Annotated in this window: 55 protein-coding genes and 2 tRNA genes (2 of these 57 cut by a window edge); 19 read left to right on the top strand and 38 right to left on the bottom strand. The window is 64.6% G+C overall.

Features of this window, described 5'->3' with window-relative positions; translation table 11 throughout:
- On the bottom strand, nt 1-515 hold the 5' portion of the coding sequence (locus tag ABIC17_RS12690; protein WP_354282193.1) for a PEPxxWA-CTERM sorting domain-containing protein. 97 nt of this gene lie to the left of the window's left edge; 515 of the gene's 612 nt are visible here — the first part of the coding sequence; it begins with the start codon at nt 513-515; the stop codon falls past the left edge of the window.
- Nucleotides 516-753: 238 nt separating this feature from the next.
- The gene (locus tag ABIC17_RS12685) at nt 754-1,302 is read right to left on the bottom strand and encodes a CAP domain-containing protein (protein WP_354282191.1); all 549 of its coding nucleotides are present in this window, start codon (nt 1,300-1,302) and stop codon (nt 754-756) included.
- A gap of 68 nt (nt 1,303-1,370) precedes the next feature.
- Here ABIC17_RS12685 and hemW point away from each other — a divergent pair, with 68 nt between their 5' ends.
- A complete protein-coding gene (gene hemW, locus ABIC17_RS12680; RefSeq protein ID WP_354282343.1) occupies nt 1,371-2,537 on the top strand; it encodes a radical SAM family heme chaperone HemW in 1,167 nt (388 codons plus the stop codon).
- A gap of 21 nt (nt 2,538-2,558) precedes the next feature.
- On the opposite strand, the gene ABIC17_RS12675 is transcribed toward hemW, so the two are convergent.
- The 5 genes from ABIC17_RS12675 to ABIC17_RS12655 form a co-directional block, all read right to left on the bottom strand.
- The gene (locus ABIC17_RS12675; RefSeq protein WP_354282189.1) at nt 2,559-3,221 is read right to left on the bottom strand and encodes a DUF4893 domain-containing protein; all 663 of its coding nucleotides are present in this window, start codon (nt 3,219-3,221) and stop codon (nt 2,559-2,561) included.
- Between the two features lie 196 nt (nt 3,222-3,417).
- Nucleotides 3,418-4,686 carry an ATP-dependent Clp protease ATP-binding subunit ClpX gene (clpX, locus tag ABIC17_RS12670; protein ID WP_131529270.1) on the bottom strand — a complete coding sequence of 423 codons (1,269 nt, stop codon included), beginning with the start codon at nt 4,684-4,686 and terminating at the stop codon, nt 3,418-3,420.
- A gap of 165 nt (nt 4,687-4,851) precedes the next feature.
- Nucleotides 4,852-5,553, bottom strand: coding sequence for an ATP-dependent Clp protease proteolytic subunit (locus ABIC17_RS12665; RefSeq protein WP_354282187.1), 702 nt, complete (start codon nt 5,551-5,553; stop codon nt 4,852-4,854).
- Nucleotides 5,554-5,747: 194 nt separating this feature from the next.
- Nucleotides 5,748-7,376, bottom strand: coding sequence for a trigger factor (gene tig / locus ABIC17_RS12660; protein WP_354282185.1), 1,629 nt, complete (start codon nt 7,374-7,376; stop codon nt 5,748-5,750).
- Nucleotides 7,377-7,436: 60 nt separating this feature from the next.
- Nucleotides 7,437-7,521 (bottom strand) — tRNA-Leu (locus tag ABIC17_RS12655).
- 159 nt (nt 7,522-7,680) lie between these two features.
- Between ABIC17_RS12655 and ABIC17_RS12650 the strand changes: the two genes are divergently transcribed.
- Both ABIC17_RS12650 and ABIC17_RS12645 read left to right on the top strand, forming a co-directional pair.
- A complete protein-coding gene (locus ABIC17_RS12650) occupies nt 7,681-7,890 on the top strand; it encodes a hypothetical protein (protein WP_354282183.1) in 210 nt (69 codons plus the stop codon).
- Nucleotides 7,887-8,108 carry a hypothetical protein gene (locus tag ABIC17_RS12645; protein ID WP_354282181.1) on the top strand — a complete coding sequence of 74 codons (222 nt, stop codon included), beginning with the start codon at nt 7,887-7,889 and terminating at the stop codon, nt 8,106-8,108. Before ABIC17_RS12650 ends, ABIC17_RS12645 begins: the two co-directional genes overlap by 4 nt.
- An 85-nt stretch (nt 8,109-8,193) precedes the next feature.
- Here the strand turns inward: ABIC17_RS12645 and ABIC17_RS12640 are convergent, their stop codons facing one another.
- The 7 genes from ABIC17_RS12640 to ABIC17_RS12610 form a co-directional block, all read right to left on the bottom strand.
- Nucleotides 8,194-9,003, bottom strand: a complete 810-nt coding sequence (locus ABIC17_RS12640) for a hypothetical protein (protein ID WP_354282179.1) — start codon at nt 9,001-9,003, stop codon at nt 8,194-8,196.
- A 71-nt stretch (nt 9,004-9,074) separates the two neighbouring features.
- Nucleotides 9,075-10,559 (bottom strand): Asp-tRNA(Asn)/Glu-tRNA(Gln) amidotransferase subunit GatB, encoded by a 1,485-nt coding sequence (gene gatB, locus ABIC17_RS12635; protein ID WP_354282177.1) that lies wholly within the window; start codon nt 10,557-10,559, stop codon nt 9,075-9,077.
- On the bottom strand, nt 10,556-10,969 hold the full coding sequence (locus tag ABIC17_RS12630; RefSeq protein ID WP_354282175.1) for a type II toxin-antitoxin system VapC family toxin: 414 nt from the start codon (nt 10,967-10,969) through the stop codon (nt 10,556-10,558). The genes gatB and ABIC17_RS12630 overlap by 4 nt, the downstream gene beginning before the upstream one ends.
- Nucleotides 10,966-11,271 (bottom strand): hypothetical protein, encoded by a 306-nt coding sequence (locus ABIC17_RS12625; RefSeq protein ID WP_354282173.1) that lies wholly within the window; start codon nt 11,269-11,271, stop codon nt 10,966-10,968. The genes ABIC17_RS12630 and ABIC17_RS12625 overlap by 4 nt, the downstream gene beginning before the upstream one ends.
- 31 nt (nt 11,272-11,302) lie before the next feature.
- Entirely contained in the window at nt 11,303-12,787 is a 1,485-nt protein-coding gene (gatA, locus tag ABIC17_RS12620; protein ID WP_354282171.1) for an Asp-tRNA(Asn)/Glu-tRNA(Gln) amidotransferase subunit GatA, read from the bottom strand.
- On the bottom strand, nt 12,787-13,089 hold the full coding sequence (gatC, locus tag ABIC17_RS12615) for an Asp-tRNA(Asn)/Glu-tRNA(Gln) amidotransferase subunit GatC (RefSeq protein ID WP_354282170.1): 303 nt from the start codon (nt 13,087-13,089) through the stop codon (nt 12,787-12,789). The genes gatA and gatC overlap by 1 nt, the downstream gene beginning before the upstream one ends.
- A 37-nt stretch (nt 13,090-13,126) precedes the next feature.
- Nucleotides 13,127-14,911, bottom strand: coding sequence for a DUF4153 domain-containing protein (locus tag ABIC17_RS12610; RefSeq protein ID WP_354282168.1), 1,785 nt, complete (start codon nt 14,909-14,911; stop codon nt 13,127-13,129).
- A 133-nt stretch (nt 14,912-15,044) separates the two neighbouring features.
- On the opposite strand from ABIC17_RS12610, the gene ABIC17_RS12605 reads away from it, so the two are divergent.
- On the top strand, nt 15,045-16,196 hold the full coding sequence (locus ABIC17_RS12605; RefSeq protein WP_354282166.1) for a DUF3089 domain-containing protein: 1,152 nt from the start codon (nt 15,045-15,047) through the stop codon (nt 16,194-16,196).
- Nucleotides 16,196-16,660 carry a Holliday junction resolvase RuvX gene (gene ruvX / locus ABIC17_RS12600; RefSeq protein WP_354282165.1) on the top strand — a complete coding sequence of 155 codons (465 nt, stop codon included), beginning with the start codon at nt 16,196-16,198 and terminating at the stop codon, nt 16,658-16,660. The genes ABIC17_RS12605 and ruvX overlap by 1 nt, the downstream gene beginning before the upstream one ends.
- A gap of 9 nt (nt 16,661-16,669) precedes the next feature.
- On the opposite strand, the gene ABIC17_RS12595 is transcribed toward ruvX, so the two are convergent.
- The 3 genes from ABIC17_RS12595 to ABIC17_RS12585 all read right to left on the bottom strand — a co-directional run bounded on the left by ABIC17_RS12595 (nt 16,670) and on the right by ABIC17_RS12585 (nt 18,770).
- Nucleotides 16,670-17,185 carry a PEPxxWA-CTERM sorting domain-containing protein gene (locus ABIC17_RS12595; RefSeq protein WP_354282163.1) on the bottom strand — a complete coding sequence of 172 codons (516 nt, stop codon included), beginning with the start codon at nt 17,183-17,185 and terminating at the stop codon, nt 16,670-16,672.
- 388 nt (nt 17,186-17,573) lie between these two features.
- Nucleotides 17,574-18,131 (bottom strand): hypothetical protein, encoded by a 558-nt coding sequence (locus ABIC17_RS12590; RefSeq protein WP_354282161.1) that lies wholly within the window; start codon nt 18,129-18,131, stop codon nt 17,574-17,576.
- Between the two features lie 96 nt (nt 18,132-18,227).
- Nucleotides 18,228-18,770, bottom strand: coding sequence for a PAS domain-containing protein (locus tag ABIC17_RS12585; protein ID WP_354282159.1), 543 nt, complete (start codon nt 18,768-18,770; stop codon nt 18,228-18,230).
- Nucleotides 18,771-19,027: 257 nt separating this feature from the next.
- On the opposite strand from ABIC17_RS12585, the gene ABIC17_RS12580 reads away from it, so the two are divergent.
- The 3 genes from ABIC17_RS12580 to ABIC17_RS12570 all read left to right on the top strand — a co-directional run bounded on the left by ABIC17_RS12580 (nt 19,028) and on the right by ABIC17_RS12570 (nt 21,736).
- A complete protein-coding gene (locus ABIC17_RS12580; protein ID WP_354282158.1) occupies nt 19,028-20,014 on the top strand; it encodes an aspartate carbamoyltransferase catalytic subunit in 987 nt (328 codons plus the stop codon).
- Nucleotides 20,011-21,246, top strand: a complete 1,236-nt coding sequence (locus ABIC17_RS12575) for a dihydroorotase (protein WP_354282156.1) — start codon at nt 20,011-20,013, stop codon at nt 21,244-21,246. Before ABIC17_RS12580 ends, ABIC17_RS12575 begins: the two co-directional genes overlap by 4 nt.
- 91 nt (nt 21,247-21,337) lie before the next feature.
- The gene (locus tag ABIC17_RS12570; protein ID WP_354282154.1) at nt 21,338-21,736 is read left to right on the top strand and encodes a cupredoxin domain-containing protein; all 399 of its coding nucleotides are present in this window, start codon (nt 21,338-21,340) and stop codon (nt 21,734-21,736) included.
- Between the two features lie 49 nt (nt 21,737-21,785).
- On the opposite strand, the gene ABIC17_RS12565 is transcribed toward ABIC17_RS12570, so the two are convergent.
- From ABIC17_RS12565 to serB, 3 genes are all read right to left on the bottom strand, one after another.
- Nucleotides 21,786-22,871: a PA0069 family radical SAM protein gene (locus tag ABIC17_RS12565; protein WP_354282152.1), complete on the bottom strand. Its 1,086-nt coding sequence runs from the start codon at nt 22,869-22,871 to the stop codon at nt 21,786-21,788.
- 38 nt (nt 22,872-22,909) lie between these two features.
- A complete protein-coding gene (locus tag ABIC17_RS12560) occupies nt 22,910-24,217 on the bottom strand; it encodes an SPOR domain-containing protein (RefSeq protein ID WP_354282150.1) in 1,308 nt (435 codons plus the stop codon).
- Between the two features lie 188 nt (nt 24,218-24,405).
- Nucleotides 24,406-25,287, bottom strand: coding sequence for a phosphoserine phosphatase SerB (gene serB, locus ABIC17_RS12555; RefSeq protein WP_354282341.1), 882 nt, complete (start codon nt 25,285-25,287; stop codon nt 24,406-24,408).
- On the opposite strand from serB, the gene miaA reads away from it, so the two are divergent.
- From miaA to ABIC17_RS12530, 5 genes are all read left to right on the top strand, one after another.
- Nucleotides 25,280-26,209, top strand: coding sequence for a tRNA (adenosine(37)-N6)-dimethylallyltransferase MiaA (gene miaA, locus ABIC17_RS12550; protein WP_354282149.1), 930 nt, complete (start codon nt 25,280-25,282; stop codon nt 26,207-26,209). The genes serB and miaA overlap by 8 nt on opposite strands.
- Nucleotides 26,210-26,286: 77 nt before the next feature.
- On the top strand, nt 26,287-28,032 hold the full coding sequence (locus ABIC17_RS12545; RefSeq protein ID WP_354282147.1) for an acetolactate synthase 3 large subunit: 1,746 nt from the start codon (nt 26,287-26,289) through the stop codon (nt 28,030-28,032).
- A 162-nt stretch (nt 28,033-28,194) separates the two neighbouring features.
- Nucleotides 28,195-28,710: an acetolactate synthase small subunit gene (gene ilvN / locus ABIC17_RS12540; protein ID WP_354282145.1), complete on the top strand. Its 516-nt coding sequence runs from the start codon at nt 28,195-28,197 to the stop codon at nt 28,708-28,710.
- A gap of 107 nt (nt 28,711-28,817) precedes the next feature.
- Nucleotides 28,818-29,837, top strand: a complete 1,020-nt coding sequence (gene ilvC, locus ABIC17_RS12535) for a ketol-acid reductoisomerase (protein ID WP_354282144.1) — start codon at nt 28,818-28,820, stop codon at nt 29,835-29,837.
- A 258-nt stretch (nt 29,838-30,095) separates the two neighbouring features.
- Complete coding sequence (locus ABIC17_RS12530) at nt 30,096-30,716, top strand: YceI family protein (protein WP_354282143.1); 621 nt, start codon at nt 30,096-30,098, stop codon at nt 30,714-30,716.
- Nucleotides 30,717-30,775: 59 nt separating this feature from the next.
- Here the strand turns inward: ABIC17_RS12530 and ABIC17_RS12525 are convergent, their stop codons facing one another.
- Nucleotides 30,776-31,168, bottom strand: coding sequence for a BLUF domain-containing protein (locus ABIC17_RS12525; protein WP_354282142.1), 393 nt, complete (start codon nt 31,166-31,168; stop codon nt 30,776-30,778).
- Between the two features lie 246 nt (nt 31,169-31,414).
- Here ABIC17_RS12525 and leuA point away from each other — a divergent pair, with 246 nt between their 5' ends.
- The gene (leuA, locus tag ABIC17_RS12520) at nt 31,415-33,073 is read left to right on the top strand and encodes a 2-isopropylmalate synthase (protein WP_354282141.1); all 1,659 of its coding nucleotides are present in this window, start codon (nt 31,415-31,417) and stop codon (nt 33,071-33,073) included.
- 169 nt (nt 33,074-33,242) lie between these two features.
- Here leuA and ABIC17_RS12515 read toward each other — a convergent pair whose 3' ends face one another.
- The 3 genes from ABIC17_RS12515 to folE are packed head-to-tail and all read right to left on the bottom strand — an operon-like array spanning nt 33,243 to nt 34,974.
- Nucleotides 33,243-33,605 (bottom strand): dihydroneopterin aldolase, encoded by a 363-nt coding sequence (locus ABIC17_RS12515; protein ID WP_354282140.1) that lies wholly within the window; start codon nt 33,603-33,605, stop codon nt 33,243-33,245.
- Entirely contained in the window at nt 33,602-34,354 is a 753-nt protein-coding gene (locus ABIC17_RS12510) for an SDR family oxidoreductase (RefSeq protein ID WP_354282139.1), read from the bottom strand. Before ABIC17_RS12510 ends, ABIC17_RS12515 begins: the two co-directional genes overlap by 4 nt.
- Nucleotides 34,354-34,974, bottom strand: coding sequence for a GTP cyclohydrolase I FolE (gene folE / locus ABIC17_RS12505; RefSeq protein ID WP_354282138.1), 621 nt, complete (start codon nt 34,972-34,974; stop codon nt 34,354-34,356). Before folE ends, ABIC17_RS12510 begins: the two co-directional genes overlap by 1 nt.
- A 253-nt stretch (nt 34,975-35,227) precedes the next feature.
- On the opposite strand from folE, the gene ABIC17_RS12500 reads away from it, so the two are divergent.
- From ABIC17_RS12500 to ABIC17_RS12485, 4 genes are all read left to right on the top strand, one after another.
- Complete coding sequence (locus ABIC17_RS12500; protein WP_354282137.1) at nt 35,228-37,810, top strand: TonB-dependent receptor; 2,583 nt, start codon at nt 35,228-35,230, stop codon at nt 37,808-37,810.
- A 118-nt stretch (nt 37,811-37,928) separates the two neighbouring features.
- A complete protein-coding gene (locus ABIC17_RS12495; RefSeq protein ID WP_354282136.1) occupies nt 37,929-38,132 on the top strand; it encodes a hypervirulence associated TUDOR domain-containing protein in 204 nt (67 codons plus the stop codon).
- Nucleotides 38,133-38,175: 43 nt separating this feature from the next.
- A complete protein-coding gene (locus ABIC17_RS12490) occupies nt 38,176-38,457 on the top strand; it encodes an SWIB/MDM2 domain-containing protein (RefSeq protein ID WP_354282135.1) in 282 nt (93 codons plus the stop codon).
- A gap of 123 nt (nt 38,458-38,580) precedes the next feature.
- Nucleotides 38,581-39,609, top strand: a complete 1,029-nt coding sequence (locus ABIC17_RS12485) for a potassium channel family protein (protein WP_354282134.1) — start codon at nt 38,581-38,583, stop codon at nt 39,607-39,609.
- A gap of 14 nt (nt 39,610-39,623) precedes the next feature.
- Here ABIC17_RS12485 and ABIC17_RS12480 read toward each other — a convergent pair whose 3' ends face one another.
- The 11 genes from ABIC17_RS12480 to ABIC17_RS12430 all read right to left on the bottom strand — a co-directional run bounded on the left by ABIC17_RS12480 (nt 39,624) and on the right by ABIC17_RS12430 (nt 51,771).
- Complete coding sequence (locus ABIC17_RS12480) at nt 39,624-40,661, bottom strand: cache domain-containing protein (protein WP_354282133.1); 1,038 nt, start codon at nt 40,659-40,661, stop codon at nt 39,624-39,626.
- A 93-nt stretch (nt 40,662-40,754) separates the two neighbouring features.
- Nucleotides 40,755-42,389 carry a DUF5597 domain-containing protein gene (locus ABIC17_RS12475; protein ID WP_354282132.1) on the bottom strand — a complete coding sequence of 545 codons (1,635 nt, stop codon included), beginning with the start codon at nt 42,387-42,389 and terminating at the stop codon, nt 40,755-40,757.
- Nucleotides 42,390-42,427: 38 nt separating this feature from the next.
- Nucleotides 42,428-45,211: a TonB-dependent receptor gene (locus ABIC17_RS12470; RefSeq protein ID WP_354282131.1), complete on the bottom strand. Its 2,784-nt coding sequence runs from the start codon at nt 45,209-45,211 to the stop codon at nt 42,428-42,430.
- 93 nt (nt 45,212-45,304) lie between these two features.
- Nucleotides 45,305-45,463, bottom strand: coding sequence for a hypothetical protein (locus tag ABIC17_RS12465; RefSeq protein WP_354282130.1), 159 nt, complete (start codon nt 45,461-45,463; stop codon nt 45,305-45,307).
- Nucleotides 45,464-45,466: 3 nt separating this feature from the next.
- Nucleotides 45,467-47,389 carry a beta-galactosidase gene (locus tag ABIC17_RS12460; RefSeq protein WP_354282129.1) on the bottom strand — a complete coding sequence of 641 codons (1,923 nt, stop codon included), beginning with the start codon at nt 47,387-47,389 and terminating at the stop codon, nt 45,467-45,469.
- A gap of 44 nt (nt 47,390-47,433) precedes the next feature.
- Nucleotides 47,434-48,993, bottom strand: coding sequence for an alpha-L-fucosidase (locus ABIC17_RS12455; RefSeq protein WP_354282128.1), 1,560 nt, complete (start codon nt 48,991-48,993; stop codon nt 47,434-47,436).
- A 261-nt stretch (nt 48,994-49,254) separates the two neighbouring features.
- Nucleotides 49,255-49,331 (bottom strand) — tRNA-Arg (locus tag ABIC17_RS12450).
- Between the two features lie 68 nt (nt 49,332-49,399).
- Complete coding sequence (locus ABIC17_RS12445) at nt 49,400-49,888, bottom strand: DUF1178 family protein (protein WP_354282127.1); 489 nt, start codon at nt 49,886-49,888, stop codon at nt 49,400-49,402.
- A complete protein-coding gene (locus ABIC17_RS12440) occupies nt 49,885-50,718 on the bottom strand; it encodes a carbon-nitrogen hydrolase family protein (protein ID WP_354282126.1) in 834 nt (277 codons plus the stop codon). Before ABIC17_RS12440 ends, ABIC17_RS12445 begins: the two co-directional genes overlap by 4 nt.
- A complete protein-coding gene (gene grxC, locus ABIC17_RS12435) occupies nt 50,715-50,972 on the bottom strand; it encodes a glutaredoxin 3 (protein WP_354282125.1) in 258 nt (85 codons plus the stop codon). The genes ABIC17_RS12440 and grxC overlap by 4 nt, the downstream gene beginning before the upstream one ends.
- Before the next feature lie 73 nt (nt 50,973-51,045).
- The gene (locus ABIC17_RS12430) at nt 51,046-51,771 is read right to left on the bottom strand and encodes a ComF family protein (RefSeq protein WP_354282124.1); all 726 of its coding nucleotides are present in this window, start codon (nt 51,769-51,771) and stop codon (nt 51,046-51,048) included.
- 44 nt (nt 51,772-51,815) lie between these two features.
- Between ABIC17_RS12430 and ABIC17_RS12425 the strand changes: the two genes are divergently transcribed.
- Complete coding sequence (locus tag ABIC17_RS12425) at nt 51,816-52,667, top strand: methyltransferase domain-containing protein (protein WP_354282123.1); 852 nt, start codon at nt 51,816-51,818, stop codon at nt 52,665-52,667.
- A gap of 45 nt (nt 52,668-52,712) precedes the next feature.
- Here ABIC17_RS12425 and ABIC17_RS12420 read toward each other — a convergent pair whose 3' ends face one another.
- The 3 genes from ABIC17_RS12420 to ABIC17_RS12410 all read right to left on the bottom strand — a co-directional run.
- A complete protein-coding gene (locus ABIC17_RS12420; protein ID WP_354282122.1) occupies nt 52,713-53,102 on the bottom strand; it encodes a response regulator in 390 nt (129 codons plus the stop codon).
- A 61-nt stretch (nt 53,103-53,163) separates the two neighbouring features.
- A complete protein-coding gene (locus ABIC17_RS12415; protein ID WP_354282121.1) occupies nt 53,164-55,629 on the bottom strand; it encodes a sensor histidine kinase in 2,466 nt (821 codons plus the stop codon).
- Between the two features lie 33 nt (nt 55,630-55,662).
- Nucleotides 55,663-56,513 carry the 3' portion of an EAL domain-containing protein gene (locus tag ABIC17_RS12410; RefSeq protein WP_354282120.1) on the bottom strand. It continues 310 nt past the right edge of the window, so 851 of the gene's 1,161 nt are visible here — the last part of the coding sequence; the start codon falls outside the window, past its right edge; it ends in the stop codon at nt 55,663-55,665.

The following is a 56,513-nucleotide window of genomic DNA, read 5'->3' as shown; positions in this document are numbered from 1 at the left end:
GGCACGGCTGCGGTCAGCGACGGGGTGAACTTGGCATAGACGACGCTCGGCAGAGATTTGGTCGACACATTGGCACTGATCGCCAGGGGCACGGTGAAGTCGAGCGACGACGTCGCCGTGTTGACCGTATCCTTGACCAGCACGACCCCATTGCCCTTGGCGAACGGGATCAGGATGTTGCAGACGATCGAGGTGCTGCACCCGTTGGTCAGGTTGGGATGCGTGTCGAACGCACCCGCGGCACTGTCGACGAACACTTGCGAGAGCAAAGCATTGCCCGCTGCGAACGCGCTCGACAGCGTCGTGAAGGTGAAGTTGCTCGTGCTGCACCCGCCGAACACGCTGGAGCAGGTCCCGTCGAGGAATGCCACGTCGTAGCTTGCGCCGCCGATCGTGACGCCGGTCGCACCCATCAACTTGCCGCTGCTGACGATCGGGGTCGCGGCCACGGCAGGCATCGCAACGAGAGCGCTTGCGAGCGCGACGGTGGCATACAGACCCTTAATCATCTTCATCGGTTACACCCATTTTTACGGGGCCGTTTGTCGGCCGGTTGGTGAAACCTGGCCTACCGATGAAAATTATCGTCGCAACGCCGAATAAATGGCTGTTAACCAAGCATTGTCTCTAATCTGGAAGAACATCGTTAACAGCGACAGCATTCCCGTTCCGGCACATGCAGCGCTGATCCTGACCGGTACATGCGCTCATCACGCCCCTCACGGTAACCACCTTTGTCCGTTCGTCGCCGAATCAGAGCGCGCGTTCCCCGACCACGTTCCCCGGCGGGGAATACCGGCACACCAGATAGTCGTCGGTCGGGCTACTCTTGAGCGCGCAACCGACATGCGTCGTCGAATGCCAGATGATCTGGGTATAGTGGCCGACATCCTCGCCACGCCCCGTTTTGCTGAAGAACGGGGTTTCGCCATTGATGAAGTCGGCCTTCTCGGCGATCCACAGGTCGACCATTTCGCGATAGGAATAGTCACCCCGCGTGCCGCGGAACAACGCCTCGCCTTCCCGGCCTTCGCCCTGCGCCTGATCGGCGTGGCGGAATACCCCGGTCGACACCAGCGTCGTGGCATAAACGGCGGCGGACGCTGCCAGCGCATCATCCCACAGCAAAGGTGCCTCGCCCACCTCGGCGCGAGCAGCCGCGTGACGCGCCAGCATCGCCTGCTTGAGCAGCGCTTCCCCGCGCGGATAACTCCCCGAAATCGTCCGTGGCTCGACCACGGTTTTCGGGACCGGCGCATCGCATCCGCCCAGCATCATCGCTGCCAGCAGTCCCCCCATCATTCGGCGGTTATACCCCAAAAACCTTCCCAGCGTCATCGTCTACCTTCATAGCGTCCGGCATGCCCGCCATGCCCGCTCCCTCAGGCGATCCGTCGCCGCCGCTCGCGCTATACGTGCATTGGCCATTTTGTGTTTCGAAATGCCCCTATTGCGATTTCAACAGCCATGTTCGCGACGGCGTGGACCAGGCGGCATGGCGCAAGGCGCTGCTCGATGACCTGCGATATGAAGCCGCGGCGCTACCGGGGCGGCGTCTGGGATCGATCTTCTTCGGCGGCGGGACCCCCTCGCTGATGCCGCCCGAAACCGTCGCGGCGGTGATCGATGCTGCGACAACCTACTGGAAACCCGAAGCGGACATCGAAATCACGCTCGAGGCAAACCCCTCCTCGGTCGAGGCTGCGCGGTTCGCGGACATCGCCCGAGCCGGGGTCAACCGCGTCTCGCTGGGGCTGCAGGCGCTGGACGACGAAGCACTGCGGTTCCTTGGCCGTGCGCATGACGTGACCGAAGGGCTCGGTGCGCTCGCGACCGCGCAAGCCGCGTTTCGACGCGTCAGTTTCGATCTTATCTACGCTCGTCCGGGCCAACGGATGGCGGATTGGGAGGCCGAACTTGCCCGCGCACTGAGCTTCGGCACCGAACATTTGTCGCTGTACCAGCTGACGATCGAACCCGGAACGCGCTTCGCGACCGAGGCTGCGGCGGGACGAATCGTGATTCCCGATGGCGATTCGGCAGCGGATCTCTTCGAGTCGACTCGCGCGATGACCGCTGCGGCGGGGTTGCCCGCGTATGAAATCTCCAACCACGCGCGACCGGGTGCGGAGAGCCGCCACAACCTCGTCTACTGGCGCTACCGCGATTATGCGGGCATCGGCCCGGGCGCACACGGGCGACGCGGCGGGCTTGCTACAGCGCGGCACAAGAAGCCCGAGAACTGGATGTCCGCGGTCACCCGCAACGGCCACGGCGCGCAGATCGAGGACGTGCTCGTCCCTTCCGATCGCTCGACCGAAGCGTTGCTGATGGGGCTACGGCTGCGCGAGGGCGTCGATCTTGCCCGCATTGCTGCGCTTGGCGAGACGACCACCGACCGCCTGATCGATGCGACCGCGGCGGACCGGCTGATCGCCCAGGGACTGGTCGCACGCGATGGCGACTGGATGGGCGTCACGGAGGCGGGGATGCTGTTGCTCGATGCGATCCTGCCGCTGGTCGTACGGACGCCCTGAGGGCCGCCCAACAGCGATCCGCTATCCCGCCACTGCCGGCATGGCACCCGGCACCTTGGGCGTCACCGGCACCAGCTCGTAGACATCGAGCAGCGCACCGCCCCCGGCCCGCGACAGCACCATGCGCCAGCGGAACCCCGACACGCGTTCGACCACCCCGGCGACGTTGGCTAACGGATCGACGCCATACGCAGGCGCGGCACCCCCGCGTTCCGGCGGAAACGTTCCCAGGAACACCTGCCGCGTATCGTTCTGCGTGAACAGCCAACCGCGAGGCTGGGTCGTGCCGCTCTGCTTATTGAAGGCGGTCCCGTCCGCATTGACGACGACGGTGCAGAAGTCGGGTTTGAAGGTCGCGAACCCAGCGCGCCCACCGAAGCGGAGCAACCGGCAGTAGTATAACCCCGGCGGAAGCTCCGCCTTGGGAAGCGCGACGGCGGGATCGAGCAAGACACCCTCCGCCGCAACGGCAGCCCGCGCACGCCGCGGCACCGCAGCGCGCGCGCGGCTCCACGCCATCGGTAGCCGATCGATGGCATTGCGGTCCGTCGCGGTGACCCGCATGTGCCAGTTCGTCGGCACATCCGGCTGCGCGCCGACCGAGATCTGCGGTTCTTCCTGTACCGGGGTACATCCCGTGGCCAGAACGATCATCGTCGACAACAGCAGCATTGCGTTGCGCATGGCAGCTCCCCCTCGACCAGTTCTACTGCCCGGTGTCTCAACCCGGCCTCGTAACCCAACCAAACGACAGGGCTATTGGCGTAAACCGTACGCGTTAACGATTCGTCAATCCAGATACCGACGCTACCCGCCGATCATTAAAAAGGGCGCCGGTCGCCCGACGCCCTTTTTGCAGTCACCGTGGTCCGGAACGGTGTTACGCCGCGCCTGCCCCCGCCTTTTCCTTCTTTGCATAGACGCGGATCGGCTCCTTGCGGCCGTCGATCACGTCCTTGTCGATCATCACCTCGTCGACGCCGTCCATCCCGGGCAGGTCGAACATCGTGTCGAGCAATATGCCCTCAAGGATCGAGCGCAGCCCGCGCGCGCCGGTCTTGCGATCGATCGCCTTCTTGGCGACCTGCACCAGTGCGTCGTCGGTGAAGCCGAGCTTGACCGTCTCCATGTCGAACAGCTTCTGATACTGTTTCACCAGAGCGTTCTTCGGCTCGGTTAGGATCGTCACCAGTGCCGGCACGTCGAGATCCTCGAGCGTTGCGATCACCGGCAGACGGCCGACGAACTCGGGGATGAGCCCGAACTTGAGCAGATCCTCGGGCTCGACCGCCTTGAGCGTCTCACCGGTACGACGTTCCTCGGGCGAGGCGACATAGGCACCGAAGCCGATCGACTTGCCCTGCAGACGGTCCCCGATGATCTTCTCGATGCCGCTGAACGCGCCACCGCAGATGAACAGGATGTTCGTCGTGTCGACCTGCAGGAATTCCTGCTGCGGATGCTTGCGGCCACCCTGCGGCGGAACGCTCGCGGTGGTGCCTTCCATCAGCTTGAGCAACGCCTGCTGGACGCCCTCGCCCGAGACGTCACGCGTGATCGACGGGTTCTCAGCCTTGCGGCTGATCTTGTCGATCTCGTCGATGTAAACGATCCCGCGCTGCGCGCGCTCGACGTTATAGTCGGACGCCTGGAGCAGCTTGAGGATGATGTTCTCGACGTCCTCGCCGACGTAACCGGCTTCGGTCAGCGTCGTCGCATCGGCCATCGTGAACGGCACGTCGAGGATGCGGGCAAGCGTCTGCGCGAGCAGCGTCTTGCCGCAGCCGGTCGGGCCCATCAGCAGGATGTTCGACTTGGCAAGCTCGACGTCCGCGCCCTTCTGGCCGTGGTTGAGGCGCTTGTAATGATTGTGCACCGCCACCGAGAGCACGCGCTTGGCGCGCTTCTGGCCGATGACGTAATCATCGAGCACGTCGCAGATTTCCTGCGGAGTCGGAACGCCGCCGTCCTTCTTGCTCACCAGCGCGGACTTCGTCTCCTCTCGGATGATGTCGTTGCAGAGTTCGACGCATTCATCGCAGATGAAAACGGTAGGGCCCGCAATCAGCTTGCGGACTTCGTGCTGCGATTTGCCGCAGAACGAACAATAAAGCGTGCTCTTGGAGTCGCCGCCGGTCATCTTTGGCATTTAGTCCATCCTTGGCAGCCCTTGGGGCGCACTACTGCGAGGGTCCATCCTAGACCGCCCTCGCGCGGTCCGACAATCACCAAAATCGTCTTGAGACAGGTGTGCCGGGCTAAAACATAGACGCCCGGCACTGAATATACGGTGAATTTACGCGGTCAGTTCCAATTATGCAGACGTCAGCGCCGGCGGCGTGGTCGAGTCGTCGGGGAGTGCCGGACGCTTGTCGAACACCTGATCGACGAGGCCGAATTCCTTGGCCTCATGCGCCTCGAGGAACGTGTCACGGTCCATCGCGCGCTCGATCTCCTCGATCGGCTTGCCGGTGTACTGCGCATAAAGCGCATTCATCCGGTTCTTGATCCGCTGGATTTCCTTCGCCTGGATCTGGATGTCGCTCGCCATGCCCTGCGCTCCGCCCGAGGGCTGGTGGATCATGATGCGTGCGTTGGTCAACGCGACACGCATGCCGGGCTCGCCCGCTGCGAGCAGGAAGCTGCCCATCGAGGCGGCCTGCCCCATGCAGACCGTGCCGACGCGCGGGCGGATGTACTGCATCGTGTCATGGATCGCCATGCCCGCCGTGACGACGCCGCCCGGCGAGTTGATGTACATGAAGATGTCCTTCTTCGGATTCTCCGATTCCAGGAACAGCAACTGGGCACTGATCACCGAGGCCATATGGTCCTCGACGCCGCCCGTGATGAAGATGATGCGTTCGCGCAGCAGCCGCGAGTAGATGTCGAAGCTGCGCTCGCCGCGATTGGATTGCTCGATGACGATCGGAACGAGCCCGCCCTGGGGCGAGGCAGCCATTCCGGCGCCATGAAGGGGGGCCATGAAGTCACCGGTGTCGAACGGATTGCGCATGATGAGTCTTGAAATCCTTTATGCCCCGAAGAGACGTCATACATCGGCGTTGCCGGAAACGAGTTCAACCCCCGTTGGGTTACGGGGTGTGATCCGGGGCCGCGCAACGCTGCCGCGTGATGACCGATAGCTAACAAAAAGGGGCGATCCGAAGACCGCCCCTGATTTGAACCTTCAAAAGTGGAACCCGGCGGTTACGCCTCAGGCTCTTCCTTGGGCGCAGCGGCCTTCTTCTTCGCCGGTGCCTTCTTGGCAGGCGCTTCCGCTGCTGCCTCGTCGCCAGCAGGCTCTTCCGCCTTCTTGGCGGGAGCCTTCTTGGTCGCAGCCTTCTTTACCGGCTCGGCGGGGGTCGGTGCCGTCGCATCGTCGGTCGCCGGGGCTGCTTCGCCCTCGACGTCATCACCCTCGGAAGGCTTGGCCTTCTTGGACGATGCCTTCTTGGCCGCCTTGGGCTTGTGGTTGTCGTGATCGTGGCTGTGCGTGCCGGTCGAGAAGCCCTCGTCGCTCTCGATCGCTGCCTCGAGCTCCTCACGCGTCACTTCGCGGTCGGTGATCTCGGACTTCTCGAACAGGTAATCGACGACCTTGTCCTCATACAGCGGCGCGCGGAGCTGCGCTGCTGCCATCGGCTCCTGCTGGACGTACTGCATGAAGCGCTGGCGATCCTCCGGGCCGTACTGCTGCGCTGCCTGCGCGATCAGGCGGTTCATTTCCTGCTGGCTGACTTCGACGCCGTTGGCCTGGCCGATTTCGCTGAGCAGCAGGCCCAGGCGAACGCGACGCTCGGCGATCTTCTGGTAATCGTCCCGCTCGGATTCCATCTCGGCAAGCGCTGCCGCCGGATCTTCCTCATGCGTCGCTTCATGCTCGAGCTGCTGCCAGATCTGGCCGAATTCGGCTTCGACCATCGACGGCGGTACTTCGAAATCATGACCCTCGGCGAGCTGGTCGAGCAGCTTGCGCTTCATGTAGGTGCGCGTCAGGCCGTTGAGCTCCTGCTCGATCTGGCCCTTGAGCAGCTCGGTCAGCTGGTCGAGGCTCTGCAGGCCGAGCGAGGTCGCGAGCTCGTCGTCGATCTTGGTCTCGCCAGCGGTCTTCACCGACTTGATCGTCAGGTCGAACGTGGCTGCCTTGCCGGCCAGTTCCTTGGCCTGATAATCGGCGGGGAAGTTGACGTTGATCTGGCGCTCGTCGCCAGCCTTCACGCCGACGACCTGGTCCTCGAAGCCCGGGATCAGACGACCCGAACCGATCTCGACCGACATGTCCTCGCCGGTGCCGCCATCGAACGCGACGCCGTCGACCTTGCCGACGAAGTCCATCACGACGAGATCACCGGTCTCGGCAGTGCGGCCTTCGGCCTCTTCCCAGCGCTTCTGCTGGTCGGCGAACTTCTGGAGCTGTGCCTGGACCGCAGCCTCGTCGACCGGAACGGTCAGGCGCTCGAGCTTCAGACCCTCGATCGCCGGGGTCGGCACGTCGGGAAGCACTTCGAGCTCTACCTTGATGCTGGCGTCCTGGCCCAGCTCATAGCCCTCTTCCAGGCTGACCGACGGCTGCAGCGCGGGGCGCAGCTTGTGCTCGGCGATCAGCTCCTGGATACCCTGCTGGATCGAGCTGTTGAGCGCGTCCTGCATCAGCGCGTCACCGTGCATCTTGCGCACCAGGTTCGCGGGCACCTTGCCGGGGCGGAAGCCGGGCATCTTCACCGTCGGCGCAACGCGCTTCAGTTCGGCGTCAACGCGCGACTCGATGTCCTTCGCGGTGATCTTCAGCGTGTAGGCGCGCTTCAGGCCCTCGTTCAACGTCTCGACAGTCTGCATGTTCAGGTCTGGCCTTTTACAGGAAATTCGTTTGGCTACCGCCCGTTTGCCACGGGCGGCTGGTGCGGGCGAAGGGACTCGAACCCCCACATCTTGCGATGGCAGGACCTAAACCTGCTGCGTCTACCAGTTCCGCCACGCCCGCACAGGACACCGCCGGTGTGGGGGGCGTCTATAGCAGGCGCGCAGGGTTGGGCAAGTCGCGGCGACACTTGGCGCAAAAACAGTCCGGGTGATGGCTCCGGGATATTATGGGGCAACTCCGCCGGTGCCGATGCGTTAGGGTTGGCAGAGGAGAAAACTGATGGCGACGACACCCCCCACCGAACTTCCCCCGATGCCTTCCGATCCCGGCACCGTCCCGACCGAACCCGGTCAGCCCACGCCGATGCCGACGGAGCTGCCGCCGCCCACCCCGGACACGGACATTCCCAACCCGTCACCGTTGGGCGACCCACCGGTCGACCCTGCACAGCCGGTCGACGACTCCGGCCTGTCGGGTGATTTCGCATGAGCGACACCAACATGGAGCAGACCAAGGGCCCGCTTGACGATCCCAAGGAGGACACCGACGATCGCAGCGACCTTCAGAAGATGGTCGAAGCGCGCAAGGATGCGGTCGAGCGCGGCGAAGGCGGTGACGAGCCGGACAATTTCACGTCTACCGGGATGCCAGATGGCGTTGGCGGCACCGGCGGTGTGACCAAGAATCAGGAAGACGACGCGCAGTAAGGGTCGATACTGCGTTTGGCGTGGTGGTCAGAGGTTCATAGCCTCGACCACCATAGCCGACGCAACTGTTCCGGACGGCTGCAGACTATTTCCCGGCAGCGTGCTTCCCCGGCAAACTCGTGTCCAAGACCGAAAAGTCGTACACGCGCGAACGCCCGCTTTCCCCCGAGAACACAAACGCATATTCTCCCGCCACCAATGCGTCGGACGCAGTGACCTTGAAAATGCCGTCACCGATTTCCTCGGCGGTAAACGCAGCCGTATCCTTCCCCTTCACACCCAGATGGAGGCTGATCGAGAAATAGGCGGACAATCGCCCCGTCTCGATCTCGCGCCCATTTCCTTTCACCTTGAACCGGACCAGGCTGAACTCAGCCGGAGACTGCGCAGCGATCGAGCGCTCCACGCCGAAATCGCTGACATTCTGGTCGGCGGCATCAAAGTAGAAATAAAAGGTCGGTCGGCTCGACCCCACGTGATTCTGGCTTTGCGGCTGCGGCACAGTGAGCATCGTTTTTAGCGGGAATAAGACGCTTCCGTTCCCGGTTGTGCGGTTACCGCTCCCCACGACCGGTCGTAAAAGCAGCAATCGCCCTGCCCCTGCTGCCTCTTGCGCCAAATAGATGCCGGGCGAATGTTTGACCAACGGATCCATCGATCGATTATCGATGCCCTGGGCGCGGGACGACGCGCCACACCGCCCGACCATGGCGGCAATGACGTCATCCGTGACCCCCGCTTTCTTCAGCGCAATCAGGCTGTCGGTCGATACGTCATAGCTGCAGGGCAAGCTGTTGATCTTTGTAATGATCGTAATTTCGCCCAGCCCGGCATCATGGAGCGCGACGACACTTTTGTTATCGAAGACCTGCCCCTCGGCCGACGTCGCCAGCATACAAAGCATGCCGGTCAGCCATAATAACCGTATCATTGTCGCCCCCCATCAAGGGGGAAACTGTAGTCCGGTTATGCTGTGCCTGAAAGTGCAGCCTTCAATACTTCATTCACGACGCCGGGATTAGCCTTGCCACCCATTGCCTTCATCGTCTGCCCGACGAAGAAGCCGAACAACTTGTCCTTGCCGCCGCGATAGTCGGCAACCTTGTCTGCGTTCGCCGCCATGACGTCGGCAATGACCCGTTCGATCTCGCCGGTGTCGCTGGTCTGCTTGAGTCCTCGTTCCTCGACGACGGCCCCCGCGCCCTGCCCTGTTTCGAGCATGATCTCGAACACCTGCTTGGCAAGGCTCCCCGACAGCGTACCGTCCGCGACCAAGGCAAGCAGCTCGGCGGCCTGCGCCGGGCTGACTGGCGAGGTCGTGAAATCGGTCCCGGTGCGGTTGAGCGCGCCGAACAGTTCGGACGTCGTCCAGTTCGCCGCCGCGACCGGCTTGGTGCCCGTCTCCAGCAGCGCATCGAACCAGCGCGCCGCCTCGACCTCGGCGGTCAGCACCGCTGCCGCGTAAGGCGTGATGCCCAGCGCCTCATAGCGCCGCCGCTTGGTGTCTGGCAGCTCGGGCAAGGACGCACGGCATTCCTCGAGGAACGCATCGTCGAGTTCGAGCGGCAGCAGGTCCGGATCCGGGAAGTAGCGGTAATCGTGCGCATCTTCCTTCGACCGCATCGAGCGGGTCTCGTTCCGGTCGGGGTCGTACAACCGCGTTTCCTGGACGATTCGCCCGCCGTCCTCGAGCACCTCGACCTGACGCCGCGCTTCCTGCTCGACCACCGCCATTACGAAACGGACCGAATTGACGTTCTTGGTCTCGGTCCGCGTGCCGAGCGGGTCGCCCGCCTTACGCACACTGACGTTCACGTCGGCGCGCATCGACCCTTCTTCCATATTGCCGTCGCACGACCCGACATAGCGCAGGATCGACCGCAGCTTGCGCAGATAAGCCCCTGCCTCCGCGGGGGACGTCATGTCGGGCTTCGACACGATCTCCATCAGCGCGACGCCCGAGCGATTGAGATCGACGTAGGAGCGCGTCGGATGCTGGTCGTGCATCAGCTTGCCCGCGTCCTGCTCGACATGGATCCGCTCGACCCCGATCCGCTTGCCGCTCTGGTCGGGGTTCTTGTCGTCGAGGCTGATGTCGATCGCGCCCTCGCCCACCAGCGGGTGATAGAGCTGGCTGATCTGATAGCCCTGCGGCAGATCGGCATAAAAGTAGTTCTTGCGGTCGAACCGCGACCATTTGTTGATCTGCGCGTCGATCGCCATGCCGGTGCGCACCGCCTGGCGGATGCACTCGCGGTTGGGCACGGGGAGCATCCCCGGCATCGCGGCATCGACCAGCGACACCTGGCTGTTGGGCTCCGCCCCGAACGCGGTCGCCGCGCCCGAGAACAGCTTGGCGTTGGAGGTCACCTGCGCGTGGACCTCGAGGCCGACGACGACCTCCCAGTCACCGGTTTCACCGCGGATGGTGTAAGTGGAGGCGTCGGTCATGCGTCGGTCTCGGGTGTGATGAGGGTAAGGTCGGGGAAGTAGGTACGGTAGAGGCTAGTGTCGCGGGTTAACAGCGAAGCGCCCAAGGCTCGAGCGTGGCCTCCGATCAAAAAATCGGACAGCATCGCGTTTCGATCTCGGTGCATGCGCCGATAGGCACGAAACGCCTGCCCCGCAGCGAATGCGGCATCACCGCAAAGCGGCACGATTTCGATATCGATCGAGTCTAGGGCCACGTCCAGGTCGGCGAGCGTTTCGAAATTGGCCGCAATCTCGGCTACGATGATCAGGTTGACGACGAGCTGTTCTCCATTCGCCTGCAAGCGTTCTATCGCGGCGTCGGACCATGCGCGCCACTCCTGATCCGCACCAACGATGTCGATCAGGACATTGCTATCGACCAGAATCATGACGCACGGTCGCCCCGCAACTCCTCCATGATGTCTGCCGTACACTGCCCTGTCGAGGATCGCCCGGTCATCGCATCCAAAGCTGCGCGAATACGCAGACGCCGTTCCGAAGCATTTTCGCCGAGACGTTTTGCCTGCGTCCGCGTCATCAGCACAACCTCGCCACGATCGTTCAATCCCAGGACGACGGGCATGCCAGGCACAAGGCCCGCCGCGCGTCGAACCGTCTCCGGAATCAGCACCGCGCCGTCGGCGGACATTTCCCCCTCGGCGAATGCGGGGATGCGCTTCTCAACGTTCATCGGATGGCTCCTGCCGTATCTCCGAACTGTTCTACCACCACCGCTCTGCGCGCGCCACGAAACCGGCCCGCTCTTCCAGCGCCAGCCCCGCATTCAGCACGCCCTGCTCGTCGAGCGGCTTGCCGATAATCTGCAACCCGAGCGGCAGCCCTGCATGGTCGAGACCACCCGGCACGCTCATCGCGGGCAAGCCGGCAAGCGACGACGGCACCGTGAACACGTCGTTCAAATACATCGCGATCGGGTCCGCGCTCTTCTCGCCCAGCGCAAAGGCGGCGGACGGTGCGGTCGGGGTCAGCAGCACGTCGCACTTGGCCCACGCCTGTTCGAAATCCCGCGCGATCAACGTGCGGATTTTCGAAGCCTGGGTGAAGTACGCGTCGTAATAGCCCGCCGACAACACGTAGGTACCGATCATGATCCGGCGCTTGACCTCGTCGCCGAACCCGTCGGCGCGGGTTGCGGCATACATGTCCTGCAGGTTCGCCCCCTCGGGCAAATCGCGCAGACCATAGCGTACGCCATCATAGCGTGCGAGGTTGGACGACGCCTCGGCGGGCGCGATGATGTAATAGGCCGGAAGCGCATATTTGGTATGCGGCAGCGACACCTCGACGATCTCGGCCCCGGCATCCTTGAGCCAGTCGATCCCCTGCTGCCACAGCGCCTCGATTTCGGGGGGCATGTTGTCGACGCGATATTCCTTCGGAATACCGACCCGCTTGCCGTTGAGATCGCTGGACAATCCCGCTTCCCACGCGGGCACTGGCAAGTCGAGCGAGGTGGCGTCCTTCGCATCGAACCCGCTCATCGCGCCCAGCATGATCGCGCAGTCGCGCACGTCGCGCGCCATCGGTCCGGCCTGGTCCAGCGACGAGGCGAACGCGATCGTCCCCCAGCGCGAGCAGCGTCCGTAGGTCGGCTTGATCCCCGAAATGCCGGTGAACGCGGCAGGCTGGCGGATCGAGCCGCCGGTGTCGGTGCCGGTCGCCGCCGGGCACAGCCGTGCCGCGATCGCCGCGGACGAACCGCCCGACGATCCGCCCGGCGCGAGCGCGGCGTTGCCGCCGTCGCTGCGCCGCCACGGCGAGATGACGTTGCCGAACGCGGACGTCTCGTTCGACGATCCCATCGCGAACTGGTCCATGTTGAGCTTGCCGAGCATCCCCGCGCCCGCATCCCAAAGGTTGGCCGACACGGTCGATTCATACTCGGGCGTGAACCCGCCGAGGATGTGGCTCGCCGCGGTCGTGGTCACGCCCTTGGTGCAGAACAGGTCCTTCATCCCGATCGGCACGCCCGCCAGCGGCTTGAGCGTCTCGCCCTTCGCGCGCGCCGCATCGGCGGCGTCTGCGGCAGCGAGCGCATGGTCGGGCGTTTCGACGAGGAACGCGTTCAGCGCCGTGGCGGCGGACACGTTGGCGATGAACCCTTCGGCCACTTCCCGCGCGGTGAAGCTGCCATCGCGCACGCCGTCACGGATCGCGGCGACGCCAAGATTGGTAAGGTCGGTCATTATTCGATCACCTTGGGCACGGTGAAAAACCCGTGCTCGGCCTGAGGGGCGTTGGACAGCACTGCGTCGCGAATGCCGCCGCCGGTCAGCGGATCGGCGTTCACGACATCGTCGCGCAGCCGCAGATGGTTGGGGATCACCGCGGTCATCGGCGCGACGCCGGTCGTGTCGACCTCGCTCAATTGCTCGATCCAGCCCATGATATTGTCGAGCTCGGGCGCCATGCGCGCGGCTTGCTCCTCGGTGATCGCAATGCGGGCCAGGCTGGCGATCTTGGTGACGGTGGCGATGGTGACTGACATGGCTTGCGGCTAGCAGAGCGCCCGAGCTTTGCGCAACCTATTCGAACGGATCCCCGACCGGAACGCCCCCGACGAACACCCGACGCGCGGGCACCGCACGAATCTCGACCCGACCCGCAGCGTCCCCCGCCTTGAGCGCGGCGCGTTCCGCGGGCGTCAGCGGGAGCCGTGCATCGTCGTCGACCCGCGCCCAGGCGTCCCCCGTTCGGCGATAGCGCGCGGCACCACAGCCCGATCGCAGCGCCGCGCTCGCGGGCGTGGCGGCTGGGGGATCGCGCGTCAGATCGTCGATGCAGCTTTGCGAGATCGACACCGCCTCGCGCGCACCGGGGGCGTACAGCAGCGTGCAGCGATTCTCGCGATTGGAGCGGCACCCCTGCCAGTCGGTCAGCACCGCGCGCAGGGCGAGTGGCACGGGCACCGTCACCGGCAGCACGCGCAGGCGTTTGACGAGCAAGTCGGCATCGCTCTGCGTGCGGTCGATCCCCGCGATCTCCCATCGACTGGTCTTGGTCGCGACCTCCCTGGCGCGCGCCGCGATCACCGGATTGGCGGAGCGCGCGAGACGCCGGAGCGCGGCCTTGCCGGGATCGCCGAAATCGAACGCCAGCGCCGCCCAGTCGAACTTTGCCGACGTAACCCGGCCCGCCTCGAGCCGCGCGACCTGATCGGCGCTCGACAACGTGTTGAAACTCGCGAGCGGCGTGGCGAGCAGCAGCCCGACCCCCGCCACGAGGAAGGCGATCCGCAAATTGCTCGGCCGCGCGAACGCGCCCCACGCGTGCCGTCCGCGGACCAGCGCGACCAGATAGGCCACGCCGTAAACACTGGCGAAGCCGACGAAGACGACTGCCCATAGCCGGTCCGGCGTCAGCCCATATTGCCCGATCCGCAGCCCCGTCGCGATTCCCGCGATCACCGCCAGCGGCAGCACCGCGAGCGCGAGGGCCATCGCGCCGAAGCGCAGCACCGGGTTGGTCGCCTCCTCGTCCGTGCCATTGCCGATCACCGCATTGGAAAGGATCAGCGCGCCGATCACGCAGCCGAGCAGGATCGGCGTGGTCGATTTGGTCGCCTCCCACAGCGCGTCGAGCCCGGTGAAGGGCAAGGCCAGCAGAAACACCAGCAACCCCGCGCCGAGCACAGGGGCCAGCACCGCGAGCACCGCGGTCACGACACGCTGGAGCAGCCGCAGCACCCCGTCGCGTTCGCGCAACAGCCCGAGGGCCCCGCCGAAACTCGCGCCGAACAACACGGCGTTGCACCAGTTGTGCTGCAGAAGATCCCGCAGGAAATGCAGCCCGATCAGGTCGAACAGTGCCGCCAGTAACCAAGCCAGCGCGAACACGACGCCGGTGAACAGCCAGCACGCGCCCCACAGCACGACGTTGGTCCAGGCCTCGCCATGCACGTCGGCATAGGGAAAGCGCCACCCGCCATTGTCGCGCGCGGTCTGGAACAGCGGCACCGCGATCGCGATCGCCAGGAACAGGCTGGCGCTATGCCAATTGTACCAAGCGCCCCACCCGCCTCCATTCCAGTAGAGGATCAGCCCGGACACCAATCCGACGACCGCGCCGAACAGCGCCGCCCACCACCAGCGCCTCCGCTCGAACGCAAAGCCGAAGGTGACGGCCCCGGTGCCGATCGCGGTCGCCAGCGCGATTCGCCACGCTGCCGGATCGACCGGAGGGGAACCCGGCTGCGCGATATCCAGCACCTGCTGCACCGCAAGCGCCGCCAACGCGCCGACCAGCGCGAGCACGATCGGACGGATCGGCCAACCGATCCCGGCGCGGGTACCTTCGGTCATTTCGTCCATCGCTTCGTTCCCCACGCTGGTGCGCTACGGACAGCAGCGCCAAGGCGATTGCAAGCGCCGCGATCCTGCTGCACGGAAATCCCATCACGTCTGCATGGGCACTGCCGCGCCATGCCCGTGGGAGGTGGACCGCTTGGCGCGCAAGTTTCTCTACATTTTCAGCGGCCTGATCGTGCTCGCGATCGCCGGTGGCTTTGCCTATGCAATCTGGGGCAAGGAATTGATCGCACTGGCGACGGTGCCCACCGCCAGTTTCGAACGCTTGCCCGCTGAAAGCACGGCGCACTATCGCGAAGCCCGCATGTGGCTGGCGCGCCCCGATATTCCGGGCAACCCCGCGTCATGGACCCCGCCCGGCTATCAACCGACCAAGAAGCCGCAGGCCGCGGTGTTCTTCGTCCACCCGACCTCGTTCCTCGAACGCTCGCGCTGGAACGCGCCGCTCGACAATCAGGAAGCCAATGATCGCGCCGCCCTGTTCCTGCGCGGCCAGGCGAGCGCGTTCAACGAGGTCGGCGCGATCTGGGCACCGCGCTACCGCCAGGCGACCTTCGGGGCGTTCCTGACGACGCAGGAGAATGCCGGCAAGGCGCTCGATCTCGCTTATCACGACGTCGCCGCCGCCTTCGACGCGTTCGTCGCGCAGGCCGGGGACCGCCCGATCATCCTCGCCGGCCATAGCCAGGGGTCGCTCCACCTGGTCCGGCTGCTCCGCGAGAAGATCGCGGGCAAACCGATCGCAAAACGCATCGTCGCGGCCTATGTTATCGGCTGGCCGGTCTCGCGGACGACCGACGTGCCCGCGCTCGGCCTGCCCGAATGCCGCACCGCGGAGCAGGCGGGGTGCATCCTGTCGTGGCAGAGCTTCGCCGAACCGGCCGACCCGTCGCTGGTGCTCGACGCCTATGACGCGAGCAGCACAATCGACGGCAAACCCCGCCGCGGCACGCCGATGATCTGCACCAACCCGCTGACCGGCATGCCCGACGCGACCGCCCCCGCGACTGCCAACCTTGGCACACTCTTTCCCTCGGCCGACCTGACGAGTGCGACGATCGAACCCGGCCGAGTCGCCGCCCGCTGCGATCCGCGCGGGATCCTGCTGATCGGCAATCCCCCATCGCTCGGCGGCTATGTCCTGCCCGGCAACAATTACCACGTGTACGACTACAGCCTGTTCTGGGCGAACGTCCGCGCCGATGCGGCTCGCCGGCTCGCGACGTTCACCGCGGCGTCGGTCCCCGCTGGGCAACGCCGGCGCGCCGTGCGAACGAGCCGCCTGTGATGATCACCACCGACCGCCTAGAATTCCGCGCCGCCCTCCCCACCGGTGGCCGACTGATCGGCCTGGATGTGGGCACCAAGACGATCGGTACCGCCTTGTGCGACGCAGGCTGGAGCTTCGCCTCGCCCGCACTGCTGATCCGCCGGACCAAGTTCCAGAAGGACAAGATCGCGCTCGCCGACTTGATCACGGCGCAGCAGGTGAAGGGAATCGTGATCGGCCTCCCGCTTAACCTGACCGACGGCAGCGAAAGCCCGCGCAGCCAGTCGAGCAGGGCGTTCGCGCGCAATCTCGCGGATCTGGCGTTGCCGATCTTCCTTCAGGACGAACGCTGGTCAACTCAAGCCGTGACGCGCACGCTGATCGAACAGGATGCCAGCCGCGCCAAACGTGCCGAGCTGGTCGACAAGATGGCCGCAGCCTACATCCTGCAAAGCGCGATCGACGCGCTGGTGGCGATCTAGTCCCGGCGCTCAGACGCGCGCGTGGCGCAACGTCCGGCGACGAGACCTGACGACGCCGCCCACGCCGGCAAGACCCAGGATCATCATCATCCAGGTCGCAGGCTCAGGAACAGCGGGTGTCGTGACCACCTGAGTCAACGTGAAATTCTGCGGCCCGAGCTGCGCGTCGAGGCCAGTCCCGGTATTTCCGTAATACTCGCCCAACTGCGCTATGTTATTAAAGACGCCGTTGAAAATGTTGCCGCTCAGGCCATTTACGTAATCGAAGCCAATGCCGAATTCGGTCACCGGTACGCCCGTGGCAAACAGATATTGGTCCGAACCGCCCGCAGCCCCGGGATATGTCGCGTTCAATCCGGCAATCGCAATCCCGTCCCGCGCACCGGTCATGCCGGTCACGGTATAGGCTTCCCGCCCATCGACCAGCGTCGTCGTATCGGTGGTCGTGAAGATGCCCGATGCGAAGACGGTGCCACTGAAATAGCTGTAGCTGAACTCTGCAGCCGACGCGGGCGACGCGACCATTGCGCAAGCGGATGCAACCGTCAGCGCGAGCTTCGTCCTCAGTCCAGCCATCATCGTTCCCAATCGCCGCGAGGGATGCACAGCGTTAACGAGGCGTTTACGATGACCCGCAAGAATTGCAAGCGGTGACGATGCCTGGAAACGATTCCAAATTGATGAGAAGCAAGGATAGTTTCTAGCCTCATCGATTGTATGTAGGGCTCCGCGATCCCCGCATACTCGGCGCAACTCAATAGGCCGCGTATATCGTCCCAAAAGGGCACATTACGGTTGGACGGAACTTGAACCCCGCAGCCGATCGTTTTCAGCTTCGCAAAGCGCACGTTCGAGTGCGCTGACTGCCCTTCCTCGCTATCCCACATGATGGCCGTCGTGCCGGGAGAAGGTATTATGCAGGCTTGCCCGCGATCAGCCCATCCAAAGCCTCGCTCAACTGCTGCGCCCGAAACGGTTTCTGCGGAACCGCGTGGGTCATATAGCCCCCATCTTTAAGCGCACGTTTCGCGCGCAGCTCCCGATCCGTTGGTGGAACTCGTATCATGCCCTGTCCTTGAGGCCGACACCCGAGCGCTTGAAACACGGTGGGGCCGTCGACCATGCGGCGGTGCGCTGACAGCATGTCACGCTGGATCGCTAAGCAGCGAATATCCGCCGCCGCTGCTCCCTTTTGGGCTTCGTCTAATGCGCTTCGTAAGTATACGCCGGCGACAAACAGCGAAACACCAGCGACGCAAATTGACAAAACGCACCGTTGACTTCCAAACTTCGAGTCAACGGCCGAATAGAGGAACGACAGTCCGGCCGTACTAAACAGACACATTATCAACAGTGTATCTGGAGTAACAAACCGCAGCATTGGGCCGCAAAGGTATGCCACCCCTACCGCTCCAACGCTGAGCGGCCATAACGCATCCTTCATGTAAGCTATCGCTTGTTTATTCTGCACGACATTCTCCCAAAGCCATCTATTAGGTTAGGGATCATCATTCTCATATGCGTATCGCTGTGACACACGCGACAGCGGTATCCTTTGGTAGAATACCTACCTAAATGGACGTTGGATAACCGTCATATTATCTTCTACCGTCGATAACCTATTCTTCACGCGGTGGTTGAGTTCATCGACGAGCAGCTTGAGTTCCGCCTGCTCTTGCTTGTGGGCGGTAAGGTCCGAGATCGACGCGAAATGCTGCACCACGACCCCATCCTGGTTCCGAACCGGGCTGATCCGCATCGAGGCCCAGATGACGACGCCGTCCTTGCGGCAATACCGGACCTCGCGATCAACATCCGAGCCGTCCTCAAACGCCGACAGCACTTGCGACCAAGCTTGGGGCTGTACTCCGGGTGCCATCAGGGAATCGAAGCTCTGCCCGAGAACTTCATCACGCGCATATCCCAGCAGTGACAGGAAACTGTCGTTTGCAAACGTGATCCGATGCCCCCCGCGCCGCGCATCCATAAACACCATCGGCGTTCGCGTTGTCTCCGCGGCAACAACGAATGGCCCGAGGTTTTGGCGAAAGTGCTCCACCTCCGCCTCCGCACTTGCCTGATCCTTTGGGGTGTCCTCTGGTCTTGGCATATCGCAAATTACCCGATTCGGGCGGATTGCCAGTAGCCCCCTACTGTCTCCACATGAAACCCCGCAGGTTTGCGAAGCCTTACAACTGCTTAGCCTATTTGTTTGCCGTAGCCTTAACAAATGTTTCTCTAAACTTTGCGCCTGGTGACTTTATCCTCCCGCTGTACCGCCATGCCCTAATGGCGGCACCCTGATGCACGCGAGCGCTCACCTGCCACCTTGCGCCCGCCCCCCTGCCCCGCTACCCGACACCCTCGATGCAACGCTCCGATCACCGCCCCGCCTCGCTCATCCCGGGCCGCGCCGTGTTTCCGCACCGGCACCTCACCGGAATCGAGGGTTTGCAGCCCCATGAGATCCTGTTCCTGCTCGACGAGGCTGATGGTTGGGTCGCCGCCAACCGCACACGCGCGATCGCGGACAAGAGGCTCGGCGGTCTCACGCTGATCAACGCCTTCTTCGAGAACAGCACCCGAACGCTGCTGTCGTTCGAGATCGCGGGAAAGCGGCTTGGCGCGGACGTCGTCAACATGCATGCCGCGCAATCGAGCGTGAAAAAGGGCGAGACGCTGATCGACACGGCAATGACGCTGAACGCGATGCGCGCCGACATGATCGTGATCCGCCACATGTCGTCGGGCGCAGTGCGGTTGATCGCGGACAAGGTGGATTGCCCGGTCCTCAACGCCGGCGACGGACAACATGAGCACCCGACTCAGGCATTGCTCGACGCGCTGACGATCCGCCGCCGCCGCGGAACGATCGCGGGGCAGCGCGTTGTGATCTGCGGCGACCTGCTGCACAGCCGGGTCGCGCGGTCGAACATCCTGTCGCTGACCGCGCTTGCGGCTGAAGTCCGCGTGTGCGCGCCGACCACGCTGATGCCCGCCGCGATTGAGCGCATGGGCGTGACGCCTTTCACCGATTTCGATGCGGCGCTTGTCGATGCCGACGTCGTGATGATGCTGCGGCTCCAGAACGAGCGGATGAACGGCGGGTTCGTGCCCTCCAACCGTGAGTATCACTTGCGCTATGGCCTTACCGAGAAGCGCCTCGCCCTCGCCAAGCCAGATGCGCTGGTGATGCACCCGGGTCCGATGAACCGCGGGGTGGAGATCGACTCGTCCGTCGCCGACCACGCACGCTCGGCCATTACCGAACAGGTCGAGATGGGCGTCGCGGTGCGCATGGCCTGTCTTGACGTGCTGACGCGTCGGCCGCGTGGTGTGGCGGGCTGGGCATGACCCGGATGATCGCCTTGCTCGACGCCACGCTCGCTTGCCCGGTCGGTGGCGTATCGCGCGGGGGCGTGCTGATCGCCGACGACGTGATCGCGGCAACCGGACTGATCGACGTTCCCGCAGGCGCCGAGGCGCTGGACTGCAAGGGGTTGGTGCTCGCGCCGGCCATCATCGACCTTGGCGTTTTCGCGATCGACGTTCCCGCCTTTCATGCCGGCGGCATCGTGCGTGTCGGACTGATGCCCGACCAGTCGCCGGTGCTCGATGATCCGGGCGTGGTGCAGCGCGCGGCGTTGATCGGTCGACCCAATCTGTGGATCCATCCGATCGCGGCGGCGACTCGCGCGCTCGCGGGCAAGGACCTTGCCGAGATGGCGATCAACCGTGACGCTGGCGCGCGTGCGGTCGGCACGGGCGCGCATTGGATCGCGGACTCGGGCGTGATGCGCAAGGTGCTCGCTTACGCCAACGATCTGGGCCTCACCGTGATCGCGCATGCCGAAGACGCCGGGATCACCGCCGGCGCCGTGGCGACCGCAGGCGAAACCGCGACCCGCATGGGCCTGTCCGCAGCGCCCGCGGTCGCGGAAGCGCTGGCCATCGCGCGCGACCTGATGCTGGCGGAGGAAACCGGTGCGGCGCTGCATCTGCGCACCGTCACCACCGCTGCCGGGTTCGATCTGGTCCGCGCGGCGAAACGTCGCGGCGTTCGCGTGACGTGCGGGATCACCCCCGCACATCTGTTGCTTTCCGACATCGCGATGAGCGACTTCCGGACCTTCGCGCATATCTCGCCGCCGCTGCGGCACGAGGACGACCGCCGGGCCGCGTTGCTGGCGCTGGCGGACGGAACGATCGACGTGCTGTGTTCCGCGCATGATCCGCATGGTCCCGAAGAAAAACGGCTGCCGTTCGGGGATTCGGCGGCGGGCATGGCGGGGGCCGAAACGTTGCTTGCGCTTGGGCTTGGCCTAGTCCGCGACGAGCACATCCCGCTTGATCAACTGTTCGCGTTGCTCGCCGCCAACCCTGCGCGCATCCTCGGCGTCGACGCCGGCACGCTCCGGGTCGGTGCGCCGGCCGATCTGCTGCTGTGCGATCTTCACGCGCCGTGGCAGGTCAATGGCGACCGCATGCACGCCAAGGCGGGCAATACGCCGTTCGACGGGTTGCCGGTCGAGGGCAAGGTGCGGCGGCTGTTTAAGGGCGGAACCGCAGTACCCCTGCCGGCCTGAGGGACGCTGCCTGACGGCAAACCCCGCTGAATGGCGGAACGAAGCCGACCGTGCTTCATTTGATCCCCGTCAATTGGATCGGAGAGACATGATGAAGCCCATCCTCATCGGAATGATCGCCCTCGCAACCCCCGTGGCGGCACAGACGCCGGATTGGCGCAAAGCGCAGACCATCACCGTCAGAATGACCGACGACGGGTTCGTGCCGCGCAGCATCCCGCTCCGTCAGGGCGCGCCGTACATTCTGCGGATCTCGAACCGTTCGGACAAGGGGCACAATCTGACGCAGGAGGCCTTCTTCCGTCAGGCGCGGGTCGCCCCGCGGGACACCGACAAGGTCTACGGCGGCAAGGTCGTTCTGGCGTCGGGCGAAGGCCTGACGGTCCGGTTCCAGGCGCCGGTCACGCGCCGGGGTGGAACCTATCAGTTCAGCAGCACCGTGCTGGGCGACGCGGGCAAGGACTATAAAGGCGTGTTCGTGATCCGGTAAACGCCAAGGGGCTTCGGTGCAGAGCGCCGGTATCGAACGCCACGTTTGCTTAGAACAGCTCGCCTTGCGGGCCGGCTGGTGGCTGGAACAGGTCGCATCGCAGCCCCAGCACCCGCCGGCCACTCGGGAAACCGTGGCGGGACTTCGCGATCCGAAATCGAGTGCGGAGCAAGTCCGCCCAAGGCCCCTCCCCGCGCATACGGGAAAAGAAATTCGGATCGTTGTCGCGGCCGCCGCGCAGCGATTGGATGATCGTCATCACCTTGGCCGCACGGTCGGGAAAATGGGTGTCCAGCCAAGCACGAAACAGCGGCGCGACCTCCAGCGGCAGCCGAACGGGGATGTAGGACACGTTCGATGCACCGGCTTCGGCGGCCCGCGCTACGATCGCCTCGATCTCGTCGTCCGTGATTGCCGGGATCACCGGGGCCATGTTGACGTAGGCGGGGATGCCCGCATCGGCCAGTTGCCTGACGGCCTGCAATCGTTTCAGCGGATGCGGCGCGCGCGGTTCGATCGTCATCGCGATCTGCGGAACCAGCGACGTCACCGACACCGCGACCGCGACCAGCCCCTTCTCTGCCATCGGTGCAAGCAGATCGATGTCCCGTACCACGCGATCCGACTTGGTCGTGATCGTCACCGGATGATTGGTCTTTGCCAGCACTTCCAGAATGGCGCGCGTGACCCGGTAGTCGCGTTCGATCGGCTGATAGGGGTCGGTGTTCGCCCCGAGCGCGATCGGTTTGGGGTCATAACCTTTCCGCCGGAGCTCGCCTTCGAGGATCTGCGCAGCGTCACGCTTCACGAACAGCTTCGTCTCGAAGTCCAATCCGGGGGACAGGTCGTGATACGCATGCGTCGGTCGCGCAAAACAATAGATGCACCCGTGTTCGCACCCGACGAACGGGTTTATGCTGCGATCGAACGGAACGTCGGGCGAGCTGTTGTAGCTCAGGATCGTCCTCGACCGGATATCCTGCACCGACGTCCCGATCGCGGAGGCAGGACCGTCAATCGTGTCGCGCGCGTCGAGCCAATCGCCGTCGGCAACCGTATCCGTAAGCCCGAAGCGCGTACTGAGCACGTTTCTGGTCGCGCCGCGCATGGCGCGCTTTGAAGAGTCGATCGCCATGACCGGTCACTATCACGACGAGAACAAAGTGTGAACCGCTAGCGAGACGCCAGGTTGCCCCGGTTCACCCATACTGCAACCTGATCGCCTGCGCCGACGCGCACGAAGCAATTGCCTCCCTTCGCACGATAGGTCCGGCACAGGGCGAGCGCCTCGTTCTTTGCAAAGGCACCGATCGACAAACGATAGAAATTTGCCCCGCGGGTCGCGACACCCATCCCCTGCGGAACATGCTTCGACAACGCAGCGAACCGTTGCTCCGCACGGATCCACGCGTCCCGCGCTATTGCGGGCGTATCGTAGGCACCGAGCTGGACGTAGTAATTGCCCTTTGCCGTCCCGTATTGGCGGTGGATGGGAGCAACCGGCTGGATCGTCGCGTGGCGGGACGCGAGCGTGACGGGAAGCGGCTGCACGACTTCCTTGCGCTGCCCAAAGACAACAGCGCCGATCGTCGGGCCGACCACAGGCTGCACATTGGAGACCGCAACGGCTACGCGCTGCTCGGCCACAGTCTGCGACGCATTGCCTGACTCGGGCAGGTCGACACTGGCGCCCCCGGCAACGGCAACCCTGGTTGCGCGGTCGTCACTCAGCGCAAGCGCCCGCGGTTGGCCCGCATCGACCACGGGAACGACCCCCAGCAGCGCCGCGATCTGGTCCGACGCAGACGTCGGGCGCGCGAACGTCGACCACTGCAGCAAGCGCCGCGCGGCATCCACCGGGGCAAGGTCGAATTCGACAACGCTTTGTGCATCGCGCCAGCGCCCGGCGAGCGCGAGGCTCAGCGCGAAATTCTGCCGGATCCTCGCGTCCGCACCGGCAGCGCGGGCCGCCGGATCGAGCAACGCGACCGCTGCCACCGGATCCCCGGCCAGCGCCATGCCAAGGCCGCGATCGCCGACGGGGATCGTGGCGGCATGCGCGTCCAGCGTCTCGCGCGCACCGGCCCAGTCGCCGGTGCCGATCTGCATCAGCGCGAACTGCAACGCGGCCTTGCCGTTCGTCGGGTCGAGCGAAAGCGCGTCGCCGAACGCGTCCCGCGCTGAAGCAAACCGCCCCGCCCTGAGGTAGCTTTGACCAAGCGTCATGCGATATCCCATCGCCGCAGGCTGCAATGCCACCGCCGCTTCGGCATGGGTGATCGCTGCGGGCAAGTTCTTCCTGTCGAGCGCGGCACGCGCCTTTGCGATCTCCTTGCGCGCGATTCGTTCGGCGCGGGATTGCGCGCGCGAGATCGCCTCGGCGTTCGACGTGGTCGCTACCGCAGCGGCCGATCCGCCGAGAAGGAGGACGGACAGACCCAGGGTCACGGGGTAGTAAATGGTTGCCGAACGATGCTTCATGACGTTCTCAACCCTTGGCTGCGGTCGGCTACGGGGGAACCAGCGCGTCGATTTCGGGCACGAGCGCCCCGTTACCTCTGCCTGTTCGGCAGGGGAGTGCCAGTGCTCGATCAACAAACGGTTAACGGGCGCGCCGCCGATCGCCCCGCGGCGAATTCGGGGCGTCCGTCCGCGGCGGCGGCTATCGGTCAGACCGTGACCCACTCCGCGCGCGGGATGCCTTGCGCGTACAGCAAGGCGGTCAGATCGCCGTGGTCGATCCGTGCGCCCGCGGCTGCGGCGACGATCGGTTTGGCCTTGTACGCCACGCCCAGCCCCGCCGCCTCGATCATCCGCAGGTCGTTCGCGCCGTCGCCGATCGCGAGGGTGACTTCGGGCGGCAAGCCGAGATCGGCCGCCGCCGCGCGCAGCGTCTCAAGCTTGGTATGTGCGCCGACGATCGGGCGTTCGACGCGCCCAGTGAGCGCACCCTCGGCGATCTCCAGCCGGTTGGCGATCGCATAGTGGAAGCCGATCCGCTCGGCGACCGGCTCGGCGAAGCGCGTGAACCCGCCCGACACGAGGATCGCGGTCGCGCCCCGCGCGCGCATCGTGCGGACCAGCGTGGCTGCGCCCGGCGTATCGACGACGCGGTCCGCAAGGCATTGCGCGATCACGCGTTCGTCCAGGCCCGCCAGCAACGCCACGCGCGCATCCAGCGCTGCCTCGAAATCGAGTTCGCCACGCATCGCGGCCTCGGTGATCTCGGCGATCTGCGGCTTGATGCCCGCGTAATCGGCGAGTTCGTCGATGCACTCGACCGTGATCATGGTCGAATCCATGTCCGCGATCAGCAACCGCTTCTCGCGCCCCTCGACCTGTTGCACGACGACATCGACGCCTGCGAACGCATCCTCTAGTGCCGCCCGCGCGGCATCGGGTGCGGACGCGAACATCACGTCTGCGGCAACCCCCTCTTCGATCCAGCCGTCGGCGACGGCGGAACAGCCCGCGGCGTCGAGCCGGTCCCGCGCGGTCGAAATATCCCCCGCGGCGAGCCGCCCGGATGCTATCAGCGTGGCAATGAACACAAACAATCTCCCGATGCTGGCGCTCATCGCAGGGCCGACCGCCAGCGGCAAGTCCGCGCTCGCAATGGCGGTGGCGGAGCGGCACGACGGAATCGTCATCAACGCCGATTCGGCACAGGTTTACCGCGACCTCCGCGTGCTGACCGCGCGCCCCTCCCCTGACGACGAGGCGCGGGTGCCGCATCGGCTGTTCGGCTATATTGATGGCGCGGAAAGCTGTTCGGCTGCGCGCTGGGCGCAGGATGCGGCGCGGGAGATCTCGGCGAGCCAGGCGGCGGGGAAGCTGCCGGTGCTGGTCGGCGGGACCGGGCTGTATCTGCGCACCTTGCTCGACGGGATCGCGCCGGTGCCCGAGATCGATCCCACGATCCGCGCCGAGGTGCGCGCGCTGCCGGTCGCGGCGGCGCACGCGGCGTTGACTGCGCTCGATCCCACTGCGGCGGGGCGGCTGGCGGCGGCGGATACGACGCGGGTGGCGCGGGCGCTGGAGGTGGTGCGATCGACCGGGCGGCCGCTGGCGGCGTGGCAGGCGGAACGGAGCGGGGGAATCGCAGCGAAGGTTGCACAGGCGGCGGTCGTGCTGCTGCCGGATAGAGAGTGGCTTTTGCGAAAATGCGATGCGCGGGCGACTGCGATGTTTGAGGAGGGCGCGGTCGAGGAGGTGCGAATGCTGCTTGCGCGCGACGATCTGCCCGACGACGCGACGATCCTCCGTGCGATCGGTGTTCCTGAAGTAGCAGCGCTGCTGGCCGGAAAAAGTACGCGGCAGCAGGCGCTCGAGGCGGTACGGCTGGCGACGCGGCAATATGCCAAACGACAGTTCACCTGGTTCCGCAACCAGCCTCCGCCAAGCTGGCTCCGTATCGCCGAGTCAGAAAAGACCGATACTGCCGCTATAATCGACAGATTATTGCTACGATAATGGTTGACGCGCATGTTTTATACCTTTAGCCGCCCCTTTCCCATTGCTGCCGTGCAGCATCCCCAAGGAGAACGACCGTGACCGAGAAGAGTGGAGCCGACATCCTGATCGAGGCGCTGTGCGATCTCGGCGTGGAGGTCGTGTTCGGCTACCCCGGCGGTGCGGTGTTGCCGATCTACGACGCCTTGTTCCGCTCAGGCCGGATCAAGCACATCCTTGTGCGCCACGAACAGGCCGCGACGCATGCCGCGGAGGGCTATGCGCGCTCGACCGGCAAGCCCGGCGTGGTGCTCGTCACCTCGGGGCCCGGCGCGACCAATGCGATCACCGGGATCACCGATGCGCTGATGGATTCGATCCCGATGGTGGTGATCACCGGGCAGGTGCCGACCGCGCTGATCGGGACCGACGCGTTCCAGGAAGCCGACACCGTGGGCATCACGCGCCACTGTTCGAAGCATAATTATCTGGTGAAGGACCCCGCCAAGCTCGGCGCGACGGTGCACGAGGCCTTTTATATCGCGACCTCGGGCCGCCCTGGTCCGGTCGTGATCGACATTCCCAAGGACGTGCAGGTCGCCACCGCGCGTTACGCCAAGCCCGGCCCGATCCGGCACAAGACCTATCGCCCGCAGGTCAAGGCCGACCAGCCGAGCATCGAAGCGGCGATGGACATGCTCGCCGCGGCCGAACGCCCGGTGCTCTATACCGGCGGCGGGATCATCAACGCGGGGCCGGCGGCGAGCCAGTTGCTGTGCGAACTCGCGCGGATCAGCGGTGCGCCCGTCACCTCGACGCTGATGGGATTGGGCGCGTATCCGGCGACGGGTTCGCAGTGGCTCGGGATGCTCGGGATGCACGGCACCTATGAAGCCAATATGGCGATGAACAAGGCGGACCTCGTCGTGTGCCTCGGCGCGCGGTTCGACGACCGGGTGACCGGACGGCTCGACGCGTTCAGCCCGAACTCGCGCAAGATTCACGTCGATATCGACCGGTCCTCGATCAACAAGAACGTGCGCGTGGACTTGCCGATCGTCGCGGACGTCGGCCATGCGCTCGAGGACATGGTCCGCGTGTTCAAGGCGCGGCGTCATCCCAAGCCCGATCTGACCGAATGGTGGCAGATGATCGAGGAATGGCGCGACAAGCAGAGCCTCGCCTTCACCGATCTGGAAAGCGACATCATGCCCCAGCGCGCGATCCGTGCGCTCTGGCAGGCGACGCACAAGCGCAATCCGATCATCACGACCGAAGTCGGCCAGCATCAGATGTGGGCGGCGCAGCATTTCGGGTTCGAAGCGCCCAACAAGTGGCTGACCTCGGGTGGTCTCGGCACGATGGGTTATGGCCTGCCCGCCGCGATCGGCGCGCAGATCGGCAACCCCAAGGCGCTGGTGATCGACATCGCGGGCGAAGCCTCGATCCAGATGAACATCCAGGAGCTGGGGACCGCCGCGCAATATCGCCTGCCGGTCAAGATCTTCATCCTCAACAACGAATATATGGGGATGGTCCGCCAGTGGCAGGAGCTGACCTATTCGAGCCGCTATTCGGAAAGCTACAGCGATGCGCTGCCCGATTTCGTCAAACTCGGCGAGGCCTATGGCTGGAAGGGGATCCGGATCGAGACGATGGGCGAACTCGACGACGGGATCGCGGCGATGCTCGATTATGACGGGCCGGTGATCGTCGATTGCCGGGTCGCCAAGCTGGCGAACTGCTTCCCGATGATTCCGTCGGGTGCCGCGCATACCGAGATGCTGTTGCAGGCGAGCGAAGTCTCGGGCGAGATGGACGACGAAGCGAAGGCGCTGGTGTGATGGACAGTATTGCAAACACTCCTCCCCGGGACGGGGAGGGGAACCGTAAGCATTCAGCGAACGGTGGAGGGGGCTCGCCACGAGCGCTCCGCCCGTTGCCCGCCCCCTCCCCCACGCCGCTACGCGGCGCGGTCCCCCTCCCCGTGCCGGGGAGGATTTGAGATGCACATCACCCAGCAAACAGAATCCCGCCACACGCTCGCCGTGATGGTCGACAACGAGCCCGGCATTCTAGCGCGGATCGCGGGGCTGTTCACCGCGCGTGGCTATAATATCGAGAGCCTCACTGTGTCCGACGTCACCGCCGATAAGGCGGTCAGTCGGATCACGATCGTGACCTCGGCGAGCGATGCGACGATGGAGCAGATCCTCGCGCAGCTCGACCGGCTGATCCCGGTGCATTCGGTGACCGATCTCACCGCGCTCGGCCCGCACGTCGAGCGCGAGCTGGCGTTGCTCAAGGTCTCGGGCGTGGGGGATCACCGGATCGAGGCGCTTCGTCTGGCCGACGTCTACCGCGCGCGCGTGGTCGATGCGACGACGACCAGCTTCGTGTTCGAAGTGACCGGCGGGCGCGAGAAGATCGACACGTTCGTGACGCTGATGCGCGAAGTCGGGCTGTGCGAAGTCGCGCGGACCGGGATCGTCGCAATGGCTCGCGGCGCCAAGCCGGTTTAAGCTTTACCCATAGGGCCGTCATCCCCGCGCAGGCGGGGATCCATTATCACGAGCGTCAGCGGCGAAGGTTTCCCGCCGGCGCGACACTGACCAAAAAGGGAAATACCATGCGCGTTTATTATGATGCCGATGCCGACCTGAACCTGATCACGTCCAAGAAGATCGCGATCGTCGGCTATGGCAGCCAGGGCCACGCGCATGCGCAGAACCTGCGCGATTCGGGTGTCACCGACATCGCGATCGCGCTCCGCGCCGGCTCCGCCACCGCCAAGAAGGCGACCGAGGCGGGCTTCAAGGTGATGACCAACGCCGAAGCCGCTGCCTGGGCCGACATCACGATGATCCTCGCGCCCGACGAGCATCAGGCGGCGATCTATGCCGACGATCTCCACGCGAACCTGAAGCAGGGCGCGACCATTGCTTTTGCGCATGGCCTCAACGTGCATTTCGGCCTGATCGAGCCGCGCGCCGATCTCGACGTCATCATGATCGCGCCCAAGGGCCCGGGCCACACCGTCCGCAGCGAATATGTGAAGGGCGGCGGCGTGCCGTGCCTGATCGCGATCCACCAGGACAAGAGCGGCAACGCGCATGACATCGGGCTTGCCTATGCGAGCGGCGTCGGCGGCGGGCGTTCGGGGATCATCGAGACCAACTTCAAGGAAGAATGCGAGACCGATCTGTTCGGCGAGCAGGCCGTGCTGTGCGGCGGGATCACGCATCTGATCCAGGCCGGGTTCGAGACGCTGGTCGAGGCGGGCTATGCGCCGGAAATGGCGTATTTCGAGTGCCTTCACGAGACCAAGCTGATCGTCGACCTGCTGTATGAGGGCGGGATCGCCAACATGCGCTATTCGATCAGCAACACCGCGGAATATGGCGACATCACCACGGGGCCGCGGATCATCACGGCTGAGACCAAGGCGGAAATGAAGCGCGTTCTCGCGGATATTCAGGGCGGGCGGTTCGTGAAGAACTTCGTGCTCGACAACCGCGCCGGGCAGCCCGAGCTGAAGGCCGCGCGCAAGGCGGCGGCGGCGCATCCGATCGAGAAGGTTGGGGCTGAGTTGCGCGCGATGATGCCTTGGATTGGCGCGAACAAGCTGGTGGATAAGGACAAGAACTGAGGATTGTGGTGGGGGTGGTCTCTGCGAGGCTCCCCCCACCCCAACCCCTCCCCTGAAGGGGAGGGGCTAAGAAGACGAAGCGGGCCCTAAAAGCCCCTCCCCTTCAGGGGAGGGGTTGGGGTGGGGCCGTCCAGCAGCGCGCCCTCGCCAAAGACCGCACCCCCACCCCTCCCCCCCACGAAACCGTATGTTGCCAAATCGTTGCTTGTCGCTCCCGCGCGATTTGCCGCAAAGCGATGCTCCAACAGGAGTATCCCCATGCAGCGTACCCCCCTCTTCCTCGCCGCCATCGCAGCGATCGCCGCAGCCCCGCTCGTCGCACAGATGCCCACCACGCCCCCCGGCACGCGCAGCGTCGCCAAGGTCGCCGCCGGCACGTACAAGGTCGACACCGGCCACACGCAGGTCGTCTTCTCGCTCAACCACCTCGGCTTCAGCGAATATACCGGCCAGTTCACCCAGCCGACCGGATCGATGACGATCGACCCCAAGAACCCCGCCGCAGCGAAGGTCGAGATCGCCTTCCCGATCGCCAAGGTGTCGACCACGGTCGCAGCGCTCGACGAGCATCTCCAGAAGCCCGAGTTCTTCGACGCCGCCAAATTTCCCGAGGCGCGCTTCGTCTCGACCAAGGTTGCGGTCAACGGCATGAACGCGACGATCACGGGCAATCTGACGCTGCACGGCGTAACCAAGCCGGTCGTGCTCAACGCGAAGTTCATCGGTGCCGGTCCGTCGCTGTTCGGCGCGCACAAGACCAACGTCGGGTTTGCAGCAACCACGTCGATCAAGCGCAGCGATTTTGGCGTGAACGGCTACCTGCCGCTCGTCGGTGACAAGGTCGACCTGACGATCAACGCCGCGTTCGAAGCCGAGTAAGCCGTTCCCCTCGCCGGGCCCGGGCATCCCCCCGGGCTCGGCTAGACCGACGCGTGCCGTCAGGCGTTCTCGAGCGCGCGGAAATACGCTGCGGTCTGCGGCGAAACCCCGAGCAGGATCCGTCGCAATCGCCGGTCGAAATCATCCGCGGTTTCCCGGCGCGCGCGGTGGACCATCGTCCAGTCGCCGAACTCGCGTTCGGGAACATCGCGATCGACCAGGATTTCGAGATCGCGATGCCGCGCATCATCGCGCAGGCTCATCAGCAGATCCTCGACGCTTTCGTCGGGCCCCTCGATCACCTGAAGGAACGCGGCTTCCTCGGTATACAACAGGCCGGTGATGCCATCGAGACCGTTACGCGCCGCGGCCACCCGCAGGATTGCATCGCAATCGTCCGCTGCGCGACCACTCAACGCCGCCGAGACACTGGTGTAGATGATCTGACGCATTGCATGCTGCCTACCATAGCGCATGCACGCCGACATTGATGTGGATTAGGAATGTTCATCAGGGTCGCTTCGCGCTGGACAGGCGGGCCATGCCCGCGCTATCGAAAGCGCGATATGGCGATCGTGCACTGCCTTCCCCTGCTTCGACTTACGCGCCCTTAGGCGCGGACTTCTCGCGTGCGCGTTGCGCACGACGCGCCTGAGGGCCTGATCCAATCCCGTCCCCCTTGTTCGACGAGACTCATCATGCTGCGCGATCCTTCGACCAAATACCGACCTTTCCCGCAAATTGCCTTGCCCGACCGGCAGTGGCCGTCGCGGATCATCGACACCGCGCCGCGCTGGCTGTCGACCGATCTGCGTGACGGCAACCAGGCGCTGATCGACCCGATGGACGCCGAGAAGAAGACCCGGCTGTTCGACCTGATCGTCAAGGTCGGGATCAAGGAAATCGAAGTCGGTTTCCCCGCCGCGGGCGCGACCGAGTTCGACTTCATTTCCGGGCTGGTCCAGTCGGGCCGGGTCCCCGACGACACGCTGATCCAGGTGCTGACGCAGTCGCGGCGCGACCTGATTGAGCGGAGTTTCGAATCCCTGCGCGGGGCGCCGCGCGCGATCGTCCATCTGTACAATGCGGTGAGCCCGGCGTGGCGCAAGATCGTGTTCGGGATGACGCGCGAGGAGGTCAAGAAGATCGCGATCGACGGCGCGATGATCCTGCGCGATCAGGCCGCGGCGCAGCCCGACACCGACTGGTTCTTTGAATATAGCCCCGAGACCTTCTCGACCGCGGAGCTCGATTTCTCGCTCGAGGTTTGCGAGGCGGTGATGGACGTGCTGCGGCCTACGCCCGACCACAAACTGATCCTCAACCTGCCCGCGACGGTCGAATGCGCGACGCCCAACGTCTATGCCGACCAGATCGAATGGTTCGGGCGCAATATCCGGAACCGCGATTGCGTCGCTTTGAGCCTCCACCCGCATAACGACCGCGGCACCGGCGTCGCCGCCGCCGAGCTCGGGCTGATGGCGGGCGCCGACCGGGTCGAGGGCTGCCTGCTGGGGAATGGCGAGCGGACCGGGAATTGCGATCTCGTGACGGTCGCGCTCAACATGTACACGCAAGGTGTCGATCCGAAGCTCGACTTCTCGGACATCGACGCGATCGTCAGCACGGTGAATTATTGCACGCAATTGCCGGTGCATCCGCGCACGCCTTATGCCGGCGACCTGGTGTTTACGGCGTTCTCGGGCAGCCATCAGGACGCGATCAAGAAGGGCTTCGCCGCGCAGGAAGCGAAGAACGATCCGCTGTGGGAAGTGCCGTATCTGCCGATCGATCCGGCTGATCTGGGGCGCAGCTACGAAGCGGTGATCCGCGTCAATTCGCAAAGCGGCAAGGGCGGCGTTGCCTGGGTGATCGAGCAGGACAAGGGGTTGAAGCTCCCCAAGCGGTTGCAAGCGGACTTCAGCCGCCACGTCCAGCGGCTGGCGGACGAGACGAGCCGCGAATTGAACGCTGCCGACATCTGGGGGCAGTTCGAGGCGACCTATCTGGCGCGCGATGCGGACCGCTTCCGGCTGGTCGATTATCAGGAAAGCGGGAGCGTCGGGGACCGGTTGTTCGTCGGGCATGTCGCGGTGGACGGGACCGAGCAGTCGATCTCGGGGCGTGGCAACGGGTTGATCTCGGGCGTGATCGCCGCGCTGGAGGGCTCGACCGGGCCGACGCTCGACGTGGTGGATTATAACGAGCACGCGATCGGGCATGGGGCGAATGCGCAAGCGGCGGCCTATGTCGAGTGCCGTACGGCGGATGGACGGACGGTGTTTGGTGTCGGGATCGATGCCGACGTCGCCACCGCAAGCGTGCGCGCGGTGTTGAGCGCGGCGAACCGGGCTTAGCTGTCTCGCGCACCTTCCTGGCGCACTTCTTCCCCGGCGGAGGCCGGGGCCCAGTAGCGATGGCGATGGTAACTGGCGATGGCGCTTCGTCACCTCGGACATCGCTCCTGGGCCCCGGCCTTCGCCGGGGAAGCAGAAGCGAAAGCGGGAGCGGTGGTGGCTGCTCCTGCTACCGTTCGCGTTCGATCTCGCAGCCGACCGCGGCGTCGGGATAAATGTCCGGCTTGCTCGTCCGCACCGTCACTCGTTCCACACGAGGATCGGTGAAGCAGAGCGCCGCGATCGCCTCGCACAATGTTTCCTGCAGGTCGAAATGCCGATCCGCGACCAGCGCGCGGATCCCGCTACGGACAAAATCATAGTCCAGCACCTGGTCGATCCGGTCGTCGGCGGGGGGCGCGGGATAGGCGACCTGCATCCGCACCGACACGATCACGCGTTGCGGCGCGGCGCGTTCGTCGGGGTGGATGCCCAACCCCATCGTCAGCTCCAGCCCCTCGAGGACCGTCGTGAACCGTACCGGCGCGATCATACCCGACCTTCGAACATGACGTCGCGCGCCAGCGGCAGGAAATGCTGGCCGCAATCGACGAAAAGATTTTGCCCCGTGATCCCCTGCGCATCGAGCAGGAAGGCGACGGCGCGCGCGACGTCCTCGGGATCGACCGGGCGGCGCAACACGTTGCGCGACGCGACTGCCGCAAATTCGGCCTCGGTCTGGTCCGCGCTGGGCAGCGTGAGACCCGGTGATACCGCATTGACCCGGATCCGTGGACCGAGCGCCTGCGCAAGCATCGTGGTCGCGCCGGTCAGCGCAACCTTGGCGCAGCTATAGGCGAAGAAATCGGGGTTCAGATTCGCGACCTTCTGGTCGAGCACATCGACCACCGCACCGTCAGCCAGATCCTCCTGCGCCGCAAGCGCGGAGGCAAGGAGCACCGGAGCATCGAGATTGACCCGGGCATGACGCTGCAAAGATTCCGCCGAAACCATTGGCGGCGTGTCATAATCGAACAACGATGCGCTGTTGACGACCGCCATCAACGGCGCACCGAACCCCGCGCGCGCGGCATCCAGCAGCACATCCGGCGTCGCCGGATCGGCGAGATCCCCGGTCAGCACGATCGACCCCGGCAGCGCCTGCGACAGCGCGTCCGCTTCCTCCGCGGAATGGTGGTGATGGATCGCAACCCGCCACCCCTGCCCCGCCAGATGTCGCGCGATCGTCGCCCCCAGCCGGCGCGCCGCACCCGTGACCAGAACCGTCCGCTCCGCCTGCATCAGCACCCCATCAGCGCGAGGATTTCCTTCCGGCTGCGTTCGTCGTCGCGGAATACGCCCATCATCCGGCTGGTTACCATCGATACGCCCGGCGTCCGCACGCCACGCGCGGTCATGCACGCGTGGCTCGCCTCGATCACCACCGCGACACCCAAAGGCTTCAGATTATCCCAGATGCAGTTGGCGACTTCGGCGGTCAGCCGTTCCTGCACCTGCAAGCGCCGCGAATAGGCATGCAGCACACGCGCGAGCTTGGAGATGCCGACGACCCAGTCGGACGGCAGATAGGCGATGTGCGCCTTGCCGATGATCGGCGCCATGTGATGTTCGCAATGCGACTGGAACGGAATGTCCTTGAGCAGCACGATCTCGTCATAGCCGCCGACTTCTTCGAACACGCGCTTCAGATGAATCGCGGGATCGTCCTGATATCCGCTGCAATATTCCTTCCATGCGCGCGCGACTCGCTGCGGCGTCTCGATCAATCCTTCGCGTGTCGGGTCGTCGCCGGTCCAGCGGATCAGCGTGCGAACCGCCTCGGCGACGTCGTCCGGCACGAAAAGCTTTGCGGGTGCTGCGACCAGATCGCCTTCACTCAACAGTGCCCCGTCGTCATCCATCATCGCTCTTTCGGTTACCGGAACGGCTTTGACGCTACGGCAATCGTCGCGTCATGCCTCGTGCTGTTCAAGGAGCCGAATTGGTCCTGCTTTGCAACTGTATCCTTTCGGTAACGCTGCGGCACAGCTTCCGTAACTACGTATCATTATGCGATTGACGCAGGATTCAACCGCACGCTAATTCACAAACCCTAAATTCGAAAACGCAGAACCGGCGTCAAGACTGGCAACTGCGGCAGCGAGAGGATGACAGATGAGGAAGTCGGACCTGCTTGGCGCGTCGGCAATCGCATTGCTGTGCGCGGTTCCCGCCTATGCGCAGGATGCCCCCCCTACCACCCAGGCACAGGGCGCGCCTGCCGCGACCTCCGCCGCCCCGCAGATTGATCGCAGCGCGACCGATACCGATGACATCATCGTCACCGCCACCAAGCGCGAGCAGACGTTGCAGGACGTCCCCGTCTCGGTCGCCGTCACCAGCGACGACACGATCAAGAAGGCCAAGATCCACGACCTGATCGACCTTCAGGCAAGCGTTCCCTCGCTCAAGGTCACCCAGTTCCAGAGCGCGGGGCAGACCAACTTCACGATCCGCGGCTTCGGCAACGGCAACGGCAACATCGGGATCGAGAGCTCGGTCGGCGTCTTCATCGACGGCGTCTATCGCTCGCGCTCGGCCTCCTCGATCTCGGATCTTCCCGAACTCGAGCGCATCGAAGTCCTGCGCGGGCCGCAATCGACGCTGTTCGGCAAGAACGTCGCAGCGGGTGCGATCTCGATCGTCACCAAGCGTCCGCAATTCACCTGGGGCGGCACGGCCGAGGCGACCGCGGGCAACCTCGGCAATATCGAGGCACGCGCGTCGATCACCGGGCCGATCAGCGAGACGATCGCCTTCCGCCTGTTCGGCAGCGTCAACCAGCGCGAGGGTTTCTACACCAACCGCCTGACCGGCGGGAAGGTCAACGGGCGCGACCGCCAGTCACTGCGCGCCGACGTGCTGTTCGAGCCATCGTCCAACTTCTCGGTCCGGATCATCGGCGACCTCAACAACATCAACGAAGTCTGCTGTGGCGCGGTGACGATCACCAACGGCCCGCTAACCCAGCTGATCGGCTTGCCACGGTCGATCGGCGGAGTCGGCGGGCTCGTCGGCAACGCCGCGACCCCGTTCAACCGCGAAGTCGTCTATAACACCGCGCCGAACAACCGCCTCAACGGCAAGGGCATATCCGGCCAGATCGACTGGAACCTCAGCTTTGCCAAGCTGACCTCGATCACCGCCTATCGCCGCCAGACCAACCGCACCGATCTCGACGTGGATTTCACCGGCGGCGATATCTCCAACCAGACCACCGACGACACGATCAAGACCTTCACGCAGGAAATCCGGCTCGCGTCGGATTATGCGGGGCCGTTCAACTGGCTGCTCGGTGGCTTCTATTCGGACGAGCGGATCAAGACCGGACGCAACATCCTGTACGGTGCGGACGGTCGTCGCTTCGCCAATGCCGCCGCGCTCGCCGCAACGGGCGGGGCACTGACCGGCACGTCGCCCATTACCCAACTCGAAGCGCTCCAGCGCGGCGCGGGCAACACCAGCGTGATCCCGGGCCAGACCTACTTCGCGCAAGGGACCGGGATTCTCGACAATTACCGGCTCAACGACATCTCCTACTCGATCTTCGGGCAGGCGGATTACAAGCTGTTCGAGCGCCTCACGCTGACCGTCGGCGGAGCGTATCTCAACGACAAGAAGTCCGCCTTCTCGAACGTCGTGCTGACCGATCGTTTCTCGCAGCTGAACTTGCGGAACGTCCCCGAGCTCGGTCTTCTGCCATTGCAGTTGCTCAACCCGCTCGCCCCTGCCGGAGCGCGCATTCCGACCAATTTGTTCGCCGGGCTCAACGCGCTCCAGTTCTTCTATCCCGACACCGCCAATCATGGTCCGGTCAACTTCCCCAACGCGAGCGAAGACGGCATCCTGAAGGGCGACAAGTTCACCTATCTGGCGCGCGCCAAGTTTGATTTCTCGCGCAACGTCAACGTCTACGGAAGCTACTCGACCGGCTGGAAGGCAGGCGCGTACAATCTGTCGTCGGACAGCCGCCCCGCCAACAACGGCGTCGGCCGCACCGCTGCACCCGAGAACGTCGAGGTCTGGGAAATCGGCGGCAAGGCGCGGTTCAACGGTGGCTATTTCAACGTCGCGCTGTTCGACGAGAAGATCAAAGGCTTCCAGTCGAACGGCTTCACCGGCACCGGCTTCGCGCTGGTCAACGCCGGCAGCCAGTCGGTTCGCGGCGTAGAGGTCGAGGCGTCGTACAAGCCGTTCCGCGCCTTGCTGCTCAACGCATCGGGCACCTATCTCGATGCCAAATACGACAGCTTCACCCGTGCACCGTGCTTCGCGTTCGATCCGCGCTGCCAGGTTCCGGCGGGGTCGCCCGCGGGCACCCTCGCGCCGCAGTTCCGCGACCTGACCGGCGCGCGACCGGGCGGCGTCCCCGAATTCTCGGGCAACGTCAACGCCACCTATACGCAGCAAATTACCGATCGGATCAGCGGCTTCGTCCGTGGCGAATTCGTCTACAGCAGCAAGACCGCGCTGACCGACACGGTCCCCGCCTCGGTCGCCAGCAGCGAGGTCAAGACCGTCAACGCGAGCATCGGGCTCGACCTGCCCGACGCGTTCCAGATCCAGGGTTGGGTGCGCAACCTCGGCAACGACAATTACTTCCTGTCGGCGTTCAACACCGTGATCCAGTCGGGCAGCTACAGCGCGTACATCAACGAACCGCGCACCTACGGCATCACGCTCCGCAAGGGGTTCTGATCCGGCCACGATACGACGAACGGCCCGTCCCTCGCGAAGAGGGGCGGGCCGTTTGCGTCGGGCGGTGCAACGATCCGGCGGCTCGCGCGCTGTTGCACCATCGTAACGGAGATACGCGATGGCAGAATTGAAAAAGGGTGACGAGGTCACCTGGAATTCCCCGGGAGGCACCGCGCATGGCGTGGTCGAGAAGAAGCAGACCAGCCCGACCCAGATCAAGGGTCACAAGGTCGACGCCTCGCCCGAGGAACCGCAATTCATCGTAAAGAGTGACAACGGCGGCAAGGCAGCGCACAAGAGCGCAGCGCTCGACAAGGCGTGAAACCGATGTCGGTTGTAACGACACACCAGGAAGGACCAACAAAATGGCCAAGACTCCAACCGCAAAGAGCGACGCCCCCAAGACCGGCGGCATCTTCGCGCCTATCCAGCCTTCGCCCGAACTCGGCGCGATCGTCGGCAACGACAAGCTTCCGCGCAGCGAAGTGATCAGCAAGGTCTGGGAATATATCAAGAAGAACGACCTGCAGAACCCCGAGAACAAGCGTGAAATCGTCGCCGACGAAGCGCTCAAGAAGGTGTTCGGCAAGGACCGCGTGACGATGTTCGAAATGAACAAGCATCTCGCGGGCCACATGAAGGCGTAAGTCCGCCTTAGCTGGTTCCGGAACGGCCGCGACACCCCCCGGTGTCGCGGCCGTTTCCATATGCGCGGTCCGCCGCGTGACGGTTGCGGTTTGCCTCGATCGGGAAAGGCGCTACCAAACCCCATGCGCAGCGACGATGCGGACACCCTGAAATATCGGCTGCGCCGACAAAGCCGTACGCCTGCGTGGCTGTCACTGTCGTGGCGCGCGCTGCTCGCGCTGGCGTTGCTTGGCGTGGCGCTTGCGGTGCACTGGTTCGATCGCGACGGGCTGCGGCAGAATTCGGGCGAGCCCGTCACCTTCGCTGACATCCTGTATTTCACGATGATCACGGTGACGACCGTCGGCTATGGCGATATCGTGCCGGTGACGCAGCAGGCGCGGATGTTCGATACGTTCGTGGTGACGCCGATCCGGCTGTTCGTGTGGCTGATCTTCCTCGGGACCGCATATGATTTCCTGCTGAAGCGGGTTTGGGAGAAATGGCGAATGAGTGTGATCCAGCGCCGTCTTACCGATCATGTCATCGTGACCGGCTACGGCACCAGCGGCGCCGAGGCAGTGCGCGAGCTCGTCCGGCGCGGCGCCGACCCCGAGACGATCGTGGTGATCGACGATTCCGCCACCGCGCTGCAGCGGGCGGAGGATTGCGGCACGACCGTGATGGAGGGCAATGCCACGCGCAACGCCGCACTCGAGGCGGCACGGATCGAGAATGCGCGTGCGGTGATCGTATCGGCCGGGCGGGACGACACGTCGATCCTGATCGTGCTGACCGCGCGCCGCCTCGCGCCCGACGTGCCGATCAGCGTCGTGATCCGGTCGCAGGACAATGAGGCGATCGCGCAGCAGGCCGGCGCGAATACGGTGATCAATCCGGCGAGTTTCGCCGGGCTGTTGCTCGCAGGATCGACGCATGGCGCGCATACCGCGGACTATATGGCGGACCTCGCCGCCGCGGGGGGCCGGGTCGCTCTGCGCGAGCGTGCCGTCACGGCGGAGGAAGTGGGCAAGCCGTTGTCGGGAATCACGACCGGGCTGGGCCACCGGATTTACCGCGGGCAACACATCTTCTGTTTTTGGGAACCCGAGGCGGCGCGGCTCGAGGCGGGTGACCAGATCGTCGAAGTCGTTCCGCGCGGCGAGGGTTAGCACCGCCGGCGGGTTTATCTGCGCGGACGCGATACTGCGGCGACGATGTCCTGTTCGGTCGCGACATGCTCCTCGATGATGCAGCGGAGCATCAGCCCGCTGATCCCGCGTTCGGACACTACGCTTGCCTGTGCGACGTTGAGCCCGTCGGACGACTGCCGCCGCGCGCCCTCCCCGACGAGCGCATGCGGGTGTCGCGTATGATAGGCGTAGCTGCCGGTCGTCGCGACGACGCGGTTCCGGTCGTCCACGATCGAGGCGATGCCGTTGCCGGTGGTCTTGTCGACCACCCGCATGATCGCGTCCGCCTGCCCCTCGAAATCGAACTCTAGATAGCAGACACCGATCGTCGCGCCTTCCATCCGCACCGGCGCGACATAGACCAGCACCTTGCGGTCATCCGACCACGGGTTCTGCCAGACTGCGTCGGTCATCCACGTGATCTCGGGTGGTGCCGCCATCGCACGCTGGAACTGCCCATACTCCTTGAAGTTGGTGCCTCGTACCGCGGCATTGTCATGCGCGCACGCCGCGACCTCGCCATCGGCGTTCACGACGAACGCGTTGAGGAAATAGGGCGAGCAGCCGAGCAACGACCGTAGCCGATCCAGCGCACGTGCTTCGATCCGCGGCGATGCGCGATCGACCATCAACGCTTCGGCGATCGAATAGTCGGTGGCCAGCATCCGCACGTCGATCGACCGATCGTACAAGGTGCGCGCAAGCGTATCCGCGATCGACTGCGCAAGATCGGCAAGCCGCCCGCTCTCGATGTCGCGCGCGAGTTCGTCTGCGATCGCGGTGCCCTGCTGGAGGTAGCCGAGCACCTCGTCACGGAAGCTGGATGCCGACGTGCCTGCCATGCCTGCAAGCGTCTTCACTTCCTGCGCCACCACGGTGAACCCGCGCCCCGCATCCCCCGCGCGCGCCGCCTCGATCGTGGCGTTGAGCGCGAGCAGATTGGTGCGGCCAGCGATCAGTTCGGCCTGGCGGACATGCGCCGTGACCTGGTCGCTCAACGTCGTCAGCAGGGAGCGTATGCGGCGGGGCATCGGTACTTTCTTCCACGTTTCGATCGGCTTATCGGCAGATTGTTAACATGGGATTGCGCGCCTTGCGGACCCGATCACCGATCGGGAGCGCCTTTACCGATACCGCCCCATCGTCACCTTCAGCACTTGCGGGCGGTCATGCAGATTGAGCCCATAGTCCGTCTGATCGCCGTTCCAGACGCGGCTCCTGACCCACTGTCCCTTGTCGAACCGGCCTTCCTCGACGCTGACGACAATGCCGTTCGGCGGCGATCCCGCCGCGCCCGAGAAGATCAGCCGGACGTGATCGCCCACGACGAGGAACTCGTTCGCCGACAGTTGCGCGATCGCCGCGCCACCGATCGGCTGGTCCGCCCAGGGCGCGGGCGTGGACTTGAGCCACGTCCAGTCCTTCTCGCCGAACTGCCACTCGCCCCATTTCGCGGTGATCGTCCAGCCGCCCATCGTGGTCGATTGCGTGGCACCGTCATCGGGTTTGGCGAAACCGAAGGTCGGCTTCTCCGAAGCGATCCGTGCCCAGTCGCGCATGATCGAGCCGAACGCCGCATAGGGCAAGGCGAACGCGTCGAGCGTCGCTGCATCCATGTTCGCAGCACCGAGCGGGTAGTTGAGATAGCCCGTCTCATCCATCCCGAACGGCGCAAACCCCACCCCGCCACGGCCAAGTGCTGCATAGACGTAGCGTGCGAAATCGCTGCCGTTGCCGATCTCCGGGACCATCAGCGGATTGTCGGCCCGCGCGAACTTGTCGAGATACTGGATGACGTTCGCGCTCTTGCGATCGTAGATATCGGGCGCCTGCAGATCGAGCGCTGGAGCCGCCGCCTTCCAGATGTCGAGCACATCCTGCTGCGGCCCGCCCGAGGCCACGCCGGTCGGATCGGGCACGTTGGACGGCCCGGCGAGCGCCGCATTGGCGTACATCGGCAGCGGCTTGATCGCCTTGCCCGCCGCCGCGATCGCATTGACATAAGATGCGACGTACCAGCTGTTGAACGCGCGATCAGCCTGCGCGCCGAACGCGGTGGCCCAGGTGCCGCGCTTGCCCATGCGCTTGGCCAGCGCCGCGGGGATCGGCTGGGCGAACAGCTTGTCCCCCTGCGCGCTGTAATCCCGCGGGACGCGGTAGCTGCCCGTCTCATTCTCGACCTGCACCATGATGACGGTATTCTGTGGATCATGGTCACGCAGATATTCGATCAGCTTGACGAAGGCGCGCTTGTCCGCCTCGAGCGTCTTGGTCGACAGCGGGGTCAGGACGTCGTGGTCCTTTCCGGCGCGCTCCTTCATCCGCGGGAAACGGCGGTTGTCGAGCTTGACCCACGCCGGCGTATACGCAGGCGAGGTGTTCTTCCACGTCCCGAACCACAACAGTACGACACGCTTGTCATGCGCGCGCGCCTGATCGAGCAGCGCCTGGACGAAGGACAGGTCGAACTGCCCCTCGGTGGGTTCAACCTGCTGCCACGCCACCGGGACCTCGACCGTATTCGCATGGATCCGGTCGAGCACCGCCCAGGTCTTGGCGAGCGGCTCGGGATAGTTGGTCGAATTGTTGACTTGCCCACTCAGCATCAGGAACGGCGCGCCGTCGACGATCAGCGCGTGCCGCCCGCCCTTGCTGACGAAATGCGGGATCTGCGTCGCGTCCGGTGCGGCAAGCGCGGGGACCGTCACGGCACCCTGCCCCGCCATCAGTGCAGCCGCCAACACGGTCCTGATCTTCATGGTCGGCAATCCTTCAAAACCACGGCCCCTCGGGCCTATCAATAGACGACGCGCGCCGAGATGCTGAACCGGCGATCGGAGATGGTCGCTGTACGCGGACGCGTCTCGATTCCGAAATAGGATTGTTTCAGCGCGTTCCCGAGATTGCGCCCGTCCACCCCGAGCGAGAAGTTCGGCGTGACGGCGAGGTTCACCGACGCATCGATCTGGCCATAGGGGCGATCGAAGATCGGCAGATTGCCCGTGCCGACCCCGGCGGTCGTCTCAACGAACTTGCTCCGCCAGTTATACGCGACGCGGGCCGAGACCTTGCCCTTCTCGTAGATGCCGACGAGATTGTAGCTGTACTTGGACAATAGCTCGAGCGGGACCTGTGTCACGGGGCCCGACGTCGCCGGGCTCGGTGCCTTGGAATCGACAAAGGTGAAGTTCGCCTGCACCCCGAACCCGCTCAGCGGCCCCGGCAGGAAATCGAAGAACTGCTGATACGACACCTCGGCCCCCTTCACCTTGGCGTCCGCCGCATTGGTGTAGGAGGTGACCTGATAGGTGTAACTGCTGTTGTCGGGGAAGGTGATGTCGCGCGGGGTCACCGCGGTCTGGATGTAGCCGTTGATCTGCTTGTAGAATCCCGCGACGGAGATGAACCCGGTCCGCGCGAAATACCATTCGAGCGAGGCGTCGAAATTACGCGACGTCATCGGCTTGAGGAACGGGTTGCCGCCGCTTGCGGTGTGGACCTCATTCTGCTGCGCCGGACCCGGCTGAGTCAGCGTCAGGCTCGGGTTGAGCTGCGCGAAGGTTGGGCGTGCGAGGTTGGCGGAGGCCGCCAGCCGCAACTGCAATTTCGGCGTGAAATGGTAGCGCAGGTTCACGCTGGGGAGGAACTTGGTGTAGGAATCGGACACCGCGATCTGCTGGAACGCAGGCGCACCGGTCGAGACCGATCCATCCGGCTGCACGATCTGCGGCACCTGCTGATAGAAGCCCGACACCGACAGGTCGGTCTTGACCAGACGCCCGCCGATGTTCCCGTCGAGCGGGATCGACAGCGGTGCCGCATCGAAGAAGGCGGCGACATAGCCCGCGTAGATCTTCTGCTTCTGCGCATTCGATCCGCTCGGCAGATAGGCCGGCGCACCGTCGATACCGAAGGAGGTCAGCGTATCGTTGTAATTGCCGATCGTATCGAGCGGGAAGGTCACCACGCTGCCGAAGACGTTGGCGTCACCGCGCAGGATGTCGCTCAGGTCGTAATTCTCGAGCCCGCCGCGTCCGTTGATGCTGGAATAGCGATAGCCTGTGTCGCGCGTGGCGTTGCGCCGGTCCGAATAACGGAAACCGGCGCGCAGCGACTGAAGGATCGATCCGGTGAAGCTGTACTTCGCATCCAGGCGGCCAGTCCGCTCCGAGCCCCGCGAACGCGCGAAATCATCGAGGAAGCCGTTGTTCGAAAACAGCGACGTGTCGGTCGTCGCGGTCGCGGGGATCGTGCTGAACGACGCGATCTTGCCGGATACGTCCTGCTGGAACGTCGTGCTCGGCCCGTTGGTCAGCACGATGAAGTTCGAGGTGTTGGTCGACGAGCTGATATATTGCCCATCCGCGGTGACCTCGAGCTGCGGCGTCGGGTTCCAGCGCGCCGACAGCGAGTAATCGGTCGTCGTCGAATCGCGCGTCGTCTGGCTGGCGTAGGAGCCGAGCGGGACGTTCTGGAACGTGCCGCTCTGGAAGTCGCCATTGTCGGCAAAGCTGAACGGCGCACCCGGCAGGGGCGAGATCGCCGCATCGCCGGTCGAGGCGAAGAACGCATTGCCGCGGATGTTGAACTTATACTGGTTGCGGAACACTTCGCCGGTCAGCAGCAACGTGTCAGTCGGCTTCCACTGCACCGCCACGTCGACGCCGAAGCGTTCGCGGTCGCCGTAATTCTTGTTGAGACCGCCACCGTGCGGGATGTTGGTAACTTGGCCGGACCGTCCGAGCGTCGCCGCGGCCGCGGCGTCTGCCGGATTGGCGAAGCTGCCGTCGGCGTTGCGGCTCTGGTCGAGCGTGTAATAGGGTTCGGTGGTGATCTGGTCGTCGCGGAAATATGCCTTCTGATAAGCGACGTCGGCGAGCAGGCCGAATTCACCGATCCCGGTCTTCCAGCGATCGCTCAGCAGCAGCGACGCCGACGGGCCGCTCTTGCCGACCAGATCGTAATAATTGTTGGTGACGTTCGCGGCGAGCTTCGCGCCCGGGAAATCGAACGGCTTGCGCGTGCGGAAGTTGATGACACCGCTCAACTGGCCTTCGATCTGGTCCGCCGAAGGGTTCTTGTAGACGTCGATCCCGGCGAGCAATTCAGCAGGGACGTCCTCCAGGCTGAGCTGGTCGACTCCGCCCGCGGTGAAGATGTCGCGTCCGTTCAGTTCGGTGCGCACTTGCGTCAGACCGCGGATCGCGACCGAGCTCCCCTCGCCGTAATTGCGCTGGATCTGGATGCCCGCGACGCGCTGGAGCGCCTCGGCGACGTTGCGATCGGGCAGCTTGCCGATGTCGTCGGCGACGATCGAATCGACGATCTGCGAGGAGTTCTGCTTGATCGACTGCGCCGAGCGCAGACTGGCGCGCGTGCCCGTAACGACGATGTCGCTCCCCGGGACGGCAGCAGTGTCCCCCGCCGCCGCCGGTGTGGCGCCATCCGACGCGGGAGCAGCGGCGGGGGTTGCGGGTTGCGCTTCGCGGGTCGGTGCGGGCGCGACCTGCGCGACCGCAGCAGTCGACCAGATCAGACAGAGGGGCAGCGGTGCCGACGCGAGCCAATTGATCGAACGCATACCCAACCCCTAACGCTTTTGTCCTACTATTAATTTCGCGGATACAATCCTGTTTCCATGAGTGCAATATAAATCATTGCAAAATGTTGCTCGCTACTCGATCAATGCGACCCCGTAGCCCGGCAGCGTGAGCTTGCCTGCGGTGACCGGGGTACCCAACGCGTCCTTGCGTCCGCTCGAGACCGCGATGCTCGCCGGAGCATTCGTGGTGTTGACGTACAGCGTCCGTCCCTCGACCGTCCGCGCGGACACACCCTACGGCGTCACGGGCCCCTGCTCGATCGACAAGTCGGCGTAGAGCGAACGGATCAATGGCCCGATGAATTCAGGCTGCGCGGCTGTGGCGAGATAGATCGCCTTGCCCTTGCCGAACCGGTTGACCGTGATCGCCGCGCTTTTTGCCGGAGTATTCTCGAACGTCGCCATCGGCTTGGCCGTGTCGAGTTCGAGGATCTCATAGTAACCGTCGGATCCGGTGCGGGTCTGGCCCGCGAATCCCATCTTCAATGGCTGTGGCGAGCGATAGAAGGCGCTGGTGCGCAGGCCGAACACGTCGCTCAACCGGCCCGGCAGCGGGGTGTCGAACCATTTCCCCGTCTCGTCCGCTTTGGCCGAATAGCCCGTCATGATGACCGTGCCGCCATTCGCCACGTAACGGCGGATCGCGTCGGCGCCCTCCTTGTCCATGATGTACGCGCTCGACAGGACGACGAGCTTGTACGCGTCAATCTTGTCATGCCCGACGTCGAGCACCGCCGCGTCGACATTGTCCTCGTACAGCGGCTGGAACGCGGCCTTGACCTGATCCGCGTAATTCCCCTGGAAATACTGCTTCATCGTGTTGGGGCCGGGCGGCGGGCTGGTCAGCCACATGCTCGCAAACGAATAGCCGAGAGCGACGTCGGGCTTGCGATAGCGCGGGAAGCCCATCGTCTGGAGCGTCTTGAACTCGGAGGCGATCTTGCCGAATTCGGCGACCTTCCACGACGGCCGGTCATCATGGTCGACTAGCCCGAACAGCGACTGTTCCTCGCCGCCGAGATGCGAATTGAAGGTCCAGGCGAGGAACGACTGCGCATAATTGAGCAGCCCGAAATAGGCCCACATCCGCGACCGCCCCGGCGCACCGTAATCGCCGCCGCCGCCCGCGGTGAATTCGTTGAACCAGACGGGCGTGTCGTGCCCGGCCTTGATCATCATCACCTCGAACGCGGCGCTCAAGGGATCGCCGGGGTAGAAGCCTTCCGCACCGTAGGAGGAGATCTTGTCCCACGACCGCAGCCAGTCAAACCCCTTGGCGGGCGCGTTGGGCCACAGGTTGGAGACGGCGGGCAGATTGGGCGCGTACTGCTTGCGGACGTCGTCGAGATCGGTCAGCGCAGCGATCGTCGTATCGGACCAGAAGCGCCGCAGGTCGAGGTTGCGCTCGTTCGGGCCGGGGCCGTTGCCATAAGGCAAGTCGACTTCGTCCCAGCCGTTGAGATGCCGCGACCAGCGTTGCGTCGCCCACGCCGTGTTGAGCGCGGCAATCGTGCCGTATTTCTTCTGGAGCCAGCCGACGAAGCGTCCACGGTCGGCCTCCGAATAGGACATGGGCGAGCTGCCGACTTCATTGTCATAGCCGATCGCCGCGACCGCGGGGTTCTTGCCATAGCGCTGTAGCATCGCGACCGCGAGCTTGCGGACGAGGCGGCGATAGTCGGGATCGCCGATATTATCCTGGTAGCGCGTCGAGGCGTGGAGCCGCACCCCGTCCTGATTGACGATATCCGCGCCCGGATAGCGCTTGTGCAGCCAGATCGGCGCGGGGAGCCCGGGAATGTCGACGATCACCTTGATCCCCGCGGCGTGCATTTGCGCGAGCACGTCGTCGAACCATTCGAAGGTGTAGACGCCCTCCTTCGGCTCGAACGCATCCCACGACAGGTCGCCCATCCTGACCATCGTGAAATGTGCGGCCTTCATGACCGCAATGTCCTGCCGGATCTGCGTAGGCGTGCGATCGACCGGCTGATAGTTCGCGCCGACGAACAAATTGCCGCGCCCCGGCCAGTCGGGGTGGCCGGCCGCGCTTTGCGCCTGGGCGCGCTCGGGGGCGGCAAACGGAGCGACCGTGGCGGACAGGGCGAGTACGAGTGCGCTGCCGATCCGGGCTAAGCGGTATCGTGGACTTGGCATCGGTCGGATCTTTCGGGGAAACGGGATGGGCGACGCGGTCAGCGTCAACTAAAACGGATGGCGAAGGCGCTGGCGTGGCGCGTCGGGAGGCGATCCGGCACGTCGATCAGCAGCGCCTGGTCAGTCTGGCGGAAGCGGAGCACACCGGGGTGGCCGAGCAATCGCACGTCACGGACACGGCGCTTCTCGTGCGGATTGGACGCGCCCAGCGCGGTGACGACGGTCTGCCCGCGGGGTTCGCCCAGCGCGATCGCGTACAACGTGTCGTCCTTCGTCGTAAAGCGGATGTCGCGTGCGGTGTAGACCGCCTTTTCCTTGAACATGCCGGCGGCCGCCTCGGTCGGGCCCTCGCCGAAGATCTGCCACGGGCGCGTGCCGTGGATCGCTTCGGCGTTGACCTTCATCCACGGTGCCAGTTCCGCCAGCAACGTCTCGGACTCGGGGGGCAGGCTGCCGTCCGCGTGGAGCACGACGTTGAGCAGCATGTTGCCGTTCTTGCTGACGATGTCGGCCAGCATCGTGACGACTTCGGTGCAGCTCTTGTACTCATAGGTCGCATTGTCGAACCAGTCGCCGTTCGACGTGTCGGTCTGCCACGGCAGCGGATTGATGCCCTTGAGCACCCCGCGCTCGACATCCTGCACGGCCCACGCCGGATCGAACGCGCCCGAGCCCGAATCCTTGCAATTGTAAACGGCCTGCAACCCGCCGCCGCGCGCCATGTTACGGTTGAAGAAATGCGCGAGCAGCGCACGCCCGGTCTCGCCGAAGGGGAGCCCGCCGTCGGAATAGAGCAGATCGGGCTGATGCTGGTCGAGCAAGTCGCTGATCCGGTCGAACCACCTTTTGTGATGCACCGGGTTCTTGGTGTACCAGGACTCCGGCGTGTTGACGAACGGCTCGTCGCGATTGTCGTAATAGAGATCGGCAAAGCGCGGGTCCGCGCCGTCATAGCGCACGCCGAGCTTGGGCCAGAACTGGTCGTAGAGCTGGTTGGGATGCCACCAGGTGTAACTCGCGCCGAGATGCTCCGACACGCCGAAGCGCAGGCCGCGCCTGGTGGCGGCGGCCTTCCACGCGCCGACGATATCGCGCTTGGGCCCCATCGCGACCGCATTCCACCGCTGGTGGCGCGAGTTCCACAGGTCGAAATTGTCGTGATGGACCCCCATCGAGACGAAATACTTCGCCCCGGCGGCGGCGTACCGCGCCATCAGCGCCTCGGGATCGAACCGCTCGGCGCGCCACAGCGGGATGAGGTCCTTATAGCCGACTTCGGACGGATGGCCGTAGGTCTGGAGGTGATGCTGATAGTGCGGGTGCCCCGGCACGTACATGAAGCGCGCATACCAGTCGCCCTGGCGCGGCACCGCCTGCGGCCCCCAATGCGCCCAGATACCGAACTTGGCGTCCCGGAACCACGCAGGCGTCTGGTAAGCCTTGAGCGACGCCTCGGTGGAATCGAATGGTCCCGTCACGAGCGGGGTTTTAACCGCGGGCGCGACACGCTTGCGGGGGGTGCCCAGCGCCTGGGCGGGTGAAGCCCCTGCCAACATCGTCGTCAACGACGCCTGCAGGAACGCCCGCTTGCTAATCGGTTCCAAGACCCTCTCCCCCGCCTTGTCGCCGGACGCGACTTGTTACCTACGATAGCGTTTCAGCTCATATTTGCAAATCTGTTTTCAGGAGCAGAAATTTGCGGTAGCGTGGTTGAGAAACCTAGTATTGATTTTGCAAGCCGATGCGCCGCAAGTTGTGCTGTGGAGAAGACCCCGACAGAAGACTGCATGGCTGCGACAAATACGCGACGAGGCATCACGAACTGCATCTTGCAGTCGACGTAAACCTGGCGATGGCAGTATTGCTGGTGCCCCCGAGTGGATTCGAACCACCGGCCTGCGGTTTAGGAAACCGTCGCTCTATCCACCTGAGCTACGGGGGCGCGGGGCGGACCGTAATGGGTCGGCTGGAGCGGGTCAATCGACGCGCTGCGCATCGCGCGCAAGATCGTCAGTTGACGGTTTCCGGCGGAAGGAACGGCATCGGCAAGGGGGCGATCGGGACGCCTTCGTCGACCAGTGCCCGGGCTTCGGCGATCGTCGTCTGTCCGTGGATCGGGGCCTGCTCGACGCTGCCGTCATGCATCGCCCGCGCTTCGTCGGCGAAAGCGCGGCCGACCCATTTGGACTGGCTGAGCATCTTCGCCTGCGCCTGCGCCAGCACTTGCAAGGCGGCCTTCACCTCGGCTGGTGCGGGGACCTTCCCCGGCGGTGGCGTTGCGTCGCCTGCGGAGGGTACAATGGCAGGCACGGAGGCCCCAGTGCCGCGATTCCCCTTGATCCCGACATTGGGTGCCATCACGGCCTTGCCGACTTGCGTGTCGCCGCACAGCGGACAGGATAGCAAACCGCGCGCACGCTGTTCGTCATAGGCCGCGCTCGAGCCGAACCATGCCTCGAACACATGCTCCGACGAACACCGCAAGTCGAACACGATCATCCGGTCGAATTTCCGGTCTCGACCGCGGGGATGGCGCGGCGATGCGCAAGCACCGGGATCCGTGCCCGGACATCAGCGATCCGCGCGGGGTCGATCTCGGCGAACCCCACGCCCGCCGCCTCGCCCATGTCGAGCACGATTTCGCCCCACGGGTCGATCACCAGCGAATGGCCGTAGGTCGCGCGGCCATCCTCATGCTCACCCGTCTGCGCTGCCGCAACGACATAGGCCGCCGCCTCGATCGCGCGCGCGCGGAGCAACACATGCCAGTGCGCGGCCCCCGTCGGACGCGTGAACGCCGCCGGAACCGCAAGAACCGTCGCGCCCGCGTCGCTCAAGGCGCGGTACAGATCGGGAAAACGCAGGTCGTAGCAAATCGACGGTCCGAGCTTGCCAACCGGCGTATCGACGACGACCGCTCCCTGCCCCGGCGCATAGGCCGCGGACTCGCGCCAGCGCTCACCTGTCGGCAAGTCCACGTCGAACAGATGCAGCTTGTCGTAGCGCGCCCGCACCACGCCGGTGTCGTCGATCACGAACGCACGATTGGCCAGCCGACCGTCCTCGCCCCGAACCGCAAGCGACCCGAGATGGACCCAGATCCGGTGCGCCGCCGCGGCACCCCGAACCGCGGCGAGGACGACGTCATCGTCCTCGCCCCGCAATACGGCGGAGGCACGCTCGCGGTCCTGGTCGACCAGCCCCGACATTTCGGGCGTGAACAGCATCGCCGCCCCGCCCTGTGCCGCCTGCTGCACCGCATCAACCAATATGGCCGCGTTGCGGGCCGGATCGATCCCACTGGTCAGCTGGGCGAGCGCAATCTTCACAGGCCGAGCAGCGCGTCCAGCTTGCCATCCCGCTCTAGCGCGGCGAGATCGTCCGATCCGCCGACATGCTTTCCGTCGATGAACACCTGCGGCACGGTGGTCCGACCCGGCGCGCGCTCGAGCATTTCGGCACGCTTCGGGCCACCCATCGTGATGTCATATTCCTCGGGGGTGACGCCCTTGGACGCGAGCAGCTTCATCGCACGCGAGCAATAGGGACAGAACACTTTGGTATAGATTTCAATTTTTGCCATGATGCAGAAATGTGGGGTGCCCCCCGTAATGTCAATCGTTCGGGGCCAATCGTCCGGGGTCAATCGTTCGGGATCATTCGGTCTCGCCCAGCACGCGGGCCCAGCACAGGATCGTCACGCTCCGCGCACCGCTTGCAAGCAGGATCCGCGTGCATCCGCCCGTGGTCGCACCGCTGGTATGGATATCGTCGATCAGCACCACCGCCTTGTCGCGCAACAGGCCACCGGGATCGACCGCCCGAAACACCCCCGCGAGCGTCCGCGCCCGCGCCCGCGGTCCCATCCCGCGCAGCGGCGGCGTCGCGCGCGTGCGCCGCAACAACAGCGGATCGGTCGGGACGCCGCTCGCACGCGAGACCGCCGCGGCAATTAGCGCGGCCTGGTTGAAGCCGCGCGACCACAGCCGCCAGCGATGCAGCGGAACCGGCACGATCAGCTCCGCCTCTGCGGGCATCAGCCGCGCCAATTGCCGCGCAATCGTATCCGCAAAGGCAATCCGCCCGCCGTATTTCAACCGCAACGCGACCGTTCGCGCGACATCGCCGTAGGCGACCGCAGCGCGGATACCCGCATGAACCGGCGGATCCTGCGCACATCGATCGCACACCGATCCAGCACCATGGTCGAACGCGAATGGCTGATGACACGCCGCGCACCACGGCGGCGTCAGGAAGCGAAGATCGCCCCAGCACGTCGCGCAGAAGCGGTGATCCGCCCCGGTCACCGCCCCACATCCCGGACACCGCGGCGGCAACGCAAAATCGGCGACGAGCCGCAGCGGGATCAGCCAGGGTGCCACGTCGCCCCTTGTCGCGCGCACCGCCACGCGGCACAAGGCGCACCGTGAGTGCCCCCGAAATCTTCGATCGCGTAGCCCGACGTCTCCACCGCGACCGCGCCGCGCCGGAGTATGCGTCGTACGACTTCCTCCACGCGGTGATGATCGACGGGCTGGCCGACCGGCTCGCCACAGTGAAACGCGACTTTGCCGACATGCTCGATCTCGGCTGTTTCGACGCGGCCTTTCCGGCCCCGCCGGGCGTGCGTGTTACGCGGTGCGACGCAGGCGCGGCGTTCGCCCGAGCAGCAGGTGGCGTGCAGGCGGACGAGGACATGCTCCCGTTCGCGTCGGAATCGTTCGACCTGATCGTATCGGCGGGCGTGCTCGACACGGTCAACGATTTGCCCGGCGCGCTCGCGATGGCACGACGGATGCTGCGGCCCGACGGGCTGTTCCTTGCCGCCTTCTGTGGAGCGGGGACGCTGTCGACGCTGCGTGCAACGTTGCGCGAGGTCGAACGCGAGCGTCCCGCCGCGCGGATCCATCCGCAAGTCGATGTGCGCTCGGCGGGCGACCTGCTGATGCGCGCAGGCTTCGCGTTGCCCGTCGCGGATATCGAGCCGCTGACGGTGCGCTATTCCGATATCGGCGGATTGCTGCGCGACTTGCGCGGGATGGCGGCGACCAACATCCTGCGCGACCGCGTGCCGCTGCGCCGCGATACACTGGCGAGCGCCGCCGAAGCCTTCGCCGCGCGCGCCGATCCCGACGGCAAGACCGCGGAACAGTTCGACATCATCTACCTGACGGGCTGGGCCCCCGCGCCGAGCCAGCCACAACCGGCGCGCCGCGGCAGCGGGACGCAGTCGCTCAAGACCGCGCTCGCGCGCTTTCCGGAACCCAAGTCGGAATAGGATGGCGCCCCGAACGGGGGCGTGACGGCCGCAATCTTGCGGCGGTCAGAGGATCATGCCGTCGCCCGAACTCTTGGCGAGCGTCCGCCCGATTGCGTCGAACAGCGAATCCATCGCCACCGGCTTGAACAGGATATCGTCCGCGCCGTCCGCGATGCAGCGTTCACGCAGGTCGACCGCGGTGTCGGCGGTGACGACGATGACCGGCAGCTTGGCCTTGGCGTCGGTCCGCCCCCGGATCCGGCGCAGCGCCTCGAATCCGTCCATACCGGGCATCCGCAAATCGAGCAGGATCATCGCGTAATCGTTCGCGTCGATCAGTTCGAGACCGATCTCGGCACTTTCGGCGCCCGTCATCGTCGCACCGGCGACGTCGAGCATGTCCTTGACCACACGACGGTTCATCGGGTCGTCTTCGATGAAGAGAATATTCACCGGCTCACCCCAACACTGAACATAAAGGCGATCCATCCGACTGCATCGGCCCTCTATCGGATTACGCAGCCTGCGAAACAACCCCGGAGATTGGGGATTTTTGCGTGCCTGGATCGCGGAACAGCCGGTCCGACAGGATATTTCCGGCGATCGGTTTGGCGATGACTTGATCGATGCCCAGAGCAGCAAAGTGAGCAAGATCAGCGTCTTTCGGAGTCGACCACAATAAGAAGGACGACACGTCGCACTGTCCGATCCGCTCCATTGCGGCGTCCGAATCGACCTCGGCACGGATCGTCGCCTCGTCGACGAGGATTCGGCTGATGCCGCCGCGCGCCAGACGATCGAGCGCTTCGTCGACCGATGCGGCGAACACCACCGTCCCGGCCCGCGCCTCCAGCAAGGCGCGCAGCATGCTGCGGGAGATCGGGTTGCGGTCGACGATCAGCAGCGCATCCTGCGGTTGATCCGCCGCCGCTTGGAGCGATGCCGGGTCCGCTGCATGGACGAGCGGAATGCGGACGGTGAAGGTCGATCCTTCGCCCGGAACGCTCGCCACCGATATGTCGCCGTCCATTGCGCGCGCGAGGTTCCGACAGATCGAGAGGCCGAGGCCAGTCCCGCCGAACTTGCGCGCGGTTCCGGCATCGGCCTGACGGAAGGATTCGAAGATCAGGTCGATCTTGTCCGCCGGAATGCCGATCCCGCTGTCCTCGACCGAGATCGCGAGCGACCCGCCTTCGTCGACCGCGCGCAGCGTCACCGTGCCCCGCTCGGTAAACTTGAGCGCATTCGACAGGAGGTTGAACGCGATCTGCCGCAAGCGCGCCGAATCACCGACGATGAACGCCGGGCATCGTGCAAGATCGAGCACGAACGAAACCCCGCGCGCGCGCGACTGGTCTTCCCACAGGCGCGATACGTCCTGCAACGTCGCGCGGAGATCGAACGGCACCGCCTCGATTGTCAGATTGCCCGTCTCCATCTTGGCGACGTCAAGGATATCGTCGACCAGCGCGCGCATCGTAATCCCCGCGCCATGCACGACGGTGATCCGGTCGCGCACCGCTGGATCGATCCCGCCGTCCGCGAGCATCACTTGCGTCATGCCAAGAATCCCGTTGAGCGGGGTGCGGATCTCGTGGCTGGTGGTCGCGAGGAACTCGGTCTTGGCGGCAAGCGCCTTGCCCAATGCGGCGTTGGTTTCCGCCAGATCGACGTTTGCCCGGCGCACCTCGTTGCGGCTGCGGCGGATCGTGACGAGGCCGAAGACGAGCATCCCCACGATGATCCCGCCCGCGATGGCAAGCCCGCCGAAGATCGTCTGCTGCGTGCGCGCGCGGAGCGCGGCGTCGTCGATGTCGCGCTGCAACTGAACCTGCTTCAATTGCGCGATCCGTGTTTCCTGGTTGGCGAAATCGAACCTCGCCGCCGCCAGTGCGCTGTTTGCGGAGGCAGACAGCTTGGACGTCTCGTCATCCAGCCGTTTCAGCGCCTCGAGATGGATCAGCGCCTGATGTTCGTCATTGAGTTGATGGTAGATCCGGTAGGCCGTCTGATGCGCGTCGCGCATATCGAGCGTGGTGGTTGTCACGTCGACGCCGTCGAAGCTCTGCTGGATCAGCCGCTCGGCCTGGCGATATTGGCGATGCTGAACTGCGGATTGGGCGGATAGCTCCAGAAAGTGACGACGTGCCTGCGCAGCGTCCTCACCACGCGAGACGCGCAGCCCTTCGGCAATCGTACGGTCTGCCAGCGCTAGCTTGCCAGCTTCCAATTGTCCGCGCGCGATATTTCGCAGCGTGCGTGCCTCCAGCATCGGGCTTTTCATCTCCCGCGCCAGTTTGAGCGCCTTGTCGTACATGACCTGCGCTTCCGCGAGCCTACCAAGCTGGTTCAGATCGATCCCGAGGCTTCCATAGATCGAAAACAGGAGCCCTGGATCACCCTTATAAACCGCAAGCGCCTCTCCATTATATCGGATGGCGTTCTTGTAATCTTCGGCCTCCTGGTAAAGGATACTGATGTTGATGAGAGATATCGCCTGACTTCGGGTTTCACCGATGTCCCTGAAGATATTGTGTGCCAGCTGATATGCCTTCAAAGCGTCCGCGAAGCTGGCGGTTGCCTGCAAAAGCCCCCCTTTTGACAGCAGAAGGTCGCCATTCAGCTTGGTCGTGATCCCTGACTGCTTTGCAAGACTGATGGCACGGTCGAGTTCGGGTGCCGCCTGGGCCGTGTCGCTCAGACGCAGATACGCTTCGGCAGTAAGCCATTTGGCAGTCGCAAGCTGCACCAAGCCTTCACGGCCTTTGCGCTTGGCCGCCACGCGCTGCGCGCCAACGGCAGATACCAACGCCTTGGAAGGGTCGACCTGCATCATCGCCTTCGTGTTCGCGATGAGGGAATCGAAATCGCCAGCGGGCTGCGTCGGTGCTGCGATCGCCGCATAAGCGTTGAGAATGCAGAACAGCCCCATCACCATGAGGGCGATGCTCGCCTTGATCTGTGAGTGCGTCGCTTTCAAGCCCAACGGATCAGTCCGATCATATCGCCGGAGTCACGCACGCTTCCAGAAACTCGCCGGCTGCGCAAACGTACCACGACACGACTCCCGCCACGAATCGGCCGAATAGTCGCGAAGAAACTGCCGGAACAGGTCGAGCGAAACCGGCCTGCTGATCAGATAGCCCTGCACCATATCGCACCCCATGACCGACAGCAGGGCCAAGGCAGCCGGAGACTCCACACCCTCGGCGGTGACCTCCATGTCGAGCGCATGCGCTAGGTCGATCGTTGACCGCACGATCAGAGGATCCCGATTACTGCTCGTCAGATTGAGGATGAACAGCTTGTCGATCTTGAGTTCTTTTGCCGGCAGCTGCTTGAGGTAGGCCAAAGACGAGAGTCCGGCGCCATAGTCGTCGATCGCAATGTCGATGCCGGCTGCCGCAAAGGTATTGAGATTGGCAATCGCGCTCAACGGGTCTTCGATCACTGCCGTCTCGGTAATCTCGAAACCAATCCGGGCGTCGCACAGGTCCATTCGCTCGCAAACCGCGGCTACGAACGCATCGTCGGACAACAACTGGCCGGAGATATTGATGAAAAACCGCAGGTCATGGCCATCGCCATGGACCAGTGCCTGGTCCTCGATCACCCGATCCAGAGTCCATAAGGTCAGGGCGGCAATTTGCCCGCAGTCCTCGGCGACGGTGATGAAGTCCCCCGGGCCGATAAGCCCGCGAATGGAATGGTTCCACCGGACCAACGCCTCGCAACTGCCGATCTCCTGGCGCCGGACATGAACCTTGGGCTGGTATTGCAGGAACATCTCACCGTTCGCGATCGCCGTCGGCAGATCCTGCATGAGTGCCAATCGGTCGAATGCCGGTGCGTCGAGAGAAAGGT

The sequence above is a fragment of the Sphingomonas sp. PvP056 genome (genome assembly GCF_040549155.1).
Classification (GTDB): Bacteria; Pseudomonadota; Alphaproteobacteria; order Sphingomonadales; family Sphingomonadaceae; genus Sphingomonas.
The sequence above is the reverse complement of the archived record's forward strand: the minus strand, read 5'-3'. Positions and strand labels throughout refer to the sequence as shown.

What these genes read in the sequence shown, in the direction of transcription:
- ABIC17_RS12580 (WP_354282158.1), top strand. Translation starts at nt 19,028, where the DNA reads ATGCAACGCTCCGATCACCGCCCCGCCTCGCTCATCCCGGGCCGCGCC.
- ABIC17_RS12625 (WP_354282173.1), bottom strand. Translation starts at nt 11,271, where the DNA reads ATGAACGTTGAGAAGCGCATCCCCGCATTCGCCGAGGGGGAAATGTCC.
- ABIC17_RS12610 (WP_354282168.1), bottom strand. Translation starts at nt 14,911, where the DNA reads ATGGACGAAATGACCGAAGGTACCCGCGCCGGGATCGGTTGGCCGATC.
- clpX (WP_131529270.1), bottom strand. Translation starts at nt 4,686, where the DNA reads ATGCCAAAGATGACCGGCGGCGACTCCAAGAGCACGCTTTATTGTTCG.
- ruvX (WP_354282165.1), top strand. Translation starts at nt 16,196, where the DNA reads ATGATCACCACCGACCGCCTAGAATTCCGCGCCGCCCTCCCCACCGGT.
- ABIC17_RS12640 (WP_354282179.1), bottom strand. Translation starts at nt 9,003, where the DNA reads ATGCTGGCGACGTCGGCCGAGGGGCAGGTCTTCGATAACAAAAGTGTC.
- ABIC17_RS12570 (WP_354282154.1), top strand. Translation starts at nt 21,338, where the DNA reads ATGAAGCCCATCCTCATCGGAATGATCGCCCTCGCAACCCCCGTGGCG.
- ABIC17_RS12565 (WP_354282152.1), bottom strand. Translation starts at nt 22,871, where the DNA reads ATGGCGATCGACTCTTCAAAGCGCGCCATGCGCGGCGCGACCAGAAAC.
- ABIC17_RS12595 (WP_354282163.1), bottom strand. Translation starts at nt 17,185, where the DNA reads ATGGTCGCGTCGCCCGCGTCGGCTGCAGAGTTCAGCTACAGCTATTTC.
- hemW (WP_354282343.1), top strand. Translation starts at nt 1,371, where the DNA reads ATGCCCGCTCCCTCAGGCGATCCGTCGCCGCCGCTCGCGCTATACGTG.
- ABIC17_RS12510 (WP_354282139.1), bottom strand. Translation starts at nt 34,354, where the DNA reads ATGCAGGCGGAGCGGACGGTTCTGGTCACGGGTGCGGCGCGCCGGCTG.
- folE (WP_354282138.1), bottom strand. Translation starts at nt 34,974, where the DNA reads ATGGATGACGACGGGGCACTGTTGAGTGAAGGCGATCTGGTCGCAGCA.
- grxC (WP_354282125.1), bottom strand. Translation starts at nt 50,972, where the DNA reads ATGGCAAAAATTGAAATCTATACCAAAGTGTTCTGTCCCTATTGCTCG.
- ABIC17_RS12575 (WP_354282156.1), top strand. Translation starts at nt 20,011, where the DNA reads ATGACCCGGATGATCGCCTTGCTCGACGCCACGCTCGCTTGCCCGGTC.
- ABIC17_RS12490 (WP_354282135.1), top strand. Translation starts at nt 38,176, where the DNA reads ATGGCCAAGACTCCAACCGCAAAGAGCGACGCCCCCAAGACCGGCGGC.
- ABIC17_RS12500 (WP_354282137.1), top strand. Translation starts at nt 35,228, where the DNA reads ATGAGGAAGTCGGACCTGCTTGGCGCGTCGGCAATCGCATTGCTGTGC.
- ABIC17_RS12675 (WP_354282189.1), bottom strand. Translation starts at nt 3,221, where the DNA reads ATGCGCAACGCAATGCTGCTGTTGTCGACGATGATCGTTCTGGCCACG.
- ABIC17_RS12480 (WP_354282133.1), bottom strand. Translation starts at nt 40,661, where the DNA reads ATGCCCCGCCGCATACGCTCCCTGCTGACGACGTTGAGCGACCAGGTC.
- ABIC17_RS12495 (WP_354282136.1), top strand. Translation starts at nt 37,929, where the DNA reads ATGGCAGAATTGAAAAAGGGTGACGAGGTCACCTGGAATTCCCCGGGA.
- ABIC17_RS12685 (WP_354282191.1), bottom strand. Translation starts at nt 1,302, where the DNA reads ATGATGGGGGGACTGCTGGCAGCGATGATGCTGGGCGGATGCGATGCG.
- gatC (WP_354282170.1), bottom strand. Translation starts at nt 13,089, where the DNA reads ATGTCAGTCACCATCGCCACCGTCACCAAGATCGCCAGCCTGGCCCGC.
- ABIC17_RS12630 (WP_354282175.1), bottom strand. Translation starts at nt 10,969, where the DNA reads ATGATTCTGGTCGATAGCAATGTCCTGATCGACATCGTTGGTGCGGAT.
- ABIC17_RS12485 (WP_354282134.1), top strand. Translation starts at nt 38,581, where the DNA reads ATGCGCAGCGACGATGCGGACACCCTGAAATATCGGCTGCGCCGACAA.
- ABIC17_RS12665 (WP_354282187.1), bottom strand. Translation starts at nt 5,553, where the DNA reads ATGCGCAATCCGTTCGACACCGGTGACTTCATGGCCCCCCTTCATGGC.
- ABIC17_RS12475 (WP_354282132.1), bottom strand. Translation starts at nt 42,389, where the DNA reads ATGAAGATCAGGACCGTGTTGGCGGCTGCACTGATGGCGGGGCAGGGT.
- gatA (WP_354282171.1), bottom strand. Translation starts at nt 12,787, where the DNA reads ATGACCGACCTTACCAATCTTGGCGTCGCCGCGATCCGTGACGGCGTG.
- miaA (WP_354282149.1), top strand. Translation starts at nt 25,280, where the DNA reads ATGAACACAAACAATCTCCCGATGCTGGCGCTCATCGCAGGGCCGACC.
- ilvN (WP_354282145.1), top strand. Translation starts at nt 28,195, where the DNA reads ATGCACATCACCCAGCAAACAGAATCCCGCCACACGCTCGCCGTGATG.
- ABIC17_RS12585 (WP_354282159.1), bottom strand. Translation starts at nt 18,770, where the DNA reads ATGCCAAGACCAGAGGACACCCCAAAGGATCAGGCAAGTGCGGAGGCG.
- ABIC17_RS12460 (WP_354282129.1), bottom strand. Translation starts at nt 47,389, where the DNA reads ATGCCAAGTCCACGATACCGCTTAGCCCGGATCGGCAGCGCACTCGTA.
- leuA (WP_354282141.1), top strand. Translation starts at nt 31,415, where the DNA reads ATGCTGCGCGATCCTTCGACCAAATACCGACCTTTCCCGCAAATTGCC.
- gatB (WP_354282177.1), bottom strand. Translation starts at nt 10,559, where the DNA reads ATGACCGACGCCTCCACTTACACCATCCGCGGTGAAACCGGTGACTGG.
- ABIC17_RS12515 (WP_354282140.1), bottom strand. Translation starts at nt 33,605, where the DNA reads ATGATCGCGCCGGTACGGTTCACGACGGTCCTCGAGGGGCTGGAGCTG.
- ABIC17_RS12470 (WP_354282131.1), bottom strand. Translation starts at nt 45,211, where the DNA reads ATGCGTTCGATCAATTGGCTCGCGTCGGCACCGCTGCCCCTCTGTCTG.
- ABIC17_RS12445 (WP_354282127.1), bottom strand. Translation starts at nt 49,888, where the DNA reads ATGATCGTGTTCGACTTGCGGTGTTCGTCGGAGCATGTGTTCGAGGCA.
- ABIC17_RS12645 (WP_354282181.1), top strand. Translation starts at nt 7,887, where the DNA reads ATGAGCGACACCAACATGGAGCAGACCAAGGGCCCGCTTGACGATCCC.
- tig (WP_354282185.1), bottom strand. Translation starts at nt 7,376, where the DNA reads ATGCAGACTGTCGAGACGTTGAACGAGGGCCTGAAGCGCGCCTACACG.
- ABIC17_RS12530 (WP_354282143.1), top strand. Translation starts at nt 30,096, where the DNA reads ATGCAGCGTACCCCCCTCTTCCTCGCCGCCATCGCAGCGATCGCCGCA.
- ABIC17_RS12525 (WP_354282142.1), bottom strand. Translation starts at nt 31,168, where the DNA reads ATGCGTCAGATCATCTACACCAGTGTCTCGGCGGCGTTGAGTGGTCGC.
- ABIC17_RS12560 (WP_354282150.1), bottom strand. Translation starts at nt 24,217, where the DNA reads ATGAAGCATCGTTCGGCAACCATTTACTACCCCGTGACCCTGGGTCTG.
- ilvC (WP_354282144.1), top strand. Translation starts at nt 28,818, where the DNA reads ATGCGCGTTTATTATGATGCCGATGCCGACCTGAACCTGATCACGTCC.
- ABIC17_RS12650 (WP_354282183.1), top strand. Translation starts at nt 7,681, where the DNA reads ATGGCGACGACACCCCCCACCGAACTTCCCCCGATGCCTTCCGATCCC.